Annotated in this window: 53 protein-coding genes and 2 tRNA genes (2 of these 55 running past the window's edge); 16 read left to right on the forward strand and 39 right to left on the reverse strand. The window is 71.3% G+C overall.

Going from position 1 to position 56013, the window contains the following annotated elements:
* Together lepB and rplS are read right to left on the reverse strand one after the other, a co-directional pair.
* Positions 1 to 325, reverse strand: partial view of a signal peptidase I gene (lepB, locus tag DEJ05_RS07560; protein ID WP_027465880.1) — the 5' portion only. The gene continues 419 nt to the left of window position 1, outside the view; 325 of the gene's 744 nt are visible here — the first part of the coding sequence; the start codon lies at positions 323 to 325; the stop codon falls past the left edge of the window.
* 123 nt (positions 326 to 448) lie between these two features.
* Positions 449 to 805, reverse strand: coding sequence for a 50S ribosomal protein L19 (gene rplS, locus DEJ05_RS07565; RefSeq protein ID WP_017888254.1), 357 nt, complete (start codon positions 803 to 805; stop codon positions 449 to 451).
* 168 nt (positions 806 to 973) lie between these two features.
* Between rplS and map the strand changes: the two genes are divergently transcribed.
* Entirely contained in the window at positions 974 to 1756 is a 783-nt protein-coding gene (gene map / locus DEJ05_RS07570; RefSeq protein WP_110863976.1) for a type I methionyl aminopeptidase, read from the forward strand.
* 170 nt (positions 1757 to 1926) lie between these two features.
* Here map and trmD read toward each other — a convergent pair whose 3' ends face one another.
* From trmD to aroA, 8 genes are all read right to left on the reverse strand, one after another.
* Positions 1927 to 2619, reverse strand: a complete 693-nt coding sequence (gene trmD, locus DEJ05_RS07575; RefSeq protein WP_110863975.1) for a tRNA (guanosine(37)-N1)-methyltransferase TrmD — start codon at positions 2617 to 2619, stop codon at positions 1927 to 1929.
* A 5-nt stretch (positions 2620 to 2624) separates the two neighbouring features.
* Positions 2625 to 3170: a ribosome maturation factor RimM gene (rimM, locus tag DEJ05_RS07580; RefSeq protein WP_171907871.1), complete on the reverse strand. Its 546-nt coding sequence runs from the start codon at positions 3168 to 3170 to the stop codon at positions 2625 to 2627.
* A gap of 19 nt (positions 3171 to 3189) precedes the next feature.
* A complete protein-coding gene (locus tag DEJ05_RS07585) occupies positions 3190 to 3426 on the reverse strand; it encodes an RNA-binding protein (RefSeq protein ID WP_017888258.1) in 237 nt (78 codons plus the stop codon).
* Positions 3427 to 3429: 3 nt separating this feature from the next.
* Positions 3430 to 3843 carry a 30S ribosomal protein S16 gene (rpsP, locus tag DEJ05_RS07590; protein ID WP_027465884.1) on the reverse strand — a complete coding sequence of 138 codons (414 nt, stop codon included), beginning with the start codon at positions 3841 to 3843 and terminating at the stop codon, positions 3430 to 3432.
* 164 nt (positions 3844 to 4007) lie between these two features.
* On the reverse strand, positions 4008 to 6143 hold the full coding sequence (locus DEJ05_RS07595; protein ID WP_111110127.1) for an FAD-dependent oxidoreductase: 2136 nt from the start codon (positions 6141 to 6143) through the stop codon (positions 4008 to 4010).
* 4 nt (positions 6144 to 6147) lie between these two features.
* On the reverse strand, positions 6148 to 7011 hold the full coding sequence (locus DEJ05_RS07600; protein WP_111110128.1) for an SDR family oxidoreductase: 864 nt from the start codon (positions 7009 to 7011) through the stop codon (positions 6148 to 6150).
* Between the two features lie 84 nt (positions 7012 to 7095).
* A complete protein-coding gene (locus DEJ05_RS07605) occupies positions 7096 to 8274 on the reverse strand; it encodes an acyl-CoA dehydrogenase family protein (RefSeq protein ID WP_111029152.1) in 1179 nt (392 codons plus the stop codon).
* Entirely contained in the window at positions 8271 to 11543 is a 3273-nt protein-coding gene (aroA, locus tag DEJ05_RS07610; RefSeq protein WP_111110129.1) for a 3-phosphoshikimate 1-carboxyvinyltransferase, read from the reverse strand. The genes DEJ05_RS07605 and aroA overlap by 4 nt, the downstream gene beginning before the upstream one ends.
* Positions 11544 to 11662: 119 nt before the next feature.
* Here aroA and DEJ05_RS07615 point away from each other — a divergent pair, with 119 nt between their 5' ends.
* The 3 genes from DEJ05_RS07615 (at position 11663) to DEJ05_RS07625 (ending at position 15454) form a co-directional block, all read left to right on the forward strand.
* Complete coding sequence (locus tag DEJ05_RS07615; protein ID WP_181433023.1) at positions 11663 to 12802, forward strand: glutamate--cysteine ligase; 1140 nt, start codon at positions 11663 to 11665, stop codon at positions 12800 to 12802.
* 214 nt (positions 12803 to 13016) lie between these two features.
* Complete coding sequence (locus DEJ05_RS07620) at positions 13017 to 14120, forward strand: tetratricopeptide repeat protein (protein ID WP_146245049.1); 1104 nt, start codon at positions 13017 to 13019, stop codon at positions 14118 to 14120.
* A gap of 86 nt (positions 14121 to 14206) precedes the next feature.
* On the forward strand, positions 14207 to 15454 hold the full coding sequence (locus tag DEJ05_RS07625) for a 26S protease regulatory subunit (protein ID WP_111110131.1): 1248 nt from the start codon (positions 14207 to 14209) through the stop codon (positions 15452 to 15454).
* A 74-nt stretch (positions 15455 to 15528) separates the two neighbouring features.
* On the opposite strand, the gene ffh is transcribed toward DEJ05_RS07625, so the two are convergent.
* Both ffh and DEJ05_RS18040 read right to left on the reverse strand, forming a co-directional pair.
* Positions 15529 to 17079, reverse strand: a complete 1551-nt coding sequence (gene ffh, locus DEJ05_RS07630) for a signal recognition particle protein (RefSeq protein ID WP_110863968.1) — start codon at positions 17077 to 17079, stop codon at positions 15529 to 15531.
* A gap of 44 nt (positions 17080 to 17123) precedes the next feature.
* Positions 17124 to 17843 (reverse strand): hypothetical protein, encoded by a 720-nt coding sequence (locus DEJ05_RS18040; RefSeq protein WP_181440685.1) that lies wholly within the window; start codon positions 17841 to 17843, stop codon positions 17124 to 17126.
* Positions 17844 to 17927: 84 nt separating this feature from the next.
* On the opposite strand from DEJ05_RS18040, the gene lipB reads away from it, so the two are divergent.
* Positions 17928 to 18659, forward strand: a complete 732-nt coding sequence (gene lipB / locus DEJ05_RS07640; protein WP_111110132.1) for a lipoyl(octanoyl) transferase LipB — start codon at positions 17928 to 17930, stop codon at positions 18657 to 18659.
* Positions 18656 to 19639, forward strand: a complete 984-nt coding sequence (gene lipA / locus DEJ05_RS07645) for a lipoyl synthase (protein WP_111110133.1) — start codon at positions 18656 to 18658, stop codon at positions 19637 to 19639. Before lipB ends, lipA begins: the two co-directional genes overlap by 4 nt.
* A gap of 78 nt (positions 19640 to 19717) precedes the next feature.
* Here lipA and DEJ05_RS07650 read toward each other — a convergent pair whose 3' ends face one another.
* Entirely contained in the window at positions 19718 to 20743 is a 1026-nt protein-coding gene (locus DEJ05_RS07650; RefSeq protein WP_110859106.1) for a TerC family protein, read from the reverse strand.
* A 217-nt stretch (positions 20744 to 20960) separates the two neighbouring features.
* On the opposite strand from DEJ05_RS07650, the gene ftsY reads away from it, so the two are divergent.
* Together ftsY and DEJ05_RS18045 are read left to right on the forward strand one after the other, a co-directional pair.
* Positions 20961 to 21830: a signal recognition particle-docking protein FtsY gene (ftsY, locus tag DEJ05_RS07655; RefSeq protein ID WP_017888268.1), complete on the forward strand. Its 870-nt coding sequence runs from the start codon at positions 20961 to 20963 to the stop codon at positions 21828 to 21830.
* 106 nt (positions 21831 to 21936) lie between these two features.
* Positions 21937 to 22095, forward strand: a complete 159-nt coding sequence (locus DEJ05_RS18045) for a hypothetical protein (RefSeq protein WP_171907827.1) — start codon at positions 21937 to 21939, stop codon at positions 22093 to 22095.
* Positions 22096 to 22191: 96 nt separating this feature from the next.
* On the opposite strand, the gene DEJ05_RS07660 is transcribed toward DEJ05_RS18045, so the two are convergent.
* The 7 genes from DEJ05_RS07660 to DEJ05_RS07690 all read right to left on the reverse strand — a co-directional run bounded on the left by DEJ05_RS07660 (position 22192) and on the right by DEJ05_RS07690 (position 31344).
* The gene (locus tag DEJ05_RS07660) at positions 22192 to 25920 is read right to left on the reverse strand and encodes an AAA family ATPase (protein ID WP_111110134.1); all 3729 of its coding nucleotides are present in this window, start codon (positions 25918 to 25920) and stop codon (positions 22192 to 22194) included.
* 31 nt (positions 25921 to 25951) lie between these two features.
* A complete protein-coding gene (gene mutM, locus DEJ05_RS07665; protein ID WP_071405663.1) occupies positions 25952 to 26923 on the reverse strand; it encodes a bifunctional DNA-formamidopyrimidine glycosylase/DNA-(apurinic or apyrimidinic site) lyase in 972 nt (323 codons plus the stop codon).
* 4 nt (positions 26924 to 26927) lie between these two features.
* Complete coding sequence (rnc, locus tag DEJ05_RS07670; RefSeq protein ID WP_173034235.1) at positions 26928 to 27653, reverse strand: ribonuclease III; 726 nt, start codon at positions 27651 to 27653, stop codon at positions 26928 to 26930.
* A gap of 13 nt (positions 27654 to 27666) precedes the next feature.
* Positions 27667 to 27870, reverse strand: coding sequence for a 50S ribosomal protein L32 (gene rpmF / locus DEJ05_RS07675; protein WP_017888273.1), 204 nt, complete (start codon positions 27868 to 27870; stop codon positions 27667 to 27669).
* 55 nt (positions 27871 to 27925) lie between these two features.
* A complete protein-coding gene (locus tag DEJ05_RS07680; protein ID WP_111110135.1) occupies positions 27926 to 28498 on the reverse strand; it encodes a DUF177 domain-containing protein in 573 nt (190 codons plus the stop codon).
* A gap of 93 nt (positions 28499 to 28591) precedes the next feature.
* Positions 28592 to 29077 carry a pantetheine-phosphate adenylyltransferase gene (gene coaD / locus DEJ05_RS07685; protein WP_110863963.1) on the reverse strand — a complete coding sequence of 162 codons (486 nt, stop codon included), beginning with the start codon at positions 29075 to 29077 and terminating at the stop codon, positions 28592 to 28594.
* A 38-nt stretch (positions 29078 to 29115) separates the two neighbouring features.
* Entirely contained in the window at positions 29116 to 31344 is a 2229-nt protein-coding gene (locus DEJ05_RS07690) for an ATP-dependent DNA helicase RecG (RefSeq protein ID WP_258376115.1), read from the reverse strand.
* Between the two features lie 97 nt (positions 31345 to 31441).
* On the opposite strand from DEJ05_RS07690, the gene DEJ05_RS07695 reads away from it, so the two are divergent.
* Complete coding sequence (locus DEJ05_RS07695) at positions 31442 to 32002, forward strand: RsmD family RNA methyltransferase (RefSeq protein ID WP_110863961.1); 561 nt, start codon at positions 31442 to 31444, stop codon at positions 32000 to 32002.
* Positions 32003 to 32095: 93 nt separating this feature from the next.
* Here DEJ05_RS07695 and thiL read toward each other — a convergent pair whose 3' ends face one another.
* Positions 32096 to 33091 carry a thiamine-phosphate kinase gene (gene thiL, locus DEJ05_RS07700; protein WP_111110136.1) on the reverse strand — a complete coding sequence of 332 codons (996 nt, stop codon included), beginning with the start codon at positions 33089 to 33091 and terminating at the stop codon, positions 32096 to 32098.
* A 24-nt stretch (positions 33092 to 33115) separates the two neighbouring features.
* Between thiL and DEJ05_RS07705 the strand changes: the two genes are divergently transcribed.
* Positions 33116 to 33601, forward strand: a complete 486-nt coding sequence (locus DEJ05_RS07705; protein WP_111110137.1) for a DUF3515 family protein — start codon at positions 33116 to 33118, stop codon at positions 33599 to 33601.
* Between the two features lie 9 nt (positions 33602 to 33610).
* Here the strand turns inward: DEJ05_RS07705 and DEJ05_RS07710 are convergent, their stop codons facing one another.
* From DEJ05_RS07710 to leuC, 6 genes are all read right to left on the reverse strand, one after another.
* Entirely contained in the window at positions 33611 to 34693 is a 1083-nt protein-coding gene (locus tag DEJ05_RS07710; RefSeq protein WP_111110138.1) for a D-alanine--D-alanine ligase family protein, read from the reverse strand.
* Between the two features lie 59 nt (positions 34694 to 34752).
* Positions 34753 to 35766, reverse strand: a complete 1014-nt coding sequence (locus DEJ05_RS07715) for an NAD(P)H-dependent glycerol-3-phosphate dehydrogenase (RefSeq protein WP_031259730.1) — start codon at positions 35764 to 35766, stop codon at positions 34753 to 34755.
* Positions 35767 to 35845: 79 nt separating this feature from the next.
* Positions 35846 to 36670: a 1-acyl-sn-glycerol-3-phosphate acyltransferase gene (locus DEJ05_RS07720; protein ID WP_111047099.1), complete on the reverse strand. Its 825-nt coding sequence runs from the start codon at positions 36668 to 36670 to the stop codon at positions 35846 to 35848.
* A 5-nt stretch (positions 36671 to 36675) separates the two neighbouring features.
* Positions 36676 to 38043, reverse strand: coding sequence for a UDP-N-acetylglucosamine 1-carboxyvinyltransferase (murA, locus tag DEJ05_RS07725; protein ID WP_071405672.1), 1368 nt, complete (start codon positions 38041 to 38043; stop codon positions 36676 to 36678).
* A complete protein-coding gene (gene leuD, locus DEJ05_RS07730; protein WP_111038544.1) occupies positions 38043 to 38639 on the reverse strand; it encodes a 3-isopropylmalate dehydratase small subunit in 597 nt (198 codons plus the stop codon). The genes murA and leuD overlap by 1 nt, the downstream gene beginning before the upstream one ends.
* Entirely contained in the window at positions 38639 to 40096 is a 1458-nt protein-coding gene (leuC, locus tag DEJ05_RS07735; RefSeq protein ID WP_111029137.1) for a 3-isopropylmalate dehydratase large subunit, read from the reverse strand. Before leuC ends, leuD begins: the two co-directional genes overlap by 1 nt.
* Positions 40097 to 40298: 202 nt before the next feature.
* Between leuC and DEJ05_RS07740 the strand changes: the two genes are divergently transcribed.
* The gene (locus tag DEJ05_RS07740) at positions 40299 to 41366 is read left to right on the forward strand and encodes an FUSC family protein (protein ID WP_181440686.1); all 1068 of its coding nucleotides are present in this window, start codon (positions 40299 to 40301) and stop codon (positions 41364 to 41366) included.
* Positions 41367 to 41729: 363 nt separating this feature from the next.
* Here DEJ05_RS07740 and DEJ05_RS07745 read toward each other — a convergent pair whose 3' ends face one another.
* The 5 genes from DEJ05_RS07745 to DEJ05_RS07765 all read right to left on the reverse strand — a co-directional run bounded on the left by DEJ05_RS07745 (position 41730) and on the right by DEJ05_RS07765 (position 43449).
* Positions 41730 to 42335 carry a histidine phosphatase family protein gene (locus DEJ05_RS07745; RefSeq protein WP_027465908.1) on the reverse strand — a complete coding sequence of 202 codons (606 nt, stop codon included), beginning with the start codon at positions 42333 to 42335 and terminating at the stop codon, positions 41730 to 41732.
* Complete coding sequence (crcB, locus tag DEJ05_RS07750; protein ID WP_111087783.1) at positions 42332 to 42721, reverse strand: fluoride efflux transporter CrcB; 390 nt, start codon at positions 42719 to 42721, stop codon at positions 42332 to 42334. The genes DEJ05_RS07745 and crcB overlap by 4 nt, the downstream gene beginning before the upstream one ends.
* Complete coding sequence (locus DEJ05_RS07755; protein ID WP_111103486.1) at positions 42718 to 43158, reverse strand: CrcB family protein; 441 nt, start codon at positions 43156 to 43158, stop codon at positions 42718 to 42720. Before DEJ05_RS07755 ends, crcB begins: the two co-directional genes overlap by 4 nt.
* A gap of 106 nt (positions 43159 to 43264) precedes the next feature.
* Positions 43265 to 43340 (reverse strand) — tRNA-Glu (locus tag DEJ05_RS07760).
* Between the two features lie 33 nt (positions 43341 to 43373).
* Positions 43374 to 43449 (reverse strand) — tRNA-Glu (locus DEJ05_RS07765).
* Between the two features lie 103 nt (positions 43450 to 43552).
* Between DEJ05_RS07765 and DEJ05_RS07770 the strand changes: the two genes are divergently transcribed.
* Positions 43553 to 44458: a DUF72 domain-containing protein gene (locus DEJ05_RS07770; RefSeq protein ID WP_111110140.1), complete on the forward strand. Its 906-nt coding sequence runs from the start codon at positions 43553 to 43555 to the stop codon at positions 44456 to 44458.
* Positions 44459 to 44583: 125 nt separating this feature from the next.
* Here the strand turns inward: DEJ05_RS07770 and DEJ05_RS07775 are convergent, their stop codons facing one another.
* The 6 genes from DEJ05_RS07775 to DEJ05_RS07800 form a co-directional block, all read right to left on the reverse strand.
* Positions 44584 to 45219: an MBL fold metallo-hydrolase gene (locus tag DEJ05_RS07775; RefSeq protein ID WP_111110141.1), complete on the reverse strand. Its 636-nt coding sequence runs from the start codon at positions 45217 to 45219 to the stop codon at positions 44584 to 44586.
* Between the two features lie 10 nt (positions 45220 to 45229).
* Positions 45230 to 46246 carry a LacI family DNA-binding transcriptional regulator gene (locus tag DEJ05_RS07780; protein ID WP_111038539.1) on the reverse strand — a complete coding sequence of 339 codons (1017 nt, stop codon included), beginning with the start codon at positions 46244 to 46246 and terminating at the stop codon, positions 45230 to 45232.
* Between the two features lie 21 nt (positions 46247 to 46267).
* Entirely contained in the window at positions 46268 to 46765 is a 498-nt protein-coding gene (locus tag DEJ05_RS07785) for a hypothetical protein (protein ID WP_111110142.1), read from the reverse strand.
* 5 nt (positions 46766 to 46770) lie between these two features.
* Entirely contained in the window at positions 46771 to 47613 is an 843-nt protein-coding gene (locus tag DEJ05_RS07790) for a carbohydrate ABC transporter permease (RefSeq protein WP_241660376.1), read from the reverse strand.
* 65 nt (positions 47614 to 47678) lie between these two features.
* Positions 47679 to 48704: a carbohydrate ABC transporter permease gene (locus tag DEJ05_RS07795; protein ID WP_111110143.1), complete on the reverse strand. Its 1026-nt coding sequence runs from the start codon at positions 48702 to 48704 to the stop codon at positions 47679 to 47681.
* Between the two features lie 104 nt (positions 48705 to 48808).
* Positions 48809 to 50092 (reverse strand): ABC transporter substrate-binding protein, encoded by a 1284-nt coding sequence (locus DEJ05_RS07800; protein WP_111023949.1) that lies wholly within the window; start codon positions 50090 to 50092, stop codon positions 48809 to 48811.
* 294 nt (positions 50093 to 50386) lie between these two features.
* Between DEJ05_RS07800 and DEJ05_RS07805 the strand changes: the two genes are divergently transcribed.
* A complete protein-coding gene (locus DEJ05_RS07805; RefSeq protein ID WP_111110144.1) occupies positions 50387 to 51703 on the forward strand; it encodes a glycosyltransferase family 2 protein in 1317 nt (438 codons plus the stop codon).
* A gap of 146 nt (positions 51704 to 51849) precedes the next feature.
* Here DEJ05_RS07805 and DEJ05_RS07810 read toward each other — a convergent pair whose 3' ends face one another.
* On the reverse strand, positions 51850 to 53142 hold the full coding sequence (locus DEJ05_RS07810; RefSeq protein ID WP_111103493.1) for a glycosyltransferase family 2 protein: 1293 nt from the start codon (positions 53140 to 53142) through the stop codon (positions 51850 to 51852).
* 182 nt (positions 53143 to 53324) lie between these two features.
* On the opposite strand from DEJ05_RS07810, the gene DEJ05_RS07815 reads away from it, so the two are divergent.
* From DEJ05_RS07815 to DEJ05_RS07825, 3 genes are all read left to right on the forward strand, one after another.
* Positions 53325 to 53549, forward strand: coding sequence for a hypothetical protein (locus DEJ05_RS07815; protein WP_111029125.1), 225 nt, complete (start codon positions 53325 to 53327; stop codon positions 53547 to 53549).
* A 131-nt stretch (positions 53550 to 53680) separates the two neighbouring features.
* Positions 53681 to 54595 carry a beta-1,6-N-acetylglucosaminyltransferase gene (locus DEJ05_RS07820; protein ID WP_111029124.1) on the forward strand — a complete coding sequence of 305 codons (915 nt, stop codon included), beginning with the start codon at positions 53681 to 53683 and terminating at the stop codon, positions 54593 to 54595.
* A protein-coding gene (locus DEJ05_RS07825; RefSeq protein ID WP_111029123.1) for a lipopolysaccharide biosynthesis protein crosses the window boundary here: on the forward strand, positions 54592 to 56013 show its 5' portion. The gene runs 123 nt beyond the window's last position; 1422 of the gene's 1545 nt are visible here — the first part of the coding sequence; its start codon is at positions 54592 to 54594; its stop codon lies beyond the right edge, outside the window. Before DEJ05_RS07820 ends, DEJ05_RS07825 begins: the two co-directional genes overlap by 4 nt.

Below are 56013 nucleotides of genomic sequence, written 5' to 3' on the forward strand. Positions count from 1 at the left end.
CGGGCTGGGTGTCCGGCGTGACGCTCGGCACCTCGGACCCGGTGAGCCAACCGCCCGGGTCCTTGAAGACGACGACGTCTCCCCGCTTCAGTGCCACGGCGCCGGGGACGAGCTCGTTCACGATGACGCGGTCGTTGATCTGGAGCGTGTTCTCCATCGACGCCGACGGGATGTAGAACGACCGGATCAGGAACGTCTTCACCAGGAACGACACGAGCAGCGCCGCGATGAAGATGATGACGAGGTCGCGGAGGAATGTGAGGACACCGTTCCGTTGCTTCTCGGCACGTGGCCTGCGCCCGGAATCCTCTGTCGTGTCCGTCATTTCCGCTCTCGTTCGAACCACTGACTCCCCGCAAATGGGAAGAGCCCCCCGTCGATGCACAACCGTACATGGACGAGGGGCTCGCAGCGGCGTCCGGCTCGCGGACGTTCACTGTGAAGGCGATCAGGCGTCGCGCTTCTCCTTGATCTTGCGGCGGGCCGCCTTGCCGCGGAGCTCGCGCAGGTAGTAGAGCTTCGCACGACGGACGTCACCCTTGGTGACGATCTCGATGTGGTCGATGATCGGCGAGTGCACCGGGAACCAGCGCTCGACGCCGACCTGGAAGCTCACCTTGCGGACCTTGAAGGTCTCGCCGATGCCGTGGCCCTGACGGCCGATGACGACTCCCTGGAAGACCTGGATACGCGAGCGCGTGCCTTCGATGATGTTGACGTGCACCTTGATGGTGTCGCCGGGACGGAAGTCCGGGACGTCGGTACGCAGCGATGCTGCGTCGACGTTGTCGAGGAGCTGGCTCATGGTGGGTTTCACTCTCTGCGGACGCGCACGGGTCGCCGCGGATCGAAGGTTCGGAAAGTGGTGGTGCGTGCCCGGTGTCGGCGACTCCCCCGTGGCAGAGTCCAGCCAGGGCACAGCGTTCAATACTGCCACAGAGAGCGCGGGAGACAAAACGACGAGGATGGACCCATGATCGAACTCCGCACCCCCGCCGAGCTGGACGGACTCCGCGTCGCCGGTCGGTTCGTGGCCGACGTCCTCGACGAGCTGCTCGAGACCGTCGACGTCGGCGTCAACCTGCTCGACCTCGACCGCGTCGCGGCCAGGATGATCGCCGAACGCGGCGCGGAGAGCTGCTACGTCGACTACCACCCGTCGTTCGGCATGTCGCCGTTCGGCAAGAACCTCTGCACCTCGGTGAACGACGCCGCCCTGCACGGCCTGCCGCACGACCGCACCCTGCAGGACGGCGACCTGGTGAGCCTGGACTTCGCCGCGAGCGTGGACGGCTGGGTCGCGGACTCCGCCGTCAGCGTCCAGGTCGGCACACCGCGCGACGAGGACCAGGCACTGATCGCCACGGTCGAACGGGCACTGGCCGCCGGCATCGCCCAGGCGGCTCCCGGCAACAAACTCGGCGACGTCTCGCACGCCATCGGTCACGTGGCGCACCAGGCCGGTCACGACGTGAACCTGCAGTTCGGCGGGCACGGCGTCGGTCGCACGATGCACGGGGACCCGCACGTGCCGAACGACGGCCGCCCGGGTCGCGGCCTGAAGCTCCGGCCGGGTCTGGTCGTCGCGATCGAGCCGTGGCTCATGCAGACCACCGACGAGCTCTACCAGGACGACGACGGCTGGACGCTGCGCAGCGTCGACGGCTCGCGTGCCGCGCACGTCGAGCACACGGTCGCGGTCACCGAGGCCGGCCCCGAGGTCCTGACCCTGCGTCGCGCCCAGCGCGACCAGTAGCGAGCCTGGAGGCGCGGCACCAGCTGGCACCGCGCCTCCAGTCCGTCACGCGTCGTCCCCACCCCACGGAAGCGACAGATCTCGCGGCCCGCGGACCGTCACAACAGCGAAAGCGACAGATCTCCGCGGATGTTCCGCGGAGATCTGTCGCTTTCGCGAGACGGGTGACGCTACGCGTCGGGCAGCAGGTCCGGACGGACGCGCCGCGTCCGCTCCAGCTGCTGCTCGTGCCGCCAGGCACCGACGCGGGCGTGGTGCCCGCTGAGCAGGACGTCGGGGACGTCGAGGCCGCGCCACGACGCGGGCTTGGTGTACGAGGGGTACTCGAGCAGGCCGTCCTCGTGGGACTCCTCGACCAGCGACTCGGGGTTGCCGACGACACCGGGGACGAGTCGTCCGACGGCCTCGATCATCGCCATCGCAGCGACCTCGCCACCGTTCAGCACGTAGTCGCCGAGCGAGAGCTCGACGACGGTGGCGCGCGACGACGCCCACTCGAAGACGCGGGCGTCGATGCCCTCGTACCGCCCGCAGGCGAACACGAGGTGCTCCGACGTCGACGCGAGGGACCGCGCGATGGACTGCGTGAAGGGCGTGCCGGCCGGCGTCGGGACCACCAGGGTCGACGAGCCGTCGGGCCGGAAGAGCGCTTCGAGTGCCTGCGCCCACGGCTCCGGCTTCATCACCATGCCGGCGCCACCGCCGTACGGGGTGTCGTCGACGGTGCGGTGCCGGTCGGTGGTCCACGATCGCAGGTCGTGCACGTGCAGGTCGAGGAGACCGCCGGAGCGGGCCTTGCCCAGCAGGGACACGTCGAGCACGGAGAAGAACTCCGGGAAGATCGTGACGATGTCGATCCGCACGGGGACTAGTCCGTGACCGTCTCGGGGCGCGAGGTGTCCTCGGGATCCTCGAACAGGCCCTGCGGCGGCGTGACCGTGACGGTGCCGGCCGCGATGTCGACCGCCGGCACGATGGCCGAGACGAACGGCACGAGGACCTCGCCGCGAGACGGCGTGTCGATCGCGAGCAGGTCCTGTGCGGGCATGTGGTCCACACGGGCGACCGTGCCGACCTCGACGCCGTCACGCAGGACCTTGAGCCCGACGAGCTGGTGGTCGTACCAGGCGTCGTCCTCACCGGTCTCGGCGTCGGCGTCCTGCTCGACCCAGAGGATGATGCGCGCCAGGGACTCGGCCGCGGTGCGGTCGTCGATCCCGGCGAAGAACGCGACGGGGTGACCGTTGTACCAGCGGAGTTCGTCCAGCTCGAGGGTCTTGCCCGACCACGGTGAGTCGTCGGGGACCTGGAGCGTGAAGGTGGCGCCCGGGGTGAACCGACGATCCGGGTCGTCGGTGTAGAGCTCGAGCTTGATGCCGCCCTTGAGCCCGTGCGCCTTCGTGATTCGACCCACCCGGAGCTGGGTCGTCTCCCTAGGAATCGGTGTCCACCACGTCGACCCGCACGCGCTTGCCGTCGGCCAGGGCCGTGACGAGCGTGCGGAGCGCCTTGGCGGTGCGCCCGGCGCGACCGATCACGCGGCCGAGGTCCTCGGGGTGCACGCGCACCTCGAGGACCTCGCCGCGTGGGGAGGTGGAGCTGGCGACGCGCACGTCGTCAGGGTGATCGACGATCCCCTTGACGAGGTGCGTCAGCGCGGATTCGAGCAAGGACTACGCCTCGGTCGTCTCGTCGGCGGTCTCGGCGTCGTCGGCCTTGGCAGCGGGAGCCGTCTTCTCCGACTTCGGCTTGAGCACGGCCTTCTTCGAGGAGTCGACCTGGAAGGCCGGCTTCGGCTCGGCGACCTTGACCTTGGACTCGGTGTCCTTCTCGCCCTTGAACTTGGCCCAGTCGCCGGTCAGCTTGAGGAGGGCCGCGACCTGCTCGGTCGGCTGCGCGCCGACGCCGAGCCAGTAGAGCGCACGCTCGGACTCGATCTTGATGACCGAGGGCTCCTCGGTCGGGTGGTACTGACCGATCTCCTCGAGGACACGACCATCGCGCTTGGTGCGCGAGTCGGCGACGACGATGCGGTAGTAGGGCGCACGGATCTTACCGAGACGCTTCAGACGGATCTTGACAGCCACAATTGCTCCTGTTTGCTTTCGTTGTGGTTGAACTGGAACCGCGGGCGTGGGGGCACACACGGCGAAAGCTCGAGAGAGATCGCTCACAGCTGGATAGAGGGTCGAGCTGCGGCGATTCGACCGTTCATTCTTGCAGATTCCCGGCCGTGATGCGAGCCGACTCGCTACGGCGCGAGCCGCCGCACCGCTTCGAGGGCCTCGGACGTCGCCCGGACCGCGTCCACGCTCCGTGCGTCACGCGCGCCGCCGACGACGGCGTACGGCACGCCGGCGGCCTGGAGGCCCGTCACGAGTCCGTCAGGCGCGTCGCCCTCGGCGTCGGTCGCGCGCTCCTGCCCGGCGCAGACCACGACGGTGTCCGCCGGGACGCCGACCTCGTCCCCGTGCTCGTCGCGGATCCAGAGCACCCCGGGTTCGATGCGCAGGTACTCCTGCACGCCGCCGACCATCCGCACCCCGGCGTCCCGCAGCCGACCGATCGCGACCCAGCGCGAGGTGATGCCGATCCCCTGGCCGAACTTGCCCGAACGCCGGAGCACCGTCACCTGCGACCCCGGTCGGGTGGTGCGCCGTGCCGCGGGGAGCCGCTGCGGCACGTCGCCGACGAGCTCCTCGGACACGTCGAGGTCCCAGCGGGCCGCGAACTCGGCGGCCCGGACGACCTCGTCGGGCGACTCGGTCAGGAACGCCGCGGTGTCCACGCCGATGCCGCCGCCGCCGATGATCGCGACGGTGCCCTCGGGGACCCCCTGGTGGAGTGCCTGCTCGTAGGACAGCACGTGCGGCAGGTCGCTGCCGGGGACATCGATGCTCCGCGGGACCACCCCGGCCGCGAGCACGACGGCGTCGCTGTCGACGAGGTCCCGAGCCGTGGCCGGGCGTCCGAGGTGGATCGTGGCGCCCCGCTCCGCGAGCTCGGCACGTGCGGACCGCACCGTGGCGGCGTAGTCCTCCTTCCCCGGGACGAGTGCGGCGAGACCGAACTGGCCGCCGAGGCGGTCGGACGCCTCCCAGACGGTGACGTCGTGGCCCCGGCGGGCGGCGTCCACCGCGGCGGCGAGCCCGGCCGGTCCGCCACCGACGACGTCGACGCGCTTCGGGTCGGTGGTCGGGCGGGCGGGGAAGGCAACCTCGCGGGCGGCACGGGGGTTCACGAGGCAGGACACCGGTGCGCCGATGATCGAACGGTCGAGGCACGCTTGGTTGCAGCCGATGCAGGTGTTCACCAGGGCGAACCCGCCCGCGAGCGAGCGCGACACGATGGCGGGGTCGGCGAGGAACGGCCGGGCGAGGGCGACGGCGTCGATCAGTCCGTCGCTGAGCACGGCCTCGCCGTCGCGCAGGTCCGTCATCCGGTTCGACGCGATCACGCGGACGTCCGGGTACGGGGACGCGCGCACCACCGCGGCGATCCGTGTCGCGTACGCCAGCCAGGCCCCGTGCGGCACCGAGGCCTGCACGGTCGGGGTGCGGGACTCGTGCCAGCCGATGCCCACCGAGATGCCGTCGAGTCCGAGCGGCAGCAGATCGTGCACGAGCGCGTCGACCTCGTCCTCGGTCGACGAGCCGGGCATCAGGTCGGCGCCGGACAGCCGGATCGTCACGGCGAGCTCGGGCACCGCGGCGCGCACGGCCCGGACGACCTCGATCGCGAAGCGCCGACGCCGTTCCGCGTCACCGCCCCACTCGTCGTCGCGCAGGTTCGTCAGCGGTGACTGGAACTGGTTGATCAGGTACCCCTCGGACGCCATGATCTCGACGCCGTCGAACCCGATCGCGCGGGCGGTGCGGGCCGCGGCGGCGAAGTCCTCGATGGTCCGCTCGACCTCGGCCGACGTCAGCTCGGTCGGCACCACACCGCGGGCGGCCCCCCACGGCAGGGCCGAGGGCGCCACGACGCGCTGCGGGTCGCCGTGCCGGTCGACCATGCCCGACGCGAGCGCGTACCGCCCGGCGTGGAACAGCTGCGCGAGGATCGTCCCGCCCTCGTCGTGCACGGCGTCGACCGCCACCCGGAACCGCTCGTCGGCTCCCCCGACGCCGAACACCGCGAAGTCCGGACCGCCGCGGGCCTCGTCGTTCACCGCGATCCCGCCGGTGATGATGCACGCCGCCCCGCCGGCCGCCCGTTCGCGGTAGAAGGCGGCCATGCCGGCTCCACCGTCGTCGTGTACCTCGAGCCCGGTGTGCATCGACCCCATCACCACCCGGTTCGCCAGGTGCAGGGGGCCGAGGGTCCAGGGTGTCGCGACGGTCCGGAGGGACTCCGGCACGACGGGGGCGGAAGCGACGCTGCTCATGCGCCTATTCTGCGGTGTCCGCGGCCGGAGCGTCGGCCGGCAGCACCGCGTCGCGGAGGGGCGACGTCGTGTCCGACCAGTACGGCGGTGCGATGACCGTCAGCCCGCCGTCGACCGAGAGCACCTGCCCGGTGATGTACCCGGCCTTGTCCGACAGCAGGAAGTCGACGGCGTCGGCCATGTCATCGGCCGTCCCGGGGCGCTGCAGCGGGAGCTTCTCGAGCACGGTGTCCTTCGGCGCCTGGCCGGGGACCTTCGTGTAGAAGTACTCGAGCGAGTCGGTGTCGATGAGGCCGCCGTTCACCGCGTTGACCGTGATCTGACGCGGACCGAACTCCACCGCCATGTACTTCATGTACGCCTCGCTCATGGCCTTGGCGGCACCGAGTGCGGCGTAGGTCGGGAATGCCCGGAGTGATCCGTACGAGGTCACGACGACGATGCGGCCGCCCCGGTCCATGAGTTCCGCGGCGCGCTGGGCGCCGAGCACGAACGAGCGGGCGTTCGTGGCGTAGCTGCGGTCGAGGTGGTGCAGCTTGAGGTCGGCGACGGGCTTGAACGCGCTGGCGGCGGCGTTCGCCACGAACATGTCGAGGCGTCCGTAGGTGTCGCGCACCAGGTCGAACAGGGCGTCGATCGACTCCGGCTGCTCGATGTCGACCTGCGCCGTGATGCCGTCGCCGCCGGCCGCCCTGACGTCGGCGAGGGACTCCTCGGCCAGGTCGGCGTTGCCCTTGTACGTCACCACGACGGTGACGCCGCGCTGGCCGAGCTTCTGCGCGAGCAGGCGGCCGATGCCGCGCGAAGCGCCGGTGATCAGTGCGATGGGCGAGCTGAGTGCGATGGGTGCGTTGGTGCTGTCGGTCACTGCGGTCCTTCAGGTGAGTGGGAGACGGACGGGAGGCACGGGGCGGGCCCGCCACGGGCCTCCTGTCCGGTGGTTGGGTGCGGTCTAGAACCCGGCCTTGCCGGTCACGACGGCGCGGCCGACGACCAGCTTCTGGATCTCGTTGGTGCCCTCTTCGAAGCGCTGCGCGCGTGCGTCGCGGTAGACGCGCTCGATGGCGTTGCGCTTCCAGTAGCCCTGCCCGCCGTGCACCTGCAGGGCCTTGTCGGTGACGCGCGCGAGCATGTCGACGGCGACCATCTTCGAGGCACTGGACAGGGTGCCGGCGTCGGGGCGGTCGTCCTCGTAGGCGCGAGCGGCCTCGAGCACCAGGGCGCGTGCTGCGGCGATGTCGGCGTAGTTCTCGGCCAGGTAGAACTGGATCGCCTGCCGGCTGGAGAGCCGCTTGCCGAAGGTCTCGCGCTTGTTCGCATACTCGACGGCGAGCTCGTTCGCCCGCTCCGCGAGCCCGACGGCGCTCATCGCGACGGACACCCGGCTCGGCAGCAGGAAGCCGCCGAGCGCGACCTCGAGACCCTGGCCCTCGGCGCCGAGCAGTGCACTCGCCGGCACGGGCACGTTGGTGAAGCGCAGGATCGCGTGGTCGGTGCCACGGATGCCCATGGTGTCGGAGTCGTCGATCACCTCGGCACCCGGCAGCCCGTTGTTCGGCATGAGGAACGCGACCGTGCCGTCCTGGCCGCTCGTCCCCTCGAGGCGGGCGGCGATGAGCCAGTAGTCGGCCTTGACGCCGAAGGTGATGAGGTGCTTCTCGCCGTTCATCACGTAGGTGTCGCCCTCGCGCCGGACGGTCGTGCGGATGTCCGCTCCGGTGCCCGCGGTGGCCTCGGTCAGGGTGAACGCGACGAGCGTGTCCCCCGCGACGGACGGCTTGACGACCTGCTCGATCTGCTCCGGCGTCGCGTAGGGAGCCATCGCGCGCCAGGTGCCGTTGATGACGTGCACGAGCATGCGGATGGAGGCGTGCGAGCGGGAGACGACCTCCATGATCTCGAGGTAGCGCGAGAACGGGATCGCCCGTCCGCCGAGCTCCGTCGGGGCGGCGAGGCTGAGCCACCCGTTCTCCTTGAGTTCCTGGAACAGCTCCGGGGCGACCCGGCCGGTGCGCTCGATCTCGTCCGCCCACTCCTCGCCGGGGCCGCGGACCCACTCGGTGACCTCGGCCTTGAGCTGCTGGAAGGCGGCTTCGTCGAAGCCCGTGCTCGTCTGCTCGACGATCGTCATCGTGTCTCATTCTCCTTCGTCGCGACGAGCGCGGCCGCCTGCTCGCGCAGGATGTTCTTCTGGACCTTGCCGACCGCGTTGCGCGGCAGCTCGGTGGTGTACTCGAGTCGTTCCGGCCAGTAGTACTTGCTCACGCCGGCCGTGTCGAGGTACTGCTGCATCCCGGCGAAGTCGAGCGGCTCGTCCGCGCGGGCGTTCACGACCCACGCGCAGGCACGCTCACCGAGCCGCTCGTCCGGCATCGCCACGATCGCGACGTCCGTGACCAGCGGGTGCTGGTACAGCAGGTTCTCGATCTCGACGACGGGGATCTTCTCGCCGCCGCGGTTGATGACGTCCTTCACCCGTCCGGTGATCGACAGGAAGCCCTTCTCGTCGACCTTCGCCAGGTCGCCGGTCCGGTACCAGCCGTCCGCGGTGAACACGTCGTCGGTCAGGTCCGGACGGTCGAGGTAGCCCGCGAACATCGTCGGCGAGTGCAGCTCGAAGTTGCCCTCGGTCCCGGCGGGCAGCTCGATCCCCGCGTCGTCGACGATGCGGATCGCGATGCCCGGCAGTGCCCGGCCGTCGTGACCGTACGCGTCGGCGGGGTCGTCGCTCGGGCTGGACAGGGCTCCGAGACACGTCTCGCTCGTCCCGAAGGCGCCGAGGATGGCGCTGCCGAGCACCGTGCTCGCTCCCTGGGCCAGTGCGCGGGGCACCGCGGCGCCCGTCGGCACGAAGATCCGGAGCGACTCGGGCTGCGGAGCACCGGCCTCGACCAGGTCGACGAGGTCGGTCAGGAACGGCGTCGCGCACTGCACGAAGGACGCCCGTGCGACGCCGAACGCCTGCTCGAGTGCGACGCGGCCGTCCCACACCGGCTGGATGACCTGCGGGGCACCGAGGCGGAACGCCAGCAGCATGCCGTACAGGAACCCGGTCTGGTGGGCGAGCGGCGACGGGATGTAGATGCGGTCGGCGCTGGTCAGCCCGGACTGCGCCACGTGCATGGCGGTCGCGAGCCCGAGCGTGCGGTGCGGGTGCTGCACGCCCTTCGGCTCCCCCGTGGTGCCGGAGGTGAAGAGCAGCTGGCAGACGTCGTCCGGCCCGGGAGCGTGCGACGCGATCTCGTCGACGTCGACGTGCACGGCGGCGAGGGCGTTCTCAAAGTAGCGCCAGTGCCAGTCGCTCGCCACGACCCGTTCCAGGGCGTCGGCGGGCAGCGGCGGCTGGTTCGTCGGGGTGTCCCCCTGCCCGCGGGCCTCGGCGCGGAGCACGATGACGTGCTCGAGCGACAGGCGGCGGTCCTGCGCGGCGGCCTCGTCGATGACGTCGAGGAGTTCGAGCGCGGGACGGCGCTTCCGGAACACGTTCGGCAGGAAGACCACGCGGGCCTTCGAACGCGCCAGCGTCATCGTGGTCTCGCGGGGACCGAACACCGGCATGATCGGGGTCGCGACGGCGCCGATCTGGATCGCACCGAGGGTGATCGACACGAACTCGCGCCAGTTCGGCAGCTGCATCGCGACGAATTCACCCGTGCGCACGCCGAGTTCGAGCAGCAGGGCGGAGACCCGGTCGGCCTCGTCCTGCAGCTCCTTCCACGTGGTGTTCACGGGCGTCGCACCGCCGACCTCGATCACGGCGAGGCCGTCGGGGTCGGTCTGGGCCAGGGCACGGACCCGCTCGCTCAGGACGAGGGGGTCGGCGTCGACGCCGGCGAGCTCGGGCACGGCGACGGCGGGCTGCGGGGCGGTGGGCTGCGGGCCGGCGGGCTGCGGGCCGGCGGGCTGCGGGGCGGTGGGCTGCGCGGTGGGCTGTGCGAGCGGCTGCTCTGTTGGCTCGGGCGCCGCAGACGTCTCGAGGGGCGTGCCCAGGTGCGTGCGGACCCCGTCGGCCTCGGCGGCGTCGATCCGGTCGTCCCGCGCCGCCTGGGCTGCGAGCCGGTCACCGACGGACATGTCGAGCCCGACGGAGTTCATCGCCTCGAGGAACGTCGGGTAGGAGATCCGGTAGGCACGCGGGTAGGTCAGGCCGGACACCCCGTCGGCACTCGACGCCGCGACCGCGAGGGACATCAGCACGCGGTGGTCGTTGAACGAGGACATCGGCGCACCGTGCAACCCGGCCGCACCGACACCGGTGACCCGCAGCTCGTCCGCACCCTGCTCGGCACGGCCGCCCATCCGGTTCAGCTGGAGCATCGCCGCGACCCGGTCGGACTCCTTCAGCCGGATGTGCGCCACGTTCCACAGTCGGCTCGTGCCCTCGGCGAAGGTCGCCATCGTCGACAGCACCGGCAGCAGGTCCGGGATCGGACGGCAGTCGACGTCGAGCGGCCGGAGCGGCGACCCGTCGTGCTCGATCCGGACGAAGCCGGTCTCCTCGTCGATCCGCATCGGGACACCCATCGCGGTCGCGAGGTCCAGGAACTCGCTCTCCGGGTGGTCGGTCTCGGCCGTCGTCGTGGCCGTCATGCCGCGCAGCAGCACGTTCGACTCACGGGTGCCGGCCGCCGCGATGCCGAACGCTGCGGAGCCGATGTCGGGCGGGACGACGTAGTCGTGCGGGGTGGCCTGCTGGCCCGCCGGGATCCGGTACTCGAGCCAGTCCTCGGAGACCTCGACCGTCAGGCCGAACTGCCGCATCATCCGCACGGTGAGCTCGACGTAGGGCTGCTCGTTGAGCCGCCCGCCGGTGATGTGGATCCGCGTCTCGTGCTCGGCGAACGGTGCCACCAGCAGCAGCCCGGACACCCACTGCGACAGGGTGCCGGCGATCGTCACGTCACCGCCGCGCGGACGCTTCGGCTGCACGGTGACGGGCGGGCAGTCGTTCGTCGCCTCGAGCTCCACCCCCATCTGCGTCAGCGAGGTGAGCAGCGCCTTGATCGGGCGGCGCTGGAAGTACTTCATGCCCGACAGGGTCATCGGGCGGTCGGCCAACGAGGCGAGCCCGGTCATGAAGTAGAGCGTGGTGCCCGAGGACCCCATGTTGAGCAGTCCGTCGGCACCGCGCGAGCCGTGGTCCACGACATCGGTGGCCTGGTACCGGCCGCCCAGTCCGGTCACGTGGTACGCGTTCCCACGACGCTTGACGTCGACGCCGAGCGCCCTGAGCGTGCCCACGGTCCACTCCACCTGTCGCGTCGCGCTCACCCCGGAGACGACACTCGTCCCCTTCGCGAGCGACGCGAGCACCAGCGCGCGGTGCGCGTGGTACTTCGAGACCGGGATGTCGAGTTCTCCGACGAGCGGGGCGTTCGTCCCGCGCACCACCAACTGCATGCGTACCTCTTCCCTGTAGGAACATTTCAACGGTACGCCCACAGTGGAACTAGTTGCAGGACGATCCGCACGATCGGGACAACGCTTCGTTGTGCGTGTCCGACAAGGACCCGGGCAGGATGGACGGCATGGACATCCGCTTCACCGAGTCCCGCCCGTCGACCATCGGCGTCGAGTGGGAACTCCCCCTGGTCGACCGGTCGACCGGCGACCTCGCTCCCCGCGCCCCCGCCGTCATCGCCGCCGTGCACGAGCGGCTCGGTGATCACGACCGCGTCACCGAGGAGCTGCTGACCAACACGGTCGAGGTCGTCTCGAGCGTCCACGACCGTGTGGGGGCCGCGACCAGCGAGCTGTCCGGCATCATCGGCGAGGTCATCGACGCCGCCGAGCCGCTCGACGCCCAGGTGATGTGCTCGGGCACGCACCCGTTCGCGGTGTGGGACCAGCAGGAGATCACCCCGGACAGCGAGCACTACACGACCCTCATCGACCGCACTCGCTGGTGGGGACGCCAGATGCTCATCTGGGGCGTGCACGTGCACGTCGGCATCGACGACCGCGACAAGGCCGTCCCGATCATGAACGCGATGCTCGCCTACGTCCCGCACCTGCAGGCGTTCACCGCGTCGAGCCCGTTCTGGGGCGGCACCGACACCGGGTACGCCTCGAACCGCGCCCTCATGTTCCAGCAGCTCCCGACCGGCGGGCTCCCGCCGCAGCTCGGCGCCTGGGCGAACTTCGAAGAGGTCGTCGGCGACCTCACGCACACCGGCGTCATCGACGGCGTGAAGGACCTGCGCTGGGACATCCGTCCGTCGCCGGGCTGGGGCACCCTCGAGAACCGGGTGTCCGACGGCATCTCGACCCTGCACGAGGTCGGCGCCGTCACCGCACTCGTGCAGTGCCTGGTCACCGCCTGCTCGGACCGGCTCGACGCCGGTGAGACCCTGCCCACCATGCAGCCGTGGTTCATCCGCGAGAACAAGTGGCGCGCGGCCCGCTACGGCATGGAGGCCGAGATCATCACGAACGTCGCCGGCGACGAGCGGCTCGTGACCGACGAGGTGCACGACCTGGTGCAGCGGCTCGACCCGATCGCCGAGCGGCTCGGCTGCCAGGACGAACTGCACCACCTCGACACGATGATCGAGCGCGGCGCCTCGTACCAGCGGCAGCTGCAGGTCGCGCAGGAGAACGGCGGCGACCTGCGCGAGGTCGTCCGCCACCTCGTGACGGAGTTCCGCGAAGCGCTCTAGCCGCGACCGGCCCGGATCGGGCGTACCTGGTCGAATCGGGCCTACCTGGTCGTTCCTTTCGACCAGGTACGCCCGATTCCACTTTCCATCGCGCGTGCGATGGGAAGGAACGTCGCGGCGCGACCACGAACGGACGGGAGGCCCGGTGCCAGCTGGCACCGGGCCTCCCGTCCTGGGGGCATCGGCAGTCCACGGCGAACGCTACAGTTCCCCTGTGGCGGGGGAGGCAGCACAGCGCGGACCGGCGACGGTGATCCGTGCCGGCGCGCTCGTCGACGCCGGTCGACCGGAACAGGCACTCGCCGAGGTCAGGGCGGCCGAGCACGACGAAGGCGAATCGATCGCCGGACAGCGCGTACGCGCCCTGGCGCTGCTCGCGCTCGACCAGCCAGACGCGGCGTGCGACGCTGCTCGACGAGCGGTCGCTCTCGCGCCGGGTGACAGTACCTCCCTCCGCGTGCTGTCGACCGCCCTGCTCCGCTCCGGGGACCGGATCGGAGCCGTCGAGGCCGCCCGTCGTTCGGTCGCCGCGGATCCGGGATCGTGGCAGGCGCACGCTGCGCGAGTCGATGCCCTCTGGCTCGGCGAGCAGAACCGCTTGGAGGCGATGCGGGCGAGCTTCGAAGCCGTGCGCCTGGCTCCCACCGAACCGTTCGTGCACCGCCAGCACGGCGACCTCCTGCTCGCCGTCGGACGGCAACGGGAAGCGCAGGACGCGTACCGCCGGGGGCTCGCGCTCGCTCCGGAGGACCGAGGGGCACGGCACAACCTGGCGGTGGCACGGCTGCGGCACGGCCACGAGAGCGAGTCCGCGCTGGCCTTCGCGGGCATCCTGTCGACGAACCCGACGGACGCCACAGCACTGCGGAACCTCATGATCGGCGTCGTCAACCCACTCGCCCGCATCAGGGTGGCCCTCGGCGGCGCGGCAGTGATCACCGCCCTCGGCTTCCTGGCGACGATCGACAGCGGGGATCCGGGGATGGAGCGCTGGGCGACCACCTTCCCGCCGGTGACCGCCCTCGCCGTGATCGCCTTCATCGCCCTCCGGTTCACCTCCGAGGCACGGCCTCGCCTCGCCTTCCTCGTCTCGGTCGCTCGACGAGCGGTACCGGGTTGGGGACTCGTGACGCTGGTCCTCGGTGGAGCAACCGCGATCTCGGCGACCGGGCTGTTCCTCCCACCGGTCGCCGCGCTCGTCGCGCAGGGTCTCGTGTTCGTCGGGGTCGTCATCGCGTCCGTCCTGATGAAGCGCATCCTGCGCGCCTTCCCGAGGACCCGCCCAGCGGTGCACGAGGACGACGATGACGACGGGTGACGAGCTCGCCCTCGCGACCGAACTGCGCCTGGCCTGACGCCGCGTCGCGCGACACCACCGAACCGACCGCTCCGAGAGGACTCCCGATGAACGACGACCCGGTCCACGACGACCCGGTGATCGGCGCGCTCCGACGCGCGGTCGACAGCGCACCCCACGACGTCGCACTGCGTGTCCACCTCGGTCGTCTGCTCCTCGAAGCCGGACGTCCGGCTGAGGCGACCGCCGAAGCGGCAGCCGCACTCGCCATCGCGCCGACCGACGCCGCGGCGAGCGCGCTCATGCTGGCGGTGCTGCGCCCGGGTGCCGCCACGGCACTCCCCGCGGACGCGCCGACCGACGCTCCCGCCGCTGGTGCGCCGTCCGACTTCGACTGGCACGCCGCGGAACAGCAGGTCGAGCACATCGTCGAACCGTCCTTCGTCGAGGACTCGGCTCCCGACCCGGACCTGCCGTCGGCGTTCTCGGTCGAGCCGTCGGAGGTCCGGTTTGCGGACGTGGGCGGGATGGAGGCCGTCAAGCAGCGGCTCACCGTCGCGTTCCTCGCCCCGCTCGCGAACCCCGAGCTCCGGGCGTTGTACGGCATGAGCCTCCGCGGCGGTCTGCTGCTGTACGGCCCTCCGGGGTGCGGGAAGACGTTCATCGCCCGGGCTGTCGCCGGCGAGCTCGGCGCACGCTTCATGAGCGTCTCCATCACCGACGTCCTCGACCCCTACCTCGGCGCGAGCGAGCAGAACATCAGGGCGGTCTTCGAGGCCGCACGCGCTGCGGCTCCATGCGTGGTGTTCTTCGACGAGGTCGACGCGCTCGGCCAGCGACGGAGCCAGACCCGCAGCTCGCACGTGCGCGGGATGGTGAACCAGCTGCTCACCGAACTCGACGGCGTCGACGGCGGGAACGAGGGCGTGTTCGTGCTGGCTGCGACGAACCAGCCGTGGGACGTCGACCCCGCGCTCCGTCGTCCGGGTCGGCTGGACCGGACGGTGCTCGTCCTGCCGCCGGACGTCCCGGCACGCGAAGCGATCTTCCGCGGGCACCTCCGCGACCGACCGGTCGAGGGCATCGACGCCGCAGCGCTCGCCAAGCGGACCGAGGGCTTCTCCGGTGCGGACATCGCCTACGTGTGCGAGGTCGCCGCCGAGCACGCGCTCATGGACAGCATCACGACGGGCACTGCACGGCTCATCGGGATGCCGGATCTGCTCGCCGCCCTGGGTGAGGTCCGGCCCTCCACGAGCGCCTGGCTCGAGACGGCGCGGAGCGTCGTCCTGTTCGGCGAGGACGACGGGACGTACGCCGACCTGCGGGCGTACCTCAAGAAGTCCAAGCGCTGAGAGACGGACGGGAGGCCCGGTGCCAGCTGGCACCGGGCCTGCCGTCCGTCAGGTGGTCGGGATCGCGAGCCGCGTCAGCGACCCAGGAACTTCTGCAGCGACGCGAGCTCTTCCTCGGTCGGTGCCTTGCCGCCCTTGGCGCCGCCGAGGCCGAGGCCGGACCCCTGCGGGGCCTGCTGCGGCGCAGCCGACGCGCCGGCCGCGAGGGCTGCGCGCTTGGCGGGGTTGCCCACCTTCGATTTCTTCTTGCCGCCCTGCTGCTGCTTCTTGCCGCCGTGCATGCCCGGGATCGGCCCCATGCCCGGCATCTGCGGCACGCCACCGCGGGCGACGGTCTTCATCATCTTGGCGGCCTGCTCGAAGCGGTTGACCAGCGCGTTGACCTCGGTGACCGTCGATCCGGCACCGCGCGCGATGCGCAGACGGCGCGAACCGTTCAGGAGCTTCGGGAGCTCGCGCTCCTGGGGCGTCATCGACTGGATGATCGCCTCGGTGCGGACGATCTCGCGCTCGTCGAAGTTGTCGAGCGCCTCGCGCATGCCCTTGGCTCCGGGGAGCATGCCGAGCATGCCCTTGATGGAGCCGGCCTTGCGGAGCTGCTGCATCTGCTGCAGGAAGTCGTTCAGCGTGAAGTTGTCGGTCGCGATCTTGTCCGCGACCTTGCGCGCCTCTTCCTCGTCGAAGGCGCCCTGCGCCTGCTCGATGAGGGACAGGATGTCGCCGAGGTCGAGGATGCGGCTCGCCATGCGGTCCGGGTGGAACGGCTCGAAGTCGTCGAGCGACTCACCCGTCGACGCGAACATGATCGGGCGGCCGGTCACGCTGGCCACCGACAGGGCGGCACCACCGCGTGCGTCACCGTCGAGCTTGGAGAGCACGACACCGGTGAAGTCGACGCCTTCCTGGAAGGCACGGGCCGTGTTGACGGCGTCCTGACCGATCATCGCGTCGATGACGAACAGGACCTCGTCCGGGTCGACGGCCTTGCGGATGTTCGCGGCCTGCTTCATCAGCTCGGCGTCGACACCGAGTCGACCGGCGGTGTCGACGATGACGGTGTCGTACTGCTGGTCGATCGCGGCCTTGATGGCGTTCTTGGCGACCTTGACCGGGTCGCCGACACCGTTGCCGGGCTCGGGCGCGAAGACGTGCACGCCGGCCTGCTCGCCGACGACCTGCAGCTGCTGCACGGCGTTCGGACGCTGGAGGTCCGCCGCGACGAGCATCGGGGTGTGGCCGTCCTTCTTGAGCCACTTGCCGAGCTTGCCCGCGAGGGTGGTCTTACCGGCACCCTGCAGACCCGCGAGCATGATGACCGTCGGCGGCTTCTTCGCGAACTCGAGCCGTCGCTGCTGCCCGCCCAGGATGCCGACGAGTTCCTCGTTGACGATCTGGACGACCTGCTGCGCCGGGTTGAGCGCGCGGTTGACCTCGTCGGAGAGGGCACGCTCGCGCACCGATGCGGTGAACGCCTTGACGACCTCGAGCGCGACGTCGGCGTCGAGGAGCGCCCGCCGGATCTCGCGGACGGTGCCGTCGACGTCGGACGGAGTCAGCCGACCCTTGCTCCGCAGATTGCGGAAGGTCTCGGTCAGCCGATCGGAGAGTGAACCGAATTGCGCCATGATCCGTCGATTCTACAAGGCTCCCGCCGACGGCACCGGCCCGTTCACCGCAGGAGGACACCCTCGGTCAGTTCGAGCGGCGCTGCGAGCCCCACGTCGATGACCACCGGCGCGCTCGACGGGCTCCGGTCACCGGTCGGGAACCAGCGTCGGTCGGGCGACACCAGGATCACGAGACCGTCCACGTCACCGACCGCCGCGAAGGACTCCCCCGGCGGGTTGGCGTACGGCTCGAGACCGGCGCGTCGCAGGGCCTCGACAGCGCCGAGGACGTCGGGGACGGGGACGCCGACCTCGCTGACGGAGACGAGCGGGACGACGGTGCCGGTGCCGGTCCCGGTGCCGGTGCCGGTCCCGGTGCCGGTGCCGGTGCCGGTGCCGGAACCGTCGCCGGCGCGCCGGGCGCCCGACTCCAGGTCCCGCCGCTCGATGAGCTCGAGCAGCTGCTCGTCGGGCCCCTCGAAGTAGACCGACCGCGAGTTCCAGTTCGGCGGCCCCTCGAACTCGTCCTGGTCGTCCGTACCGAGCACCGTCGTCAGCCCGGCGATCCAGGCCTTGGCCCCGTCGAAGGCCCCCGTGGGGATGGTCATCGCCAAGTGCAGGGCTCCGGTCATCTCGGGCAGTTCGCGGAACACGAGGAGCGACGACCCCACCACGATGCGCACCGTGGCGTCGACGATCTCGACCGGACACCCCAGTCGTTCGTAGAACCGGGCGGTGTCGGCGAGCGATCGGGTGGCGAGCTGTACCTGTCGGATGTCCATGTCCTCATCGGACCATCTCAACCATTGTTGAGGTCAAGCACCCGGTTGTTGGACGCCGTCCAGAAACTGTCGTACGCTCGCCGCATGCCGGAACTCGAGATCGTCCGCCACCACGGCCTGCTCGACTACGCGGACGGCCTCGCCCTGCAGCGGGACCTGCACGCCGACGTCGTCGCCGGCCGCTCCCCCGGGGCCCTCGTCCTCTGCGAGCACCCGTCCGTGTACACCGCCGGACGCCGCACCGAACCGTCCGACCTGCCGACGAACGGCGCCCCGGTCATCGACACCGACCGTGGCGGACGCATCACCTGGCACGGGCCGGGGCAACTGGTCGCTTACCCGATCGTCCGGCTCGCCGAACCCCTCGACGTCGTCGCCTGGGTGCGCGACCTGGAGCAGGTCGTCATCGACGCCGCGGCTGCCGTCGGAGTGCACGCCGAACGGGTCACGGGTCGCAGCGGCGCATGGGTTCAGGGCACGGACGGCTCCCCCGCCGCCAAGGTCGGCGCCATCGGCCTGCACGTCGCCGAGGGCGTGACGAGCCACGGCATCGCGATCAACTGCGACAACGCCCTCGCCGCCTACGCCGCGATCGTCCCGTGCGGCATCGCGGACGCCGGGGTCACGACGCTGAGCGCCGCGGCGGCGCACGTGGGGCGTGCCCACGTGACCGTCGACGTCCTCGCACCCCTGGTCGCAGAGCGCGTCCGACAGGCCGTCGACGGCATGCACAGCGGCCACCGGATCAGCACGACGACCCCCAGCACCAGCACGAGCACCAGCACTGCGCCCGCCCGACAGGAGACCCTCGTATGACCCTCGCCCCCGAAGGCCGCCGCATGCTCCGGGTCGAGGCCCGGAACGCCGAGACCCCGATCGAGACGAAGCCCGCGTGGATCAAGACCCGTGCCACGCAGGGTCCGGAGTTCCGCGAGCTGTCGAGCCTGGTGCGCGACAAGCAGCTGCACACCGTCTGCCAGGAGGCCGGCTGCCCGAACATCTTCGAGTGCTGGGAAGACCGCGAGGCCACCTTCCTGATCGGCGGCTCGCAGTGCACCCGTCGCTGCGACTTCTGCCAGATCGACACCGGCAAGCCGGAACCGCTCGACCGCGACGAGCCCCGCCGGGTCGCGGACTCCGTGGCGGAGATGGGCCTGCGGTACGCGACCGTGACCGGCGTCGCCCGCGACGACCTGCCCGACGGCGGCTCCTGGCTCTACGCCGAGACCATCCGGGCGATCCACGAACACTCCCCCGGCACCGGCGTCGAGATCCTGGTGCCGGACTTCAACGGGCGACCGGACCAGCTCGGCCCGGTGTTCGACGCCCGTCCCGAGGTCTTCGCCCACAACGTCGAGACCGTCCCGCGGATCTTCAAGCGGATCCGGCCGGCGTTCACGTTCGAACGCTCCCTGGACGTCATCACCCAGGGCCGCGACGCCGGACTGGTCACGAAGTCGAACCTGATCCTCGGCATGGGCGAAGAGCGCATCGAGATCGAGGACGCCCTGCAGCGCCTGTTCTACGCGGGCACGGACATCATCACGCTGACGCAGTACCTCCGCCCGTCGCCCCGGCACCTGCCGGTCGCGCGCTGGGTCAAGCCGGAGGAGTTCGTCGAGCTCCGCCAGGTCGCCGAGCAGATGGGCTTCGCCGGAGTGCTCGCCGGACCGCTGGTCCGGTCGTCGTACCGGGCGGGCCGGCTGTGGGCACGGGCGACGGTGGCCCGCGGCGGCTCGGTTCCCGAGCACCTGGCCCACCTGCTCGACGCGACCCCTGGTCGCCAGGCCGTCTGACGCTCCGGACGACACCCGGACAGACGGGAGGCGCGGTGCCAGCTGGCACCGCGCCTCCTGTCCGTCAGGTGGTGACGACTACTTGGCGTCGGCCTCGACCGACTCCTTCGGCTGGCCGGTCGGGGTGAGCCCGCGCTCCTGGCGGCGCTTCGAGACCACCAGCGACGCGGTCGTGGCGACCGCGATCGTCAGCGCGATGAAGCCCAGCGAGAACCAGATCGGGATCTCCGGCGCCCACTCGATGTGCTCGCCGCCGTTGATGAAGGGCAGCTCGTTGACGTGCATGGCGTGGAAGACGAGCTTCACACCGATGAACGCCAGGATGACGGCCAGGCCCTGACCCAGGTAGATGAGGCGCTCGAGCAGCCCGGCGATCAGGAAGTACAGCTGCCGGAGACCGAGCAGCGAGAACGCGTTCGCCGTGAACACGATGAAGGCGTCCTGCGTCAGCCCGAAGATCGCGGGGATCGAGTCGAGCGCGAACAGCACGTCGGTCAGGCCGATGGCGACCATGACGAGCAGCATCGGGGTGAACAGCCGCTTGCCGTCGACGCGGGTGGTCAGACGGTCGCCGTCGTAGTGGTCCGAGGTCGGGATGATGCGCTTGAGGATCCGGATGAGCCGGGATTCACCCTCGCTGCCGTGGTCGTTGCCGCTGCGGGCCTGCGACCAGGCGAGCCAGAACAGCAGCGCACCGAACAGGTAGAAGACCCACGAGAAGTTCTCGATGATCGTGACGCCGAGGGCGATGAACACACCGCGGGCGACGAGCGCGATCGCGACGCCGACCAGCAGGACCTTCTGCTGGAACTCCTTCGGCACGGCGAAGCTCGACATGATGATGAGGAAGACGAAGAGGTTGTCGACCGACAACGCCTTCTCGGTCAGCCAGCCGGCGAAGTACTCGCCACCGGCCTGCCCGCCGCCGAACACCAGGATGCCGATGCCGAACAGGATCGCCAGCCCGATGTAGAAGGCCGACCAGAACGCGGATTCGCGGATGTGGGGCACGTGCGGCGTGCGGACGTGCGAGTAGAAGTCGAACACCAGCAGCGCGAGGATGCCGGCGATCGTGATGAGCCAGACGAAGAGTGGGACGTCCACGGTTTCCTTCAGGTAGGGCGCGCCGCTGATGTGTGGGTACGCCGAGGCCTGAAGGTCTCTTCCGTCGTCCCGCACCGGAACCGGTGCCGCACGACCGGCGCCCCGGGGCCGGATCGTTCCGGACCGTACTGACGGGGTCACCGAGAGGGAATACTCCCCTTCGTGATCCCGAGCATACCGGGCACAGCGGACATGTGCCGCGCTCTAAGCTGGGAGCATGGCGAGTTCTTGGTCACTGTCCACACGGCTGCGCGGCCTCTTCCAGCGCAAGACGATCGACGAGACCACGTGGGAGGACCTCGAGACCGCCCTCATCGGCGCCGACTTCGGGCCCGACATCTCCGAGGAGATCATCGAGGACCTGCACGCCCGCGTCGACCGGTACGGCACGACCGACCCCGCCGACCTGCAGCGCATGCTCCGCGAGGTCCTCGAGGAACGGCTCTCGAAGCTCGACACCACCCTGAAGCTCAGCGCGCGGCCCGCCGTGGTGCTCGTCGTCGGGGTGAACGGCGTCGGCAAGACCACGACGATCGGCAAGTTCGCCAAGTTCCTGAAGACCTACGACCGCACGGTCCTCGTCGGCGCGGCGGACACGTTCCGCGCCGCGGCGGTCGAGCAGGTCGCCACCTGGGCCCAGCGCGCCGGGGTCGACGTCGTCCGTCCGTCGCAGCCCGGGCAGGACCCGGCGTCGGTGGCGTACCAGACCGTCGAGAAGGCGATCCGCGACCAGACCGAGATCGTCGTCATCGACACCGCCGGGCGTCTGCACACCAAGGCCGGCCTGATGGACGAGCTCACGAAGATCAAGCGCGTGGTCGAGAAGCAGACCGAGATCAGCGAGGTCCTGCTCGTCCTCGACGCGACGACCGGCCAGAACGGACTCGCCCAGGCCCAGGCCTTCATCGAGGGCGCCGGTGTGACCGGCCTCGTCATCACGAAGCTCGACGGCTCGGCCAAGGCCGGGTTCGTGCTGAGTGTGCAGGAGAAGACCGGCATCCCGATCAAGCTCATCGGGCAGGGCGAGGGCATCAACGACCTGACGGGCTTCACGCCGCACGTGTTCGTGCAGAACCTCGTCGGCTGAGCGAAGGCGGCCCCGTCGGCTGAGCGAACGCGTCGGCACGCCGAGGAGTAGCGTCCCTGACGGTCCGGGCATCTGCTCGGTCTCGTTCCAGGGATAGGAGACCCTCATGCCCGCACTGCTGATCATCGCGATCATCGTCGGCCTCGTCCTGCTCTTCAGCGGCATCTTCGTCGGTGCGCTGAAGTTCCTGCTCTGGGTGGGCATCGTGCTCATCCTGCTGGCGGTCATCGGCTGGCTGCTCCGGACGATCCGCGGTCGCGCGTAGCGACCCGGCGTCCTGTCCGGACGCACCTGACAGAACGGGAGGCGCGGTGCCAGCTGGCACCGCGCCTCCCGTCTGTCGTGGTCGCGACCAGGGCGCCTACGCGACCGCGTCCGCCGGCTCGCGCTTCTGCACCCGCTGCCCGACGACCGCGGAAACGCCGTCCTGCCGCATCGACACCCCGTACAGGGCGTCGGCGATCTCCATCGTCCGCTTCTGGTGCGTGATGACGATGAGCTGGGACGACTCGCGGAGCCGCTCGAACACGGTCAGCAGGCGGCCGAGGTTGGCGTCGTCGAGTGCCGCCTCGACCTCGTCCATGATGTAGAACGGCGACGGCCGCGCGGTGAAGATCGCGACCAGGAGCGCCACCGCGGCCAGGGAACGCTCGCCGCCGGACAGCAGGGTCAGGCGGTCGATCTTCTTGCCGGCGGGCTTCACCTGCACGTCGATCCCGGTGCCGAGCAGGTCGGTCGGGTCGGTCAGGTTGATCGACCCCGAGCCGCCCGGGAACAGGATCGGGAAGATGACGTCGAACGCTTCCTTCGTGTCGTTGAACGCGGACTCGAAGATCGTCTGCATCTTCGTGTCGAGCTCGTCGATGATCGTCAGCAGGTCCGTCCGGGTCTTCTGCAGGTCCTCGAGCTGCTCGGCGAGGAACGCGTGCCGCTGCTCGAGCGCCTGGAACTCTTCGAGCGCGAGCGGGTTCACCTTGCCGAGCTGCCCGAGGTCGCGCTCGGCGGCCTTGAGTCGGCGCTCCTGCTCGGCACGGACGTAGGGCACGGTCTCGATGTCGGCGGGGTCGACCTCGTCGGTGGTGTCGAACTCGGGCAGGGCGGGGCCGCCGGGCAGCGTGGACTCCGCGTCGACGAGGGCCACGTCGTCGGTTTCGGGGCCCGCGTCTGCCGCAGCTTCCTCCGGCTCGGTCACGCCCGCGGCTTCGGCCGCGGCGGCCGCGGCTGCGCGCTCCGCCTCACGGTGCTTCCGCGCGCGCACCCGCGGGTCCACGAGCACGTCGACCGGCACCGGCACGTGCGGCCCGTACTCGGCCACCAGCACGGCCTCGGTCAGCCCGAGCTCGCTCTGCGCCCGGTCGAGGACGCCGGACACGTGCAGCTTCTTCTCGTAGATCTCCATCTCGAGCGAGTGCACGCCGTCGGTGATGGTCTGCAGGCGGTCCCGGAGCTCGCGCTCCTCGTTGCGGATCGTCTGCAGCTCGGTGTTGCGCTTCGACCGCTCGGCTTCCTCCGTCGCCAGCTGCACCCGCGCTTCGGCCAGCGAACGGTCGACCGCACCGAGCACCCCGGGCAGGTCGGCGAGGACGGCTTCCGCGGTCCGGATCTGGCCGCGTCGGATGACGGCGAGCCGCGCGGCCTCCTCGGCAGCGGCGCGCTCGGCCTCGAGCTGGCGTTCGAGCTGGTCGGCGCGGTTCCGTTCGGCGCGCACCCGTTCACGAACGGTCTCGACCTGGATCCGCTGCTCGACCTCGGCGGCGCGTGCGGCTTCGAGCGCGTCCTGCAGCGCGGGACGCTCGGACGCGTCGACCACGGGACGCTCCTGCTCGGTGAAGGCCCGGTGCGCCGACTCGGCCTCGGCCAGCACCGCCTCGGCGGTCTCGACGGCGCCGTCGGTCTCGGCCAACGCGGCACGCAGCCGCTCGACCTCGGCCGCGGCGTTCTCCGCCTTCGCCCGCGTCGACGCACTCGTGCGGTCGTACTCGGCCTTCGCCCGCGTGTACGCGCGGGATGCTGCGTCGGCCTCGTCCGCACGGCGGCGTGCGTCCTCGACGGCACTGCGTGCGGCCTGGAGGCCCGTGGCCGCGTCCTCGGCGTCGGTCGCGATCGCGTCGCGGCGCGTCACGGCGTCGTCGCGCTCCGCGACGAGCTCGATGCGCGAGGTCACGCGCTCGCCGCCGCCGGTCACGCGGACCGCGCGGACGAGGTCGCCGGACCGCGTGACCACCGTGGCGTGCGGGGCGGCCGTGAGCACCGCCTCCAGGTCGAGGTCGTCGGTCTCCGCGACCAGCGTGTCCCGCAGGATCGACGCGAGCGCCGGCGGTCCCTGCACCAGGTCCGTGGCACGGCGGACGCCGGCCGGCAGGGTCTCGGGCAGGGCGGTGGTGACGGACGCGGCGTCCGCGACGACGACGTCGATCCGGCCGAGGTCAGCATCGCGGGCGTGGTCGACGGCGTCGAGCGCTGCACCGCGGTCGTCCGCGAGGACGGCGTCGGCGAGTCCCTCGAGCGCGGTGGCGATCGCGGCCTCGAACCCGGGCGAGACCGTCAGGCTGTCGGCCAGGCGACCGACGATGCCCGCGCGACCGGCGTCGATCAGGGCCTGCGAACCGTCGCGGACCTCGATCGACATGCCGAGCGCGGCGACCCGGGCGTCGAGGGCGTCCCGCTCGCGTTCGAGGGCGTGGAGGCGGTCGCGCTGCTCGTCGCGCGTGGTCTGGGCCCGTTCGAGCTCGGCGCGCGCCTGCTCCAGGGTCTGCGCGAGCACGGACTCGTCGACGCCCTCGGACGGGTCGACACCGAGTTCGGCGAGGGCCGCCGCGGCACGCTCGGCACGTTCCCCGGCCTCGGCCAGTGCCCGCTCCCGCCGCTCGCGGTCGGCGACGGCGGAACCGCGCTTCGACCGGGCGACGTCGACGGCGCTGGCGAGCCGCTGCGCCTCGAGGTCGTGCTGCGAGACCCGGGCTGCCTGGGCGGCGATGCGTTCGTCGAGGGCGTCCAGCGAGGCGCGGGCGTCCTGCACCGCGCGGGCGGTCGTCGCCGAGCCGCCCTGCATCTCGTCGGCGCGGGCGGCGAGACGGTCGGCCTCGGCACGGACCCCGGCGACCTGCTCCTGGGTGACGGTCGGGCCCTGCTGCGGGGCGTCGGCCTGCTGCGCGAGGAACATCAGGCGCTGGTTCGCCAGGCTCGACAGGCCGCGGAGGCGCTCCTGCACGCTCTCGAGCCGGTGCACCACGGTGCGGGCGCGGTCGACGTCGTCGCCGACCATGCTCTGCTCGACGTGCTGCTGGCGCACCCGGGTCTGGTCGAGCCGCTCGGTCAGGACGATGCGCTCGGACTTGCGGCCCGCCTCGACCTCCTGGTGGTCGTGCAGCTCGCGGCGCAGGCGCACCACGTCGTCGGCGAGGATGCGGGCCTTGGCGTCGCGGAAGACCGCGGCCACCGACTGGGCCTTGCGCGCGACCTCGGCCTGGCGCCCGAGGGGCTTCAGCTGCCGCCGGATCTCACCGGCCAGGTCGGACAGGCGGGTCAGGTTCGTCTGCATCGCGTCGAGCTTGCGGAGGGTCTTCTCCTTGCGGCGACGGTGCTTGAGGATCCCCGCGGCCTCCTCGATGAAGCCGCGGCGGTCCTCCGGGGTGGCGTGCAGCACTTTGTCGAGCTGCCCCTGCCCGACGATCACGTGCATCTCACGGCCGAGGCCGGTGTCGCTCAGCAGCTCCTGCACGTCGAGCAGACGGCAGTTCTCGCCGTTGATGGCGTACTCGCTGCCACCGTTGCGGAACAGCGTGCGCGCGATCGTCACCTCGGAGTACTCGATCGGCAGCAGGCCGTCGCTGTTGTCGATGGTCAGCAGCACCTGGGCGCGACCGAGCGGACCGCGGGTCGAGGTGCCGGCGAAGATGACGTCCTCCATCTTGCCGCCGCGCAGGGTCTTCGCCCCCTGCTCCCCCATCACCCAGGCCAGGGCGTCCACCACGTTCGACTTGCCCGAGCCGTTCGGGCCGACGATGCACGTCACGCCCGGCTCGAACGCGAACGTCGTCGGCTGCGCGAAGGACTTGAACCCCTTGATGGTCAGGCTCTTCAAGTACATGCGGTCTCCGGATGCTCTGGTTGGCGTCAGGCTAACGCGTGCGGGCGCGGGGACGGGGTTGGCACACGGGGCAGATGTGGCTCGACCGGTTCATGAAGGCCTCGCGCACGATCGTCGTGCCGCAGCGTGGGCACGGCTTCCCCTGCTGCCCGTAGACGTTCAGGCGCTGCGAGAAGTACCCGGACTGCCCGTTGACGTTGACGTACTGGGCGTCGAAGCTCGTGCCGCCGTCTTCGAGCGCCCGGCGCAGGATCGCGCGGACCTCGTCGAGCAGCCGACGCAGGTCGGCACGGGTGAGGCGGTCGGCGGCGCGGTCGTAGTGCAGCTTCGCGGCCCAGAGCGACTCGTCGGCGTAGATGTTGCCGATGCCGCTCACGACGCCCTGGTCGAGCAGCACCCGCTTGATGCCGCTCGACCGCTTCCGTGCCATCGCGGTGAACCGGTCGTCGTCGAAGGCGGGGTCGAGCGGGTCACGGGCGATGTGCGACACCTGCCCGGGCACCCATCGACGCCACACGGCATCGGGGTCGATCGCGTCGACCTGCCCGCCGAACCCGGCGGGAGCACCGTCGATCGTCGGCACCATCGCGTCGATCGCCATCGAGCCGAACGTGCGCTGGTCGACGAACTCGAGTTCCACCGGGGGCTCCGCCGCACCGGAGCGGTCGGTGCCCGCGGGCTGCACGTCGATGAGGATGCGCCGGTGCTTGGCCGCCGGTCGACCACGGCCGAGCAGGATCTGCCCACTCATGCCCAGGTGGGCGACGAGTGCCTCGGGGCGGTCCCCGTCGTGCTCGGGCTGCAGCGGCATCCAGAGGAACTTGCCCCGGCGGACGGCGGCGGCGATCGTGCGACCGGTCAGTCGATCGGCGAAGTCCTCGGCAGGGCCGTCGTGCCGGGTGAGGGCACGGTCGTCGACCACGTCGACGTGCAGGACCCGCGCGCCGCTGACGGCGGGTTCGAGGCCGGCGCGGACGACCTCGACCTCGGGGAGTTCGGGCACGCGGTCAGGCCGCTCGACCGGACAGCCGGGTCCAGGCGTCGAGCGCGGCGGCCATCTCGGCGGCCTTCTTGCTCGACCCGGTGCCGGTGGCGATGTCCTCGCCCTGCAGGACGACCGTCGCCATGAAGGTCTTGTCGTGGTCCGGGCCGGTCTCGGTGACGCGGTACGCCGGGTTGCCGAGGGAACGACTCGAGGCGAGCTCCTGCAGGCTCGTCTTCGGGTCCATCGCGGCGCCGAAGCGGTCCGGGTCGATCATGAGCGGCTCGACCAGACGGAGCACGAGTTCGGTGGCCGGGTCGGGACCGGCCGACAGGTACGTCGCGCCGATGACGGCTTCGACGGTGTCGGCCAGGATCGAGGACTTGTCGCGCCCGCCGGTCTGTTCCTCGCCCTTGCCGAGGCGCAGGTAGCGGCCGAGCCCGATCATCCGGGCGATCTCGGCCAGCGCCACGGTCGACACCAGGCTCGCCCGACGCTTGGCGAGGTCACCCTCGTCGAGGTCGGGGAACGACCGGTAGAGCTTCACGGTCACGGCCTGGCCGAGGATCGAGTCCCCGAGGAACTCGAGGCGCTCGTTGTGCTTGATGCCCCCGTGCTCGTAGGCGTAGGAGCGGTGCGTCAGGGCGAGCTGGAGCAGCTCGAGGTCGATGTCGGCCCCGAGGATGCCCTGCAGACGAACGACGTCCGGCCCCGCGGGGCGAGACCCCGCAGCGCCGGACGTTGTCGTCATGCGTTCGGTCCGATCAGACGTCGGCGACCTTGCGGCCCTTGTACTCCATGTACAGGGGCGTGCCGGCCGAGTCCTCGACGACCTTCGCGCGGTGCGGGAGGCTGTAGGTGACCTGACCGTTCTCGATCGTCTTCACGAGCTGGATCGGCGTGGCCTTCCACTGCGAACGACGGGCGTGCGTGTTCGCACGGGACTGCTTGCGCTTGGGAACGGCCATGGTGAATCTCTTTCGGTTGGTCGGTGGTCGGTACGGGGGCTGGCGGTGTCGGGACCTACTCGGTCTCGGCCCGCTCCTCGCCCTCGGTGGTCTTCGGTGCGGTGGTGTCACCGTCGGTGCTGTCGTCGAGCTCGATCGCGCTGAGCGCTGCCCAGCGGGGATCCAGCACCTGACGAGCGGGCTGCTCGCCGAGGTCGGCCAGACGCTCGCCCGTCACCGGGTCGAGTCCTGGGCAGTCCGGTCGGCAGACCGGCTGGAACGGCAGCGACAGCACCACCGCATCTCGAACGACCTGTTCGGTGTCCACGTGGTCATCGCGAACGAAGAAGTCGAAATCCTCCGAGGCATCATACGCGAACAGCTCGGCGAAATCGACCTCGATCGGTTCGCTGATGTCGATGAGGCAGCGCGAGCACTCCCCCGTGGCGTCGGCCGAAGCGTGTCCGGACACGAGGACGCCCTCGTGCAGGCCTTCGAGTTTGACGTCGATGTGCAGTTCTGCACCCTGTCGGACGCCGATCAGACCGGCCCCCATCGCGTCGGGCACCTCCATGTCGAGCGAGTGCTCGCGCATCTCACCCGGCCGGTGCGCGAGGTCGCGCACGCGCAGGGCGTAGGGGCTGTTCACGGGGGAAGACACGATCGACAAGCCTAGCGCGATCGGGGCCGAGAGTCGAGGTGGCGACAGGCGTGTCCGGACGCGGTGCCGCCCCGGGGACGCTCAGCGAGCCGCGAGCGCGTCGGCGACCGTCTTCGGCACGTAGGGCGTGACGTCACCGCCGAGGGACGACACCTGGCGGATCAGCGAGCTCGACACGTGCGCCCGCGACGCCTCGGGCAGCAGGAACACCGTCTCGACGTCGGCCAGGTGGCGGTTCATGATGGCCATCGGGGTCTCGTACGCGACGTCCTCGCCGGACCGCACGCCCTTCACCAGGACCTTCGCCCCGACCTGCCGGCAGTAGTCGACCAGCAGCCCGGACGTCCACTCGCCGACCGTGACCGTCTCCGGCGCGCCGACCTCGACCAGCGAGTCCTTGATGAGCCGCACCCGGTCGACGGCCTCGAACATCGCCGGCTTCTTGTCGGGGTTGTGCACCACGAGGACGTGCACCTCGTCGAAGAGCCCGGCCGCGCGGCCGATGACGTCGAGGTGCCCGAGGGTGACGGGGTCGAAGGAACCGGGGACCACCGCGATCTGCGCCATGGCAGCGACGATACCGCCCGCGACGCTGTGCCCCCGGGTCAGTTCTTGCCGAGGAACGCCGCGTCGGACTCGTCGAGACGCCGGGCGAGGGCGTCGCGGAGGGCCGGGGACCCCTCGAGCTCGGGATCGGGTTCGAGCACGCGCTCCGCTTCTTCCCGCGCGTCGACGATGAGGTCGGCGTGCTCGACCACCCGGAGCAGGTTGAGCGAGGACCGCCCACCGGACTGCCGTTCGCCCAGGACGTCGCCCTCGCGTCGGAGCTCGAGGTCGACCCGGGCGAGCTCGAACCCGTCGTCCGAGGCGGCCACCGCGTCGACGCGCTCGCGCGAGGTGGTCTCGAGCTCGGCCGAGGTGACCAGCAGGCAGACCCCGGCCCACTGCCCACGACCGATGCGGCCGCGGAGCTGGTGGAGCTGCGAGACCCCGAACCGGTCGGCGTCGAGGACGGCCATCATCGCCGCGTTCGGGACGTCGACGCCGACCTCGATCACGGTCGTCGCCACGACCACGTCGAGGTCGCCGGCGGCGAAGGACGTCATCACGCGGTCCTTCTCGTCGGCGGTCATCCGGCCGTGCAGGACCGCGATCGAGCGCCCGTCGAGCACGGGCATGGTGCGCATCCGCTCGGCGGTGGCGAGCACGGTCGCCGGGGCACGCTTCGGGGCGTCGTCCTCGCCCTCGGCCGGCTCCGGCTCGCCGTCGTCCTCGGTGTGGGCGTCGTCGATGGCCGGGCAGACGACGAACGCCTGGCGACCCTTGGCCAGTTCTTCGGCCATGCGGGACCAGATCCGGGGTTCCCACCCGGGGTGCTCCGCCAGCGGGACCGTGAAGGTCTCGACACCGGCGCGCCCCGACGGCATGCCCGTGATGGTCGAGACGTCGAGGTCGCCGAACACCGTCATGGCGACGGTGCGCGGGATCGGCGTCGCGGTGAGCACGAGCACGTGCGGCGGGGTCGTGCCCTTGGTGCGGAGCGCCTCGCGCTGCTCGACCCCGAAGCGGTGCTGCTCGTCGACCACCACGAGCCCCAGCTCGGCGAAGTCCACCCGGTCCCCCAGGAGCGCGTGGGTGCCGACGACCAGCCGTGAGCTGCCCGACGCCGCGGCGAGCAGGGCCCGGCGACGTTCGTCGGTGGACTGCGACCCGGTCAGGATCACCGGTCGGAGCTCGGCGGCCAGGTCCGGCCCGAGGAACTTCACGATGGAGCGCAGGTGCTGGGCCGCCAGCACCTCGGTCGGGGCGATGAGCGCGGACTGGCCGCCGGACTCGGCCACCGTGAGCATCGCCCGGATCGCCACGAGTGTCTTGCCGGACCCGACCTCGCCCTGGATCAGCCGGTGCATGGGCCAGGTGCGGGCGAGGTCCTGGTCGATGTCGGCACCGACGGCCCGCTGGTCGTCCGTCAACGTGAACGGCAGGGTGGCGTCGAAGCGCTCGAGGATGCCACCCGGGGCGGCCACGCGCGGGGTGGCCGCGGTGCGACGGGCCGCGATCCGGCGCTGCACCAGGGCGGTCTGCAGCACGAACGCCTCGCGGTAGCGCAGGGCGTCCTGCGCGCGCTTGAAGTCCGCGACCTTCTCGGGACGGTGCAGCAGCTCGAGCGCGCGGCGGAACGGCACGAGGTCGAGCCGGGACCGTGCGGACGCCGGCACCGGGTCGGGCAGGTCCGGCAGGGTGTCGAGGACGATTCCGATGGACTTCGCGATCTGCCACGACGTGAGCGAGGCCGTCGCCGGGTAGATCGGGATCGGCTGGCGCGACCACCGGATCGCTTCGTCGGAACCGGGCTCGGCCGTGGCGCGTGGGTCGTCGGGGTCGAACAGCTCGTAGTCGGGGTGGGCGAGCTGCCGGGCACCCCGGTAGTCGCTGACCTTGCCGGAGAAGATGCCCCGCGCGCCGGGGACGAGGTCCTTCGTGCGCCACCCCTGGTTGAAGAACGTGAGGGTGAGCAGGCCCTTGCCGTCGCCGATCTTCGCTTCGAGGATCGAACCGCGGCGCGCGCGCATGGTGCGTTCACGGATGTCGACGACCTCGGCCACGATGGTGACGGGTTCGCCGATCGCGAGCGAGTCGAGGGCCGTCAGTGCACCACGCTCGGCGTAGCGGCGGGGCGCGTGCTCGAGGAACTCCCCCACCGTGCGGTAGCCGAAGGCCTTCTCGATCGCGGTCGCCGTCCGACCGCCGAGCACGTTCGCGAGCCGCGCGTCGAGCGGCGCCGGACCGAGGTCGGGCGCGGCCGGCGCAGCGGGGGTTCCGGAGGTGACCACGCTCCAACGGTACCGGGCACGACCGACCCCACCCGTGCCTCCCGAGCGGCCTGTGGAGAACACCGGACCGGACCCGCCGGGCCGATACGGTGGCTGCATGACCCGCATCATCGCCGGCGCCGCCGGCTCCCTGACGCTCCGGGTGCCGAAGTCCGGCACCCGCCCGACGAGCGACCGCGTGCGCGAGGCACTGTTCTCGTCGCTCGAGGCACGGGGGCTCGTCGAGGCCACGTCGGTGGCCGACCTGTACGCGGGGACGGGCGCGCTCGGGCTCGAGGCGGCCTCGCGCGGTGCGGCCGAGGTCGTCCTGGTCGACCGGGCGTCCGCCGCCGCGCAGGCCTGCCGGGCGAACGCGAAGGCCGTGCAGCAGCGGGTGCCGGGCGTCCGGATCGACGTGCAGCCGCAGCCGGTGCTCGGGTACCTGCGCGGGACCGTCCGCACCTTCGACCTGGTGTTCATCGACCCGCCCTACGACGTCACCGAGCACGAGCTCGCCGAGGTGCTCGAGGCCCTGTCGCCGAAGCTGACGCCGGATGCCGTCGTCGTGGTCGAGCGGAGCAAGCGCTCCCCCGAGCCCACCTGGCCGGCGGGGCTCGCGCCGTTCAGCAAGCGCAGCTACGGCGAGACCGTCGCGTGGGAGGCCGTCGCCGCCGGCTGAGGCGCTCTGCGCGTGTGCACGCGCTCTGCGACGGTGCACCTGTCGAACGACGCGTGTTCTGTCGCCACACGGTGGTGCACCGACCGGGCCCGGTCAGCCGGCGGCGCCGTCCCAGTCCGCGTAGGGGTCCCAGCCGGTCGTCGGCACCGGCGACCCGGCACGCAGCAGGTCCGCGTCCCCACGCTCGCGCACGACACCGATGCGCCGGAAGCCCCCGGGCAGAGCCGTGCCTGCCGGGAACGTGGCGAGCAGTCCGTGGTCTTCGCCACCGTGCAGCGCGACCTCGTCGACGTCGGCGGCGGCATCGAGTTCGAGTGTCACCCGGCTGGCACAGGCGAGCCGACCGGCGTCGATCGCCAGGCCGTCGGACAGGTCGAGCATCGCGGTGGCCCCGGCCCCGGCTGCGAGCGGCCCGTCGGCGATCGGGGGCACCGGGCGGCGCTGGCGTCCGACGTCGGGGTCGACGTCCGCGCCGCTCGTGACCGTTGCGGCGCGGTCCGGCTCGCCCCGGTCGTCGACGCCGTCGCGGAACAGTCGGGACAGCCCACGGGCGGCACGTCCGAGCTCGCCGGACACCGCGAGCACGTCACCGACGCTCGCGCCCGACCTGAGCACGGGCGCGCGGCCCAGCAGGTCACCGAAGGCGGTGACGGCCACCGTGAACGTCGCCGAGGTGGACAGGTCTCCCCCGACGACCCCGCACCCCGGCGCGAGTGCGTCGACGGCGAGCCGGAAGCCGTCGGCGATGCCCTCGAGGACGGCCACGGGGGTGTCCTGCGGTGCGGCGAGGGCGATCACGAGGCCGCTCGGTACGGCGCCCATCGCGGCGACGTCGGAGAGGTTCGTGGCGGCCGCCTTCCAGCCGATGTCCGTCGGCGACGACCACGCCCACCGGAAGTCCGGACCGTGGACCATCATGTCCGTCGTGACGACGAAGCGGCCGTCCGGAGCGGCGACGACGGCGCAGTCGTCACCGGGGCCGAGGATCGGCGTCCCCGCGGGCAGACGGCTCGTGATCCGGTCGAGGACGACGAGTTCGCCGAGCTCCCCCACCGTCGGTCCGGCCCAGGCGTCGTCCGTCGCATCCACACGAGAACGGTAGCCTGGACGGCGATGGACACCGCGCGCCGCACCCCTCGCACCCTCGCGATCGTGGGGGCCGTGATCGCCCTCGCCGCCGGGCTGACCGGGTGCACGAACGCCGTGTCGATGTCCGCCGCCCCGTCGGCGAACGCAGCGGCGTGCGCCGCCGTGCAGGTCCGGCTGCCCGCGACCGTGGACTCGAAGTTCGACCTGCGGAACACGAACGCGCAGGCGACCGCTGCCTGGGGCGACCCCGAGGTGGCGATCTACCACTGCGGTGTCGCCGTCCCCACCGTGTCCGACCTGCCGTGCTTCTCGCAGGGCGGCGTCGACTGGATCCGCGACGACCGCGGCGACCAGGTCGTCTACACGACGTTCGGTCGGTCACCGGCCGTGCAGGTCGTGGTCGACTCGACGAAGACCACGTCATCGGTCGTGCAGGAGCTGTCCGACGCCGTGTCGTCACTGCCGAAGGACGGGCACGAGTGCCTCGACCCGGCGGACGTGCAGGGCTGACCGAACTGGTCAGCGGACGGCGGCTCGACCCAGCTCGATGAGCTCCGTGATCAGCTCGCCGTAGGACACGCCCGACGCCGCCCAGCAGCGCGGGTACATCGACAGCGGCGTGAAGCCCGGCATCGTGTTGACCTCGTTCACGACGAAGCCGTCGTCGGTCAGGAAGCAGTCGACACGAGCGAGCCCCGAACCACCGATGGCCTCGAACGCGCGGGCACCGATGGAGCGGATCTCGTCGGTCTGGTCGTCGGTCAGCGGGGCCGGGCAGAGCAGCGACTCGTCGCCGCCCAGGTACTTCGAGGCGAAGTCGTAGAAGCCGTCCTCGGCCACGACGATCTCGCCCGGCAGGCTCGTGCGCGGTGCACCGTCACGGCCTTCGAGCACGGCGACCTCGACCTCGCGGCCGATCACACGGGGCTCGACGATCACCTTGGAGTCGTGCTCGAACGCCAGGTCCATGGCGGCGCCCAGCTGCGAGGGCTCGTCGACGCGCGAGACGCCCATGCTCGATCCCGCTCGGGCCGGCTTGACGAACAGCGGCCAGCCGTGCGCGGCGATCGTCTCGGCGACGTCCACGGGGTCGGCCGCCCACTGCCGGCGGAGCACCGTGGTCCACGGTGCGACCCGCAGCCCGGCGTGCTCGAGCACGGCCTTGGCGACGTGCTTGTCCATCGCAAGGGCGCTCGCGAGCACGCCGTCGCCGACGTACGGCAGCCCGGCGATCTCGAGCAGGCCCTGGATCGTGCCGTCCTCGCCGAAGGGGCCGTGCAGGATCGGGAACACCACGTCGACCGGGATCGCGGTGACGGTGCCGTCGGGGTGGGACACGACGAGTTCGTTGGTGGCCGGCGAGGTCGGGAACGCGATCCGAGTGCCGTTGTCGGGAACGGTCGGCAGCGCGCCGTCGCGGATGGTCCACTGCGCCGGGTCGTCCGACTGCAGCGTGAAGGCACCGTCCTGGGTGATCCCGATCGGCACGAGGTCGTACTCGGCCCGGTCGACGACGTCCATGATGCCGCCGGCGGTCACGCAGCTGATCTCGTGCTCGCTCGAGCGACCGCCGAAGAGCACGGCGACGGTGGTCCTGGGCATGGGGGTTCCCTCGGGGATCGTGGGCACGGGAGTCCCTTCGTGACTCGGTGCGGGACCGGTCACTCGCCCTGCGGCTCGTCGGTCTCGGTGAGGTGCGGCGCGATGTTGCGCGGATCGAGCCTACCGGCGAGGACCTCGCCGACCTGGCTGACGATGGGCATGTCGACGCCGTTCGCCGCGGCCAGCTCGAGGATCGGGGCGACCGAGGCCAGGCCCTCCGCCGTCTGGTTCATCTGGCGGACGACCTCGTCGAACCGGTAGCCCTGGCCGAGCAACCGCCCGGCGGTGTTGTTCCGCGACAGCGGCGACTGGCACGTGGCGATGAGGTCGCCGAGGCCCGCGAGCCCGGACAGCGTGGACGACTGCGCGCCGAGCGACACCGCGAAGTCGGTCATCTCGGCGAGGCCGCGCGTGATGATCGAGGCCTTGGTGTTCTCGCCGTAGCCGACCCCGTCGACGATGCCGATCGCGACGGCGATGAGGTTCTTCAGCACGCCGCCGAACTCGGTGCCGATGACGTCGGTGTTGATGAACGACCGGAAGTACGGGTTCGTCGCGACGGCGGCGACGTCGGTGGCGGTCTCCAGCGAGGACGACGACACCACGGCGGCGGTCGGCTGCCGACGGGCGATCTCGAGCGCCAGGTTCGGGCCGCTGGCCACCGCGATGCGGTCCTGGTCGATGCCGAGGCCCTGCAACAGGACCTCGCTCATCCGCAGTCCCGTGCTCTTCTCGACGCCCTTCATCAGGCTGACGACCGGTACGTCCGCGGGCAGCAGCTCGCGGATCGCGGCGAGGTTCGAGCGCAGGGTCTGCGAGGGCACCGAGACGTACACCTGCGAGGCGCCGTCGAGCACGCGCTCGAGGGACGTCGACGCGGTCAGGGTGCGGGGCAGGTTGATGCCGGGCAGGTAGTCCGAGTTGCGCTTGGTCTCGGTGATCTCGCGGGCGACCTCGGGGCGTCGTGCCCACACCACGGTGGAGGCACCGCCCTCGGCCAGCACCTTCGCGAACGTGGTGCCCCAGCTGCCGGCACCGATCACGGCCACTCGGGGCTTGTCGGTCGACTGCATGACCACCCGGATCGCGGCGGTGTCGAAGGCCCCCGGAGCCGCGGCGGCGGGGTCGGGTCGGTCGTCGTGGGGTCGGAGGTCACTCAAACCGGCCGGTCTCCTTCTGGTTGTTCGCCGCCGGGTCCCAGCGGGTCGCGGGTGCCCGTTCGCCACGGAGCACCTCGAGCAGCGCGGTGATCTCGCGCATGACGAGTTCGGTGGCCTCGCCGAGCATCTGCTGGTCGATCTGCCGACCGCGGTACGCCGACAGGTCGACCGGGTCACCGATGATGACGTCGACGCGGGACGGCGGGAACAGCCGGAGCTTCTTGCCGTACCGCGCCATGATGTTCTGCGTGCCCCAGTGGGCCATCGGGATGAGCGGCACGTCGTTCTCGAGCGCGATCCGCACCGCGCCCGTCTTGCCGCGCATCGGCCACAGGTCGGGGTCGCGGGTGAGCGTGCCCTCGGGGTAGACGATGATCGCCCCGCCCTGCTCGACCAGGGACCGGCCCCCGCCGAGCGGATCGCTCAGGCGCGTCCGGCCGGATCGTTCGACCGGGATCTGCCCCATGCCGGACATGAGCTTGCCGACCACGGGGACCTTGAACAGCGACGCCTTCGCCAGGAACCGCGGCGCCCGCTTCGAGATGTACACGGCGGTGCCCACGACCAGGGGGTCGATGTTCGTGAAGTGGTTCGGTGCGAGCACGAACGCGCCCTCCGCCGGCAGGCGGTTCGGGCCGTGCCAGTGGTAGCGCGCCGAGAACCGGAACGTCGGGATGACGATCGAGGCGACGATCCGGAACGCGGTGTTCAGCTCACCGCGGCGCCACCGGCGCCCACGCACGGGGAGGCCGGTCGTGACCTGCGCGTCGGAGCCGCCACGGGCCTCCAGACCGTCGCCTTTTCCTTCTGCCGGCACTGCGCCTACCCAGCGAAGTCGAAGTCGGCACCGAGCTTGCGCAGCTTCGGGATGAAGTGCTCGTAGCCGCGGCTGATGATGCCGACGTTGGTGATGTGCGACTCGCCGTCGGCGGTCAGCGCCGCGATGAGGTGGCTGAACCCGCCGCGCAGGTCGGGGACGCGGACGTTCGCGGCGTGCAGCTTCGTCGGACCGGTGATGACGGCGGCCTGCTCGAACGGGCGGCGGGCGACACGGCGGTCGTGGCCGGGCAGCCCCTCCTTGTGCACGACGATGTCGGCACCCATCTCGTTCAGCGCGTCGGTGAAGCCGAAGCGGTTCTCGTAGACGGTCTCGTGCACGATGCTCTGACCGTCGGCCTGGGTCAGCGCGACGACGAGCGGCTGCTGCCAGTCCGTCATGAAGCCGGGGTGCACGTCGGTCTCGATGACGACGGGCTTCAGGGTGTCCAGCTCGCGGTAGAACCGGATGCCGTCCTCCTGGATGTCGAACCCACCGCCGACCTTGCGGAAGACGTTGAGGAACGTCATGAGCTCCTGCTGGTTCGCGCCCTCGACGAAGATGTCGCCGTTGGTGGCGAGCGCGGCGGAGGCCCAGCTCGCGGCCTCGTTGCGGTCGTTGATCGCGCGGTGCGTGTAGCCGCGGAGCGACTCGACGCCCTCGATGAAGATGACGCGGTTCGGCTCGACCGAGACGATGGCGCCCATCTTCTGCAGGATCGCGATGAGGTCCATGATCTCGGGCTCGATCGCGGCGTTCCGCAGCTCCGTGACGCCCTTGGCGAGGGTCGCCGAGAGCAGGACCTGCTCGGTGGCGCCGACGCTCGGGTACGGCAGCTCGATCGAGGCGCCCTTCAAGCCGTCCGGGGCAGTCAGGTGGATGCCGTTGACCTGCTTGTCGACGACCGCACCCATGGCGCGGAGGGCGTCGAGGTGGAAGTCGATCGGGCGGTCGCCGATGCGGCAGCCGCCGAGGTCGGGGATGAACGCCTCGCCGAGCTTGTGCAGCAGCGGACCGCAGAACAGGATCGGGATGCGGCTCGAACCGGCGTGCGCGTCGATCTCGGCGAAGTGCGCCGACTCGACCCGCGACGGGTCGAGGATGAGTTCGCCTCGTGCAGGATCGGTGATGCGCACGCCGTGCACCTCGAGCAGCCCGCGGACCACCTTGACGTCGGAGATGTCCGGCACGTCACGGAGGATCGACGGGGTGTCACCGAGCAGCGACGCCACCATGGCCTTGGTCGCGAGGTTCTTCGCCCCACGGACCTCGATGCGCCCCACGAGCGGCTTGCCCCCGCGGATGACGATCTCGTCCGACTTGAGGCCCACGCGCGCCCCTGCGGCCGCTGCGTCCTGTACGAGAGAGTTCACTACTTCACCGGCAATGTCTTCGGCCGCCAACTGGAGCGGCGGGATTCGAACTCCGTGATCGAGGTCTCGTCACGGAGGGTGAGCCCGATGTCGTCGAGCCCTTCCATCAACCGCCAACGAGTGTAAGCGTCGATCTCGAAGGGGACGTCCACATCCCCCAGCGACACGCGCTGCGTCTCGAGGTCGACCGTCGCTTCGATGCCCGGGTTCGCCTCGATGACGGCCCACAGCCGCTCGACCTCCGGTTCGGTCACGATCGCGGTGACCAGGCCCTGCTTGCCGGCGTTGCCCCGGAAGATGTCCGCGAACCGGGGCGAGATCACGACCGAGAAGCCGAAGTCACGGAGCGCCCAGACGGCGTGCTCGCGGGACGACCCGGTGCCGAAGTCGGGGCCGGCGATCAGGACGCGGGCGCCCTGGTAGCGCTCCTGGTTCAGGACGAAGTCGGGGTCCTGACGCCATCCGGAGAACAGGGCGTCCTCGAAGCCGGTCTTCGTCACGCGCTTCAGGTAGACCGCGGGGATGATCTGGTCGGTGTCGACGTTGGACCGCTTGAGCGGCGCGGCGATGCCGGTGACGGTGGTGATCTTGTCCATCAGAAGGTCCCCTCGGTGGCGGTGGCGGACGTCGCCGCCGCGATCTCGTCGTCGGTCTCCAGGTCCCACGGGCTGGACAGCGTGCCGCGCACCGCGGTGGCCGCGGCGACGAGCGGCGACACCAGGTGTGTGCGGCCGCCCTTGCCCTGGCGGCCCTCGAAGTTGCGGTTCGAGGTGCTCGCGCAGCGCTCCCCCGGTGCCAGCTGGTCCGGGTTCATCCCGAGGCACATCGAGCAGCCGGCGAACCGCCACTCGGCACCGAACTCCTTCATGACGACGTCGAGCCCCTCAGCCTCGGCCTCGAGCCGGACGCGCGCGGAGCCCGGAACCACCATGACCCGAACACCCGGCGCCTTCTGCCGGCCCTTGATGATCGACGCGAAGGCCCGCAGGTCCTCGATGCGCGAGTTCGTGCAGGAGCCCATGAACACCGCGTCGACGGCGATGTCCTTCATCGGGGTGCCGGCGGTGATGTCCATGTACTCCAGGGCGCGGCGTGCGGCGGCCTGGTCGTTGGGGTCGCTGTAGGCGGCCGGGTCCGGCACGCTCTCGGACAGCGAGACGCCCTGGCCGGGGTTCGTGCCCCAGGTGACGAAGGGCTCGAGCTCGTCCGCGTCGATGAACACCTCGGCGTCGAAGACGGCGTCGTCGTCGGTGGCGAGGGTCTCCCAGTACGCGACGGCGTCGTCCCAGTCCTGACCGGTGGGCGCGTGGTCGCGGCCCTGCACGTAGTCGTAGGTGGTCTGGTCGGGGGCGACCATGCCGGCGCGGGCACCGGCCTCGATCGACATGTTGCAGATCGTCATGCGGCCCTCCATCGAGAGGGCGCGGATCGCGGAGCCGCGGTACTCGAGCACGTAGCCCTGGCCGCCGCCGGTGCCGATCTTCGCGATGACGGCCAGGATGATGTCCTTCGCCGTCACCCCCGGACGCAGCGTGCCCTCGACCGTGATCGCCATCGTCTTGAACGGCTTGAGCGGCAGGGTCTGCGTGGCGAGGACGTGCTCGACCTCGGACGTGCCGATGCCGAACGCCATCGCGCCGAAGGCCCCGTGGGTGCTGGTGTGCGAGTCGCCGCAGACCACGGTGATGCCGGGCATGGTCAGGCCGAGCTGCGGACCGACCACGTGGACGATGCCCTGCTCCTTGTCGCCCAGGGAGTGCAGCCGGACGCCGAACTCCTCGCAGTTGCGACGGAGGGTCTCGATCTGGATCCGGCTCGTCGGGTCCGCGATGGGGCGGTCGATGGCGAGCGTGGGGGTGTTGTGGTCTTCGGTCGCGATCGTCAGGTCGAGGCGACGCACCGGTCGCCCGGCCTGCCGCAGGCCGTCGAACGCTTGCGGACTCGTCACCTCGTGCACGAGGTGGAGGTCGATGTAGAGGAGGTCGGGGTTGCCGTCCTCGCCCTTGACCACGACGTGGTCGTCCCACACCTTCTCGGCGAGCGTCTTTCCCATGAGCTCAGCCCTCCTCGTCCTCGTCGTTGCGCCGCGACCGCGGCGTGATCAGGCGACTCTACCATTGGTATACCAACGCGCGGCACCCCGCCCGCCGCGGGTCCGTCACCCCGCCGTCGCACGCCCGTCACCCCGTGGCGACACGGCATGGAGGCCCGTGGCGACTCCCCGACACCCGTCGCGGTGGGAAGATGGTGACGACATGACGACACCTGCGCACTCGACCCGGACCATCAACCTCGAGGGCGCGGCACGCGCCGCGATCGCCGGTGGCGCACCGCTCGCGCTGCTCATCGCCCTCGGCATGCCGGGGTACGCCGCCTTCGCCATGTTCGCCGGGTTCACCGCCATCTTCGGCGCGACCGAGCCCTACCGGCAGCGTGCCGTCACCACCGGCGTCGCGGGTGCGCTGCAGGCGCTCTGCATGTTCGCCGGCATCGGGGTCGGGCTCGTCGGGTCGCCGCTCTGGCTGCAGGCCGTGGGTCTCGTCGTCGTCCTGGTGGTCGCGGTCTGCACCCTCTCCACGCTCCGGGCGATCCCCGCGCAGCCGATCTTCCCGGTGTTCGCGTTCGTCGTGTCCGCACTCGTGCCGATGCGCCCGGCGGACGTCCCGCTCGTCACGACGATCATCGTCTGCTCGGTGGTCTGGGCCTGGCTCGTCGCGATGTCCGGTGCGGTGCTCCGTCGGGTGCTCCACCCGCACGCCCCGCACCGGTTCCGCCCGCTGGCCGATCGCAAGCACCGGTCGCTCGCGGTCCTGCGGACACCGGCGCTGTGGGAGACCGTCGGGCTCAACGTCGTCGGGTCACTCGTCGCCGGGGCCGTCGCGGAGTCGATCCCCGGGCTCGGGCACCCGTACTGGGCGGTCATCGCGGTGGTGTCGACCCTGCCGGCGATCCGGCAGCGGCACACCGTGGTCCGCGCCGGGCAGCGTGTGGTCGGCACGATCGGCGGCACCGTGATCGCGGTCGGCATCCTGCTGCTCGAGCCGTCGGCGTGGTGGATCGTCGTGCTGGCCGTCGTCGGGCAGTTCTTCGCCGAGATCTTCGTCGCCCGGAACTACGCCGTGTGTCTGCTGTTCCTCACTCCGCTCGCCCTGGCGGTGTCGTGGCTGAGCCTGCCCGAGGCGCCGCAGCTGCTGGCGCTCGACCGCATCGCGCAGACCGTGCTCGGTGCCGTGGTCAGCGTGGGGCTGCTGCTCGTCGGGCGTGCGATCGAGCGCCGGCGTGGCCGTGCCCTCGGTGCGACGAGCGCGATCCGGACCGTCTGACGCGCCCGGTCGTTCCGGGCGTGCCTGGTCGAACCGGGCGCACCTCGTCGAATCGGGCGTACCGGGTCGAACCGGGCGTACCTCGTCGAATCGGGCGTACCGGGTCGTTCCTTTCGACCAGGAATGCCCGATTCCGCCTGCCATCGCGCGAGGCAGGGGAAGGAACGTGCGCGGACGGCGGACGGGAGGCCCGTGGCGGCGCCGCCACGGGCCTCCCGTCCGTCCGTGGTCGCGACCACCGCGTCCTGCGAAAGCGACAGATCGCTGCGGAACAGCCGCGGGGATCTGTCGCCCTCGCGGACGGGACGGCACCGCGTGTCGCGGGTCGGTCGCTTTCGCGAGCCCGTCCGCCTCACCCCCGCGTCAGTCGCGCGGCTGGATGTTCCAGGCGTCGATGACGGGGCGGCCGTGCTCGTAGCCGAGGATGCTGACCGAGGCAGTGCCGAGCTTCAGCACGGCGCCGTCCTGCGGCGCGAGCCGGATCCACGCGGCACCGAGCGCGCGCAGCACGTGGCCGTGGGCGATGAACACCGCGTCGTGGCCCTCGGCGAGCACCGGACGGGCACGGTTCAGGATGCGCTCGACGCGGACCCGGACCTCGGCGGCGTTCTCCCCGGGGGTGTCGCCGGCGGGGACGCCGTCGGTCCAGAGGTCCCACGGCCCGTGGCGCAGCACCTTGATCTGCGGGGTGGTGAGGCCCTCGTACGCGCCGTAGTCCCACTCGTACAGGTCCTCGTCGAGCTCCGGCTCGACGCCGATCAGGTGCGCGGTGTCGCGGGCGCGCTGCAGCGGGCTCGACAGCGCCAGCGCGAACGACCGGTCCCCGAGGTACCGGCCCGCGCGCTTCGCCTGCTCGACACCGTTGTCGGTGAGCGGGATGTCGGTGCGGCCGGTGTGCTGCCCGCTCTTCGACCACTCCGTCTCTCCGTGACGGACGAGGACGAGTTCGCCGGGGCGTTCCGAGGTCATGAGTTCCTTCCGATCCAGAGGCCGAGCGCAGCTGCGCCGACCGAGACGACGAGCATCCCGAGGCCGTTCAGGACGGCGAGCCGGGTCTTGCCGGATCGGAGGAGCTGTACGGTCTCGACGCTCGCCGTCGAGAACGTCGTGTACCCACCCATCATGCCCGTCCCGAGCACAGCGACCGTCGAGGCGGGGATGGTGCCGGCCTGCCCGAGGCCCGTCAGGACCCCGAGCACGAGCGATCCGGACACGTTGATGAGCAGGGTCCCGACCGGGAACCCGGCGAACCGGGTGCCGGCGACGCGGCCCTTGACGAGCCCGTCGAGCACGAAGCGCAGCGCGGCGCCGGCTCCCCCGCCGACGGCGACCAGGATCAGTTCGACCGGGCTCATCGGGCGTCCTCTCGGGGTTCGGTGCGGGGCCGGGTGGCGGCGGCGACCCACAGACCGAGGACGACCGCGGCGAGTCCGAGCACGACCGACAGCAGCGCGTATCCGGTGCCCGCCGTCCAGCGCCCGAGGTCGAGCAGCTGCGCGGTGTCGTCCGCGAGCGTGCTGTAGGTCGTGAAACCGCCGAGGACGCCGGTGCCGACGAACAGCCGGACCGCGCGACGACGACCGACGTCCGGCCCGCGGCGTGCGAGCGCGTCGAGCAGGAACCCGAGGCAGAACGCCCCGACGACGTTGATCCCGAGGATGGTCCAGCTGATCCCGTCGTGCGCGGGGAACGCCGTGGCGAGGAGTGCGCGGACGGCCGTCCCGATCGCGCCGCCGAGGGCGACCAGGGCGACGAGCCTCCAGCGCAGGTGCGGTGGGCGTTCGGCGTGCATCGTGCTCCCGTCGCGAGGCGATCGTTCCCCGGGTGACGGGGACGATCCAGGCTAGCCGAGACGACGAAACCCCCGCCGAGCCGGAGCTGGACGGGGGTTTGCGTGCTGGTGACCCCAGCGGGATTCGAACCCGCGTTACCGCCGTGAGAGGGCAGCGTACTAGGCCGCTATACGATGGGGCCGCGGCTGTTGTCGGACTCGGAGCATGTCACCTGTGGTGACCCCAGCGGGATTCGAACCCGCGTTACCGCCGTGAGAGGGCAGCGTACTAGGCCGCTATACGATGGGGCCGTTCCGACAACTCGACAAGTATTGCACAAGGCTCGCATCCGCACCAAAACGGGGCGTGTCGCCCGGGTGTGCCGCCATGTCGGAGCAGGCATACGGTGGATCGATGACGGCCGACCACGACGCGATCGCCCGGGCCAGACACGTGAGCGGCTGCCCGTCGGCCACGGTCCGGATCGGCCTGTCCGGGTGGCAGTACGACGGCTGGCGTGGGGACTTCTACCCCGACGGCCTCGCGAAGCGGCGGTGGCTCGAGCACGTGGCGTCGCGGTTCCCGACGGTGGAGCTGAACGGATCCTTCTACTCGCTGCAGCGCCCGGCGCGCTACCGGGCGTGGCGTGCGGCCTCGGGCGGGCAGCCGTTCCGGTTCGCGGTCAAGGGCGGCCGGTACGTCACGCACATGCTGCGGCTCCGGAACGTCGAGACCGCGCTGGCGAACTTCTTCGCCTCGGGTCCGCTGGAGCTCGGGGACACCCTCGGGCCCGTGCTCTGGCAGCTGCCCGAGCGCCTGCTGCCGACGCCGGAGGTGCTCGACGCGTTCCTCGGGCTGCTCCCCCGGACGCACGGTGCCGCCGCTGAGCTCGCACGCCACCACGACGACGAGGTCCCCGGCGAACCGGACGGTCTCGTGGTGCCCGAGGAACCGGCGTGGTCGATCGACCACGCGCTCGAGTTCCGGGCCGCCGGCTTCGGCGACGAGCACCTCGACGTGCTGCGCCGACACCGCATCGCCCTGGTCGACTCGCACGCCGGCGACTTCCCCCGCTTCCGGGCGGACACCGGGGCACCACTCGCGTACCTCCGGTTGCACGGCGCACCCCGGACCTACCACGACGGGTACTCGCCCCAGGCACTCGGCGGGTGGGCGACGACGGTCCTCGAGCACGCCGAGGCCGGTCAGGACGTCTACGTGTACTTCGACAACGACGCCGAGCGGCACGCTCCGTGCGACGCCCTGGCGCTCGACCGCCTGGTCGCGGCGCGACTGCGTCGGCGGGCGCCCGACCGGTGAGCAGCAGAAGCCGGGTGCGTGGACGCGACCCGTCGCGTTCTGCTCACTCGGTGACGAACAGGAGGCGCGTGGCGGCGCCGCCACGGGCCTCCAGGCCGCGCAGCGCAGCGCAGCGCCGCGCAGCCCTAGAGCGTCAGCGACTCCCCCGGACGCAGCACGACGAGCGACCCGCCGGGCTCGACGGCCTCGCGGAGCCGGCCCGTGTGCATGCCGAGGCCGACCTCGGACAGGGTGGCCTCGTGGATCGGGTACGCCCGGGACGGCGCGATCGCGGCGACGTAGTCCATCATCTCGGCGACCTTGAGCCACGGCGCCCCGACGGGTGCAGCGAGGACCTCGACCGGGACGCCCGGGTCCGTGTAGGAGTCGCCCGGGTGGAACAGCCGGCCGTTCACGAGCACGCCGGTGTTGTCGACGATCGGCACCGAGGCGTGGATCAGCTGGTGCCGCGTGCCGTGGAAGGTGAGCATGAACGGGCCGACCGTCCGGTGGTCGCCGTCCGTGACGACGTCCACCGTGACACCCGCCTCGGCGAGCGCCGCGCGCACGCCCTCCGGTCCGATGACGACCGCACGGGGGTTGGCGTCGAGGATGCGCCGGACCTGCTCGGGGGTGACGTGGTCCGGGTGCTCGTGCGTGACGACGACGGCGACGACCCCGGACTCGTCGACCGGTCGGGTGAAGTTCCCCGGGTCGAGGACCAGCCGGGCGTCCCCCTCGGTGATGACCTGGCACGCGTGTTCGAGTTTGGTGACCTCCATGCGGGTGACCCTACGCGGGACCCTGCGGGCGGGGGCCCGTGGTCGCGCGGACGACCAGGTGCGCTGGTGCCGCCGCGATCGGGCCGGCGACACCGCCGTCGACCTCGGCGAGCACCGCCCGTGCAGCGGTGCGTCCCTGGGCCACCGGGTCCTGCGCGACGGTGGTGAGTCCGACGGTCGAGCCGTACTCGTGGCCGTCGATCCCCATCACGGACACGTCCTCCGGGACCGCGAGTCCGACTCGACGTGCGGCCAGCAGGACACCGAGGGCCATCTCGTCCGAGGCGCAGAGCACCGCCGTCGGTCGCTCCGACGCGGGCTCGGCGAACAGCACGGCCCCGGCGGCGGTCCCGCCGGCGAACGAGAACCGGCCGTCGAGGGACCACCGTTCCGGCACGGCCTGTCCCGACGACCGCACGGCGTCGAGGAACCCGTCCCGTCGCAGGTGCGGCACGGCGACGTTCATGCCGGCCTCGTCCTGCCCGCCGACGTAGGCGATGCGCCGGTGGCCGAGGCCGTGCAGGTGCTCGACCGCGATCCGGGTGACCTCGCGGTCGTCGACGCCCACGTTCCGCAGGCCCGGTGCCGGGCCGCCGATGACGACCATGGGGTGCCGGCTGAGTTCGAGCTCGGCCCGTTCGGTGGCGTCGAGCACCAGGGAGAGCAGGACGAGGCCGTCGACGCGGTGGCGCAGCATCGAGCGCCGGAACGCCCGGTCGCGGTCGCCACCCGGGCCGCCGAGGTTGTAGAGGACCAGGTCGTACCCGGCCTGGCGGAGCTCCGCGTCGACACCGCCGAGCGCCTTCACGTAGAACCAGCGGTCGATGACGGGCACGACCACCCCGACGGCGCGCTGGCGCCCGGTGGCGAGGCCGGCCGCCGCCGAGCTCGGGACGTACCCGAGTTCGTCGGCGACCCGCTGCACCTGCTCGATCGTGGTGTCGGCCACGTTCGACATGCCGCGGAGCGCCCGCGACACCGTGGACTTCGACAGCCCCGTGACGGTCGCGATCTCCTGGATCCCCATCGGTGCGACCCGGGAGGCCCGTCAGCCGTCCGTGCCGTGCGTCACGTCCGCCGGTGTGTCGGGTCCACCCCGTCGGGCCGCCACAGCGGGCACGCCGCGGTCCGCCCGGCGTTGCGGGACCCGTGCGGGGCGCGCCGGCCGTCGTGCAGCCGGTGCGACCTCGTCCCAGCCCGCGTGCTGGTGCACCCGTCCGTCCGCGCCGGGTCGGGGTCGGCGACCGGTGGGGTCGGTGACCGACGTGTGCACCGGGGCGACCGCGGGAGCAGCACCGACGCCCCGGGGCACGGACGCACCCGTGCCGTCCTGCGGTGCGGTCCGGCGGAGGACGGCGACCCGCCACCGGTCGAGCGCGACGACGCCGAGCACGCACACGAGCAGGGTGACCGCCCAGCCGAGCGCCGGTCGCCCGGTGAGCTCGCAGAACACCGTGACGCCGAGGAACAGGACGCCGAACATCCCGACGAAGCCGATCGACTCCTCGATGTGGGCGGTGGGACGGGTGGGTCCGCGCTGGGCCATGGTCGTCAGCCCTTCACGCCGCCGGCGGTGAGCCCCGCCACGATGCGCCGCTGGAAGATCAGCACGAGGATGACCAACGGGATCGTGACGATCGTGCCGGCGGCCATCACCGCCGTGTAGGGCTCCTGGTGCGGCTGCGACCCGGCGAACGAGGCGATCGCCACGGTCACCGGCTGGGTCGCGTCGCTCGACAGCTGCGACGAGATGAGGTACTCGTTCCAGCTCGAGATGAACGCCAGGATCGCCGTGGTGAACACCGCGGGCGCCGCGAGCGGCAGGATGATCCGCCGGAACGCCTGCACCCGGGTGCACCCGTCGATGCGAGCTGCCTCTTCGAGGTCCCACGGCATCTCGCGGAAGAACGACGCGAGCGTGTACACGGTCAGCGGCAGCACGAACGAGATGCTCGGCAGGATGAGCGCCTGGTACGACCCCATCCACCCGATGTCGGTGAACAGCTGGAACAGCGGCGAGATGAGGGCGACGCCGGGGAACATCGACGCGGCCAGGATCGCACCGGCGATGAGCGACTTGCCGCGGAACTCGAGCCGGGCGAGGGCGTACGCCGCCGTGGTGCCGACGAGCAGGGCGATGATCGTCACGACCCCACCGATGAGCAGGCTGTTGGCGAGCGCCCGACCGAGGTGGTTGCCGAGCGACGTGGAGAACGCCGTCGCGTAGTTGTCGAGCGTGACGTGCGTCGGCCACGGGGTGGCGTCGAACGTGAACCCGACGTCGCGGAAGCTCGTCACCACCATCCAGTAGAACGGCAGGAGGCACCACACGGCGATGACGATCGCCTGCACGGCCGTGCGGATGCGCGGCCCGGTGTCGCGGCGGACGCGCACCTCGGTGCGGTCGACGGCGCGGTCGCGTGCTGCTGCGGAGGACCGCGGGCGGTCTGCTGCGAGGGTCACTTGAGTTCACCCTTCTGCTGGGCGGCCTGGGTCTGCACGACGTTGGCGCCGAGGAACCGGACGAAGACGAACGCCACGATGAAGATCACCAGGAAGGTGATGGTCGACAGAGCCGACGCGGAGTTGAAGCCCTGCCGGATCTGTTCGACGACCAGGATCGACAGGGTCGTGGTGGCGTTGCCGGAACCACCGCCACCGCCGGTGAGGATCGCGGGCAGGTCGTACATGCGCAGCGCGTCGAGCACGCGGAACAGGATCGCGACCATCAGCGCGGGCTTGATCAGGGGCAGGGTGATGAGCACGAAGCGCTGGAACGTCGACGCGCCGTCCATCTTGCCGGCCTCGTAGACCTCCTCCGGGATCAGCTGGAGCCCCGCCAGGATGAGGAGCGCCATGAACGGCGTGGTCTTCCAGGTGTCGGCGATGATGACCGCCCACCGGGACGCCCACTCGCCGCTCGTCCACAGGATCTGCTGCCCGAGGACGTGGTTCAGCACGCCGTTCGCGTCGAAGATGAAGTACCAGAGCTTCGCGGTGACGGCCGTCGGGATCGCCCACGGCACCAGGATCGCGGCACGGACGAGTGCGCGGCCCTTGAAGTTGCGGTTCATGATGATCGCCATCCACACGCCGATGGCCGTCTCGAACGCCACGGTGACGACCGTGAAGAAGAACGTGTTGCCCATCGACACCCAGAACTGCGAGCCGAGGCTGCCGGGCGGGCACGTGACGTTGCCGCACTGCTGGCCGAGCCAGTGCGCGTAGTTCGTGATGCCGGCGAACCCGCCCTGCACGAACAGGCCGGTGGCCTTGTCGAGGCCCTGGTCGAGCTGGAACGACTGGATGATCGCACTGACGACCGGGTAGCCGATGACGATCGCGAGGAGCAGGATCGTCGGGCCGATGAGGTACACGGCCCACCGGCCGTGCTCGGCGTTGAGTCCGCCCTTGCGCCGCCGGCGCTTCGGTTCCGTGCCCGTCGGGTTGGGGATGGCTGCGGGGATCTCGGTTGCTGCTGACACGTGTCGGCCTCCTTGCCGGGGGTGTCGGAACGCAAGTAGGGGGCGGACGGGAGGCCCGTGGCGGACCCGCCACGGGCCTCCCGTCCATCAAGCGGCGTGAGCCGCTAGCTGCTGGTCGCCGACTTGAGGGCGTCCTGCATGTCCTTCATGGCTTCGTCGACCGACTTCGATCCCTTGAGCGCCGCGTAGGTGTTGTCCTGGATCGCCTTCGTGACGGCCGGGTAGAACGGCGTGACCGGGCGCGGCTCCGCCGACTCGATCGACTTCAGGAGCGTCGGCAGGTAGGGCAGCTGCTTCGTCAGCTCGGGGTCGGTGTACAGGTCACCGACGACCGGGGCGAGCGAGCCCTGGGTCGCGAAGAACTTCTGCGTCTCGTCCGAGGTCAGGAACTCGAGGAAGTCGTGCGCCGTGGCCTTGTGCTTCGAGTACACGCTGATCGCGGCGTTGTGTCCGCCGAGCGTGGAGGCACCGACGCCGTCGGCACCGGGGATCGGCGCGATGCCGAAGGTGTCCTTGACCTTCGACGAGCCGTCGGTCTTGGCGAGGCTGTAGACGTACGGCCAGTTGCGCAGGAACAGGAGCTTGCCGGCTTCGAACGCGGTGCGGCCCTGCTCCTCCTGGTAGGTGATCGCCTCGGCCGGGATGTTCCCGTCCTCGAACGCGTCCACCAGGTTCTGCAGGCCGGCCTTCGCCTTGTCGGTGTCGACGTCGGGCGCACCGTCACTGCCGAGCACCGAACCGCCGGAGCCGTTGATCGCCTCGGAGGCGTTCACCGTCAGGCCCTCGTACTTCGCGAACTGCCCCGCGTAGCAACCGATGCCGGCGTCCTTCGCGATCTTGCAGTCGTCCATCATCTCGTCCCACGTCGTCGGGGGCGTCTTGACGAGGTCCTTGCGGTAGTAGAGCAGCGCGCCGTCCGAGGTCTGCGGAGCGGCGTAGAGGGTGTCGTTGTAGGTCGCGGTCTTCACCGTCGACGGCAGGAGCTTCGAGGTGTCGATCTCCATGTCGCCGGTCAGCGGCGTCAGCCAGCTCTTCGCGGCGAACTCGGCGGTCCAGACGACGTCCACGTCGACGACGTCGTAGTTCTCGTCCTTCGCCTGGAAGTGCTGCACGAGGTCGTCGTGCTGCTGGTCGGCCTGGTCGGACTGTTCCTTGAAGGTGACCTTCTCGTCCGGGTGGGCCTTGTTCCACTTCGCGATGAGCGGGCGGACGACGTTCGAGTTGTCCTTGCCCTGCACGTAGGTGATGGGGCCGCGGCTGTCCTGGCCGCTCTTGGCGTCGTCCGATCCGGCGCCGGAGCTCCCGCTCGAGCAGCCGGTGAGCACGAGGCCGATGACGGCGACCCCGGCAACGGATGCGAACCGCACCCTGGAGCGTGTTGTCTTCACAGCGTTGTCTCCTCATTGAGATCACCAGGGGGCATCGACCGGGTTCGACGACACTGCCCTGGAGCAGGCGCCGCTGCCTGCTGGTGGAGGAAGCTACGCCCGGTCCAGCGGGAGCGCAACCGGTTGCATCGGTTCCGTGACCTGAGCGTGACCCATGAGGTTCCCGTGGCTTCCTGGGTGAGCGCTCACCCTCGTCTGGGGCACACGCACCGCACTGCGGAACCCCGCACGAACCCCGCCACTGCTGGTCCGCTCCGTTGTCCGGACACCGCGGGCGGTCGTAGCGTCCCGACCATGACCCTGCACTCCTCCGTCACCGTGCCCGGCCCCCGTCGGGTCGTCAGCGTCGACCTCGACGCTCCGCTGCCGCGCCTCGTCGCCGACGAGACCGGCGAGTCCGCCATGGTGATCGGCTACCGCGGCGGCCACCCCACCGGCACCCTCGACGTGCTGCTCACCGACGACCCTGCCGACGCGGCCCGCGCCCTCGAGGCGCTGCAGGAGACCGTCCTGGCCGACGTCCCCGCGGTGTCCGACGACGACCTGCCGACCATCTCGGTCGTCGTGTCCACGGTCGTCGACCGCGTCGAGGACCTCGGCAAGCTGCTCGACGTCCTCGAGCACCTCGACTACCCGCGGCACGAGGTCGTCCTCGTCGACAACCGCGTCCGCGTCCCCGCCGGCGACGCGCTGCCCGCGATGCTCGCCGGGCGGAACGTCCGCCTCGTCGAGGAACGCCGCCCCGGTCTGTCCGCCGGACGGAACGCCGGTGTCGCCGCCGCGACCGGCGACGTCATCGCCTTCACCGACGACGACGTCCGCGTCGACCCGCAGTGGCTCCGCGCCATCGGGTCCCGGTTCGTCAGCGAGCCCGGCCTGGACGCCGTCACCGGCGTGATCCTGCCGAGCGAGCTCACCACCCCCGCCCAGATCTGGTACGAGGCGTACTACGGCGGGTTCAGCGCCGAGCGCACCTTCTCGCCCGTGACGATCGTCCCGGACGACGTGCAGGGCACCATGCGGCACGCCCGCGTCTCGGCGGTCGCCCCGTCCGGGGAGGTCCTCAAGCACTTCGCCGTCTACGGCATCGGCGCGTACGGCGCCGGCGCGAACATGGCCTACCGTCGCACCCTGATCGAGGCCGTCGGCGGCTTCGACCACACCCTCGGCGCCGGCTCCCCCGCCCGTGGTGGCGAGGACCTGGCGATGTTCATCGAGACGCTGTGGCGCGGTGGGAAGATCGGCTTCGAGCCCCGCGCGGTCGTGCACCACCGGCACCGCCAGACCATCGAGGACCTGCACAAGCAGCTGCACGGCAACGGCGTCGGCTTCACCGCCCTGATGTTCGCGCTCGCCGCGAAGGACAAGCGGCACGTCGCCGTCCTCGCCCGCCTGATGCCGCTCGCCGCGAAGGTCAAGTCGAAGCAGATGCTCTCCCGCCTGGCCGGACGCCGGGACGCCGCGACCGAGGTCACCAACGACGCCTCGACCACGCGCATCCCGAAGACCCTGGCGTACCACGAGCTGCGCGGGTTCCCCGCCGGCCCGGCCGCCTGGTTCCGCAGCCGACGCCGCTGGCGCGACGTCGAGGCCGGCCGCTTCCGGCCGTAGTCGCGCGGCATGACGGACGGGAGGCCCGTGGCAGTGTCGCCACGGGCCTCCCGTCCGTTCTGCCGCGCACGTGGAACGCGACAGAGCACGCGTCGATCGGCGCGTGCTCTGTCGCAAAGCCGGTGCCGGCGTGCCGGTGCCGCCCCTCAGCGCGCGGTCAGCCGCCCGGCCACGTACCGCCACGGCCCGCCCAGCGCGGCCGTCAGCTCGGCGCGCTTGAGCCCACGCGTCGCCTCGGTGAACTCGGCGTCGACGGGCCAGCCGCCGCTCGCGTCGACGGGGCGCTCGTCGGCACTCTGCCCGAGGGCACCGAGCCGCCGGAGCGCGCCGGCCGCACGCCGCAGCACCGCGAACGCCGTCGAGGGCCGCAGCACGAGTTTCGTCACCCAGGCGCCGAGCCCGGTGCCGTAGCCGATCGCCTGCGAGCGCAACGCGGCACGGTCCTTGCGGTGCTCGTGCCAGACGACGGCCGAGGGTTCCACGGCGAGCGCGCCACCGGCGAGCAGGACGCGGGTGAACAGGTCGGGGTCCTCACCCGCTCGGGCGCGGGTGCCGGGGCCGAGAGCGACGTCGAAGCCCCCGAGCTGCCGGACGGCGTCGCGGCGCACGGACATGTTCGCGCCGGTGCCGAACGCGCCGACGGTGAAGGGGAACAGGGGCTCGTCGACGGGCGGGGCGGACGTGCGGTACACCCGGCGCTCGAGGTTCCGCGCCCAGGTCACCCGCTCGTCGAAGAAGCGCTGCGTGGGGGTGCGGAGCTCGCCGCTGGGGACGAGTCCGGTGACGCACCAGACGTCGGCGTCGCGCTCGTAGGCGGCGGCGATGGCCGCCATCCAGTGGCGGTCGACCACGACGTCGTCGTCGATGAACGCGACGATCCCGCCGGTGGCGCGGGCCAGTCCGGCGTTGCGGGCCCGAGAGACGCCGGCACGTGCCTCGAGGACGTAGTGCACGCGCGGGTCGTCGACGGCGGCCACGACGTCGCGGGTGCCGCTGGTGACGGGGGCGTTGTCGACGACGAACAGCTCGAAGTCGTCGTAGGCGGAGTCGAGGACGGAGCGCATGGCGCGCGCGAGCGCCACGGGGCGCTCGCGGGTGCCGATGACGACGGAGACGCGTGCGCCGTCCGCAGGGGCGTCGACCGGGAGGCCCGGGGCCGGCAGCCGACGCAGGGCCGGTCCCAGCTCGGCCGGGTCCACCGCCCCGCGGTCGTCGACGCGCACGTCGACGAACCCGGCGACGTCGCGGCCGTCGCGCACCATGAGGCGGGCGCGGCGGAAGCCACCGGCGCCGGCGAGGTGCACGGTGTCGGCGGCGAGCGCCGCGGACCGGTCGACGGCGCCGACCCAGGCAGCTCCGACCCAGGTGGGGGCGTCGGGCGAGGGCATCGCGGGGTCGAGCGTGAGGGCTCGTTCCGCGGTGGTGGTGTGGTCGGTCATGGTCGTCCCGTCGGGCCGGTCTGGTCGGGTGGACGTGGCAATGCTCAGCGCGCTTCGACAGGGGGTCAACCGCGATGCTCGGAGGATGCGGGGAGGCTGCGGTTTGCCGCCACTAGACTCGCGGGAGACGCCGGTCGACCCGCCGGTGCGACCCCGGTCCCCGCCGGACACGAGGAGGACGCATGCCGCTGGCCCGAACGATGGACCGGCTCGGCCTGACCAGGCGTCCGCGCCCGACGTTGCACCTGGTTCCGGACCCCCACGCGTCCGATCTCGTCGTGGTGCACCTCGATGCCGACGACGCCGCGTGCGGCACGTGCGGGCACGCCCAGGCGGCACACGAGCACTACCGTCCGGGCACGGACTGCGCGCTCTGCGACTGCCCGAAGTTCCGCCGCGCCCGCTGACGCGATCCCCTCGCGCGATCCCCCTCGCGCACCCCTCGATCGGGGGGGGCACCTGCGGGAAACCGCCGTTCCCCCGCAGGTGGTCCCGACCTCCCTTGTCGGTGCTGCCGGGCCCGCTTAGCGTCGCGGACATGGCCATCACTCCCACGCCACTCGCGTGCATCGTCCTCGCCCACGAGGACCCGACGCACGTCCGTCGGCTCGTGGCGGCGCTCGACCCGTTCCCGGTGTTCCTGCACTGCGACGCGAGCACCGACGACGACGTCTTCGAGGCGATGACCGCCGGCCTGCCCGAACGGGTGCACGTGCTGCCGCGGATGCGCACCGGATGGGCGAAGTGGGAGAACGTCGCGGCCGAGGTCGCCGGCTACCGTGCTGCCCTGGCGCAGACCGACGCCACCCACGTGGCGTTGCTGACCGGCAGCGACTACCCGTTGGCCGACGCCGACGAGATCTCGGCGCTCCTGACGGCGAACCCCGGGCGATCGTTCGTCGAGGCGAAGCCGCTCCCGCACCCCGCGTGGGGTCGCGACGGCGGTCGGTCGCGCGTGCGGTTCCGGCACTGGGCGTGGCGGAAGCACATGCTGCGCCTGCCGGTCCCCCGTCGGGTCCCGCGCGACGTCGTGTTCGGCGGCGGCTCGCAGCTCAAGGTCTTGGCCCGGCACCACGCGCAGGGGGTCGTCGACGTGTTCGACGGGCGCCCCGACCTGGTGGCGTTCTGGGAGCGGGTGTGGATCGGCGACGAGACCTTCGTGCCGTCGGTCCTGCTGACCCCGGCGTTCACCCCGGACTTCGCGGACGCCCACGCGGCGCAGCCGCTCTGGTGGATCGGGTGGGACGGCACGAAGCAGAAGAGCCCGCCGTGGCTCGGGATCGAGGACGCCGGCCGGGTGCTGGAGCGTCGCACGGCGGCTGACCAGTCGACCCCGTACGTGTTCGCCCGGAAGTTCTCGACGTCGCGGAGCGCTGACCTGCTCGACGTGGTCGACGCGACCTTCGGGCTCCGCACGTCCGCCGATGACCAGCCGGTGGTGGTGGCGCAGTGACCGTCCCCCAGACGCGACGCGAGGCGCGTGCGGCCGAGGCGGCTGCGGTGGCGGCACAGCCCGACGACGACGAGCTCGAGGCGTCCGTGCAGCCCGCAGCCCCCGGCGCGCTGTCCACCGACACGGACTCGATCGCCGTCGCACGCGGCTCGTCCGTCCTGTTCGGCCGCGGTCTGCTCTACGTGGTCGTCTGGTCGATGCAGCTCGTCGTGAGCTCGCTGATCTCCCCCGTGCTCGCGCACCTGATGCCACCGGCCGAGTTCGGCGTGCTGGCCTCGGCGATCGCGCTGTACCAGGCCCTGGTGGTCGTGGCCGTCTGCGGCATCGACCAGGCATCGGTGCTGCAACGCGCCGAGGACGGCGACGACCGGCGTGCCCGCGGCTTGATGTTCGTCGGCATGGTCACCGCGGTCACCGTCACCGTGTTCGCCCTGGTGTCGATCCCGCTCTGGGGCGACGCCGCGGGCTTCGTCGACCAGCACCCCCTGCTGCTGGTCGCCGTCCTCTGGACCGGGCCCGCCGCGATCGTGCAGCTGTCCCTCGCGCTGCTCGTCGCCCAGGACCGCATCCGCGTGTTCGCCGTGACGAGCCTGCTGTCGTCCGTCGGCGGGTCGATCATCGGCCTCGGGCTCCTCGCCGCCGTGCACGCCGACGCGACCACGTACGCGTGGGGCGGGGTCGTGGCGCAGGGTGCCGCGATGGTCATCGGCATCATCGCCACGAAGCCGCGCGTCCGCGGTCTGTTCGACCACCGCACCACGAACCGGGCGTTCAAGCTCGGTGTCCCGATCGCACTCGGCAGCCTGTCGTACTTCGTCCTGAACGCCGGTGACCGGCTCGTCGTGCAGCGCCTGCTCGGTGCCGACGAGGTCGCCCGCTACCAGATCGCCTACGTCGTCGGCTCCGCGGTCATCCTGCTGCTGACCTTCACGAACCAGGCCTGGGCGCCGCACTTCGCCGCCCTCCGCGACGCCGTGGCCCGCCGCCGGCTCGCCATGCACGCCCGCGACGAGCTCTACATGCTGCTCGCCCCCGTGCTCGTCGCCGTGACGCTCGTGTCGCCGGTGGCGCTGCCGATCCTGGCCCCGGCGTCGTACCGGGTCGAGTCCCTCACCATCGTCGTCTTCGTGGTCGCCCTGACCGCGTTCCCGGTCGTCGCGAGCGGTGCGACCGGCCGGCTCCTGCTGGTCGAGCGCCGCGGGGTGACGGTGGGCGTCATCGGCGCCGTCGCCGGCGTCGTCAACATCACGGCGAACCTGGTGCTGGTGCCCCTGACCGGCATCGTCGGCGCGGGCATCGCCACGGTCATCGCCTACGCCGTCCTCGCCGCACTGCAGCAGGCCTCCCTGCCGGATCGCCGTGAGTGGCGCGGCCCCCGACGCCGAGTGCTGCTCGCCATCGCGATCGCGATCCTCGTC

Origin of the sequence: Curtobacterium sp. MCLR17_045, from assembly GCF_003234405.1 — a bacterium.
GTDB classification, from domain to species: domain Bacteria; phylum Actinomycetota; class Actinomycetes; order Actinomycetales; family Microbacteriaceae; genus Curtobacterium; species Curtobacterium flaccumfaciens.

Excerpts from the sequence above, each read along its gene's own strand:
- DEJ05_RS07820 (WP_111029124.1), top strand. The coding sequence starts at position 53,681 with ATGGCCATCACTCCCACGCCACTCGCGTGCATCGTCCTCGCCCACGAG.
- map (WP_110863976.1), top strand. The coding sequence starts at position 974 with ATGATCGAACTCCGCACCCCCGCCGAGCTGGACGGACTCCGCGTCGCC.
- rplS (WP_017888254.1), bottom strand. The coding sequence starts at position 805 with ATGAGCCAGCTCCTCGACAACGTCGACGCAGCATCGCTGCGTACCGAC.
- leuC (WP_111029137.1), bottom strand. The coding sequence starts at position 40,096 with ATGGGAAAGACGCTCGCCGAGAAGGTGTGGGACGACCACGTCGTGGTC.
- DEJ05_RS07595 (WP_111110127.1), bottom strand. The coding sequence starts at position 6,143 with ATGAGCAGCGTCGCTTCCGCCCCCGTCGTGCCGGAGTCCCTCCGGACC.
- DEJ05_RS07710 (WP_111110138.1), bottom strand. The coding sequence starts at position 34,693 with ATGCCCAGGACCACCGTCGCCGTGCTCTTCGGCGGTCGCTCGAGCGAG.
- DEJ05_RS07705 (WP_111110137.1), top strand. The coding sequence starts at position 33,116 with ATGGACACCGCGCGCCGCACCCCTCGCACCCTCGCGATCGTGGGGGCC.
- aroA (WP_111110129.1), bottom strand. The coding sequence starts at position 11,543 with ATGCAGTTGGTGGTGCGCGGGACGAACGCCCCGCTCGTCGGAGAACTC.
- DEJ05_RS07805 (WP_111110144.1), top strand. The coding sequence starts at position 50,387 with ATGACCCTGCACTCCTCCGTCACCGTGCCCGGCCCCCGTCGGGTCGTC.
- DEJ05_RS07660 (WP_111110134.1), bottom strand. The coding sequence starts at position 25,920 with ATGTACTTGAAGAGCCTGACCATCAAGGGGTTCAAGTCCTTCGCGCAG.
- ftsY (WP_017888268.1), top strand. The coding sequence starts at position 20,961 with ATGGCGAGTTCTTGGTCACTGTCCACACGGCTGCGCGGCCTCTTCCAG.
- DEJ05_RS18045 (WP_171907827.1), top strand. The coding sequence starts at position 21,937 with ATGCCCGCACTGCTGATCATCGCGATCATCGTCGGCCTCGTCCTGCTC.
- lipB (WP_111110132.1), top strand. The coding sequence starts at position 17,928 with ATGCCGGAACTCGAGATCGTCCGCCACCACGGCCTGCTCGACTACGCG.
- DEJ05_RS07810 (WP_111103493.1), bottom strand. The coding sequence starts at position 53,142 with ATGACCGACCACACCACCACCGCGGAACGAGCCCTCACGCTCGACCCC.
- DEJ05_RS07815 (WP_111029125.1), top strand. The coding sequence starts at position 53,325 with ATGCCGCTGGCCCGAACGATGGACCGGCTCGGCCTGACCAGGCGTCCG.
- coaD (WP_110863963.1), bottom strand. The coding sequence starts at position 29,077 with ATGGCGCAGATCGCGGTGGTCCCCGGTTCCTTCGACCCCGTCACCCTC.
- DEJ05_RS07695 (WP_110863961.1), top strand. The coding sequence starts at position 31,442 with ATGACCCGCATCATCGCCGGCGCCGCCGGCTCCCTGACGCTCCGGGTG.
- DEJ05_RS07715 (WP_031259730.1), bottom strand. The coding sequence starts at position 35,766 with ATGCAGTCGACCGACAAGCCCCGAGTGGCCGTGATCGGTGCCGGCAGC.
- DEJ05_RS07740 (WP_181440686.1), top strand. The coding sequence starts at position 40,299 with ATGACGACACCTGCGCACTCGACCCGGACCATCAACCTCGAGGGCGCG.
- DEJ05_RS07780 (WP_111038539.1), bottom strand. The coding sequence starts at position 46,246 with ATGGGGATCCAGGAGATCGCGACCGTCACGGGGCTGTCGAAGTCCACG.
- ffh (WP_110863968.1), bottom strand. The coding sequence starts at position 17,079 with ATGGCGCAATTCGGTTCACTCTCCGATCGGCTGACCGAGACCTTCCGC.
- DEJ05_RS07615 (WP_181433023.1), top strand. The coding sequence starts at position 11,663 with ATGGACGGCATGGACATCCGCTTCACCGAGTCCCGCCCGTCGACCATC.
- rnc (WP_173034235.1), bottom strand. The coding sequence starts at position 27,653 with ATGACGACAACGTCCGGCGCTGCGGGGTCTCGCCCCGCGGGGCCGGAC.
- DEJ05_RS07745 (WP_027465908.1), bottom strand. The coding sequence starts at position 42,335 with ATGACCTCGGAACGCCCCGGCGAACTCGTCCTCGTCCGTCACGGAGAG.
- DEJ05_RS07605 (WP_111029152.1), bottom strand. The coding sequence starts at position 8,274 with ATGACGATCGTCGAGCAGACGAGCACGGGCTTCGACGAAGCCGCCTTC.
- DEJ05_RS07755 (WP_111103486.1), bottom strand. The coding sequence starts at position 43,158 with ATGCACGCCGAACGCCCACCGCACCTGCGCTGGAGGCTCGTCGCCCTG.
- leuD (WP_111038544.1), bottom strand. The coding sequence starts at position 38,639 with ATGGACAAGATCACCACCGTCACCGGCATCGCCGCGCCGCTCAAGCGG.
- lipA (WP_111110133.1), top strand. The coding sequence starts at position 18,656 with ATGACCCTCGCCCCCGAAGGCCGCCGCATGCTCCGGGTCGAGGCCCGG.
- rpmF (WP_017888273.1), bottom strand. The coding sequence starts at position 27,870 with ATGGCCGTTCCCAAGCGCAAGCAGTCCCGTGCGAACACGCACGCCCGT.
- crcB (WP_111087783.1), bottom strand. The coding sequence starts at position 42,721 with ATGAGCCCGGTCGAACTGATCCTGGTCGCCGTCGGCGGGGGAGCCGGC.
- DEJ05_RS07770 (WP_111110140.1), top strand. The coding sequence starts at position 43,553 with ATGACGGCCGACCACGACGCGATCGCCCGGGCCAGACACGTGAGCGGC.
- DEJ05_RS07785 (WP_111110142.1), bottom strand. The coding sequence starts at position 46,765 with ATGGCCCAGCGCGGACCCACCCGTCCCACCGCCCACATCGAGGAGTCG.
- DEJ05_RS07775 (WP_111110141.1), bottom strand. The coding sequence starts at position 45,219 with ATGGAGGTCACCAAACTCGAACACGCGTGCCAGGTCATCACCGAGGGG.
- DEJ05_RS18040 (WP_181440685.1), bottom strand. The coding sequence starts at position 17,843 with ATGGACATCCGACAGGTACAGCTCGCCACCCGATCGCTCGCCGACACC.
- DEJ05_RS07625 (WP_111110131.1), top strand. The coding sequence starts at position 14,207 with ATGAACGACGACCCGGTCCACGACGACCCGGTGATCGGCGCGCTCCGA.